Raw genomic sequence first — 55,279 nt, 5'->3', positions numbered from 1 at the left:
CCAGCGACTTGGCGATGGTGTCGGGCTTGACCGGCTGGATGACGTCGATGCCCTTCTCCCACGCCCGCGCGACCGGGGCGCAGCCCGTGGCCTGGGCGCCGAAGATCTTGTACGGGCGGTCCTCCACCAGGCCGAGCTTGACGAGCTCCTGGAAGCCCTTGTCGATCTTGGTGAGCTGGGAGCCGGACGCGATCGGGATGATGATCTGCTCGGGCAGGCGCCAGCCCAGCTGTTCGGCGATCTCGTAGGCCAGCGTCTTGGAGCCCTCGCCGTAGTAGGGGCGCAGGTTCATGTTGACGAAGCCCCAGCCCTCGCCGGCCGGGTCGCCGATGAGCTCGGAGCAGAAGCGGTTGACGTCGTCGTAGTTGCCGTCGATGGCCACGACCTTGCCGCCGTAGACGGCGGCCATGACCACCTTGGCCTCCTCCAGCCCGGCGGGGATGAACACGCAGGACTCGAACCCGGCGCGCGCCGCGGCGGCGCCGACCGCGCCGGCCAGGTTGCCGGTGGAGGAGCAGGACAGGGTGGTGAACCCGAAGGTGCGGGCGGCCTCGACGGCGATGGCGACCACGCGGTCCTTGAAGGAGTGCGTGGGGTTGCCGGAGTCGTCCTTGACGTGGAGGGAGTCCAGGCCCAGCTCGGCGGCGAGGCGGTCGGCCCTCACCAGCGGGGTCAGGCCGGGGGCCATGTTGGGCAGCTCGGCGACGTTGGTCGGAACGGGGAGCAGCGAACGGTAGCGCCAGATGCTCTTGGGGCCGTTCTCGATGTCCGCGCGGGTCACGGTCCCGAAGTCGTAGGCGATCTCCAGGGGGCCGAAACAGGCCTCACAGGCGTACCGGGGGGTGAGCTCGTAGCGCTCACCGCACTCGCGGCAGGAAAGCGCGGTGCCGGGGCCGAAGGCGCGGACGGAGGTGGGTTCGGTGGCGGCAATCGCCATGGCGAGGCGTCTCCCCTCATCTTCCCTGGTGGACACCTTGTCCCCAGGCCGGAGTTGGCACCTGCCCCAGCCGCCTCGCGGGTTCGCGAGTATCGCGTGCTGGGATGGTTGCCGGGGCTTCGCAGGGCCGGTCCCTCCACCCCTCTGGATGAGCAATATGAAGTTGTGGCGGGTCCTGTCGGATCCGCACCGTCACTGTAACGGACACGTTGACCGGTTTTCCATATCCGGTGACCCGCGCAACACGAACGGGCTCACATGGTGAGACGGCACCGGTCAGGATCCCGTGAACGCACGTGCGGTGTTCCGCGCCTGTGACGTGCGCCCCGGTTGGCCTGGGACGGGTTTGGGGCGGCTGTCCACAGGCGAGACCTAGGATGCGCCCCGCGCGGTGCGCGCGCCCGACCCCAGCCGCATCATCCGAGAGGACGACCACGTGGACAAGGCACAGATCCTCATTGCCTCCAACAGGGGACCGGTGTCCTTCTCGACCGCCGACGACGGCTCCCTGGAGCACCGGCGCGGCGGAGGCGGCCTGGTCTCGGGAATGATCTCGGTGGCCAACGAGATCGACAGCATCTGGGTGTGCGCCGCGCTGTCGGACGCCGACCGCCGGGCCGCGGCGGAGGCGCCGGAGGCGCGGCTGGACCGCGCCCACGACCTGGACGGCATGCGGGTCCACATGCTCGACATCCCGCGGCGGACCTTCGAGGGCGCCTACACCGGGGTGGCCAACTCGACCCTGTGGTTCGTGCAGCACATGCTGTACGACATCCCCAACAAGCCGTCCTTCGGCTCGCACTTCCGGCGGATGTGGGAGGACTACACCGCCTACAACAACGCGTTCGCCGAGGCGCTGGTGACCGGCGCCGCCGACGGTGCCCGCGTGGCCGTGCAGGACTACCACCTGGCACTCGTACCGCGCATCCTGCGCGCCCGCCGCCCCGACCTGCGGATCGCACACTTCTCGCACACCCCGTGGGCGCCCCCGGAGTACTTCCGGATGCTGCCCGAGCAGGTCGCGCGCGACCTGTTGGAGGGCATGCTGGGCGCGGACCGGCTGGGCTTCCAGAGCCCGCGGTGGGCGGACGCGTTCCTGCGCTGCTGCGCGGACGTCCTGCGCGCGGACGTGGACTTCCGGCACCGCACCGTGGAGTACGGCGGCCGGATCGTCGGGGTGGACGTGCACGCCCTGGGCGCGGACGCGGAGACGCTGCGCGAGAGCGCCGCCGAACCGGCCGTGGCGGCGCGCCGGGACACCCTGCGGGAGGCCGTCGGCGACACCAGGCTCATCGTCCGGGTGGACCGCACCGAGCTGTCCAAGAACATCGTGCGCGGCCTGGAGGCGTACCGGGAGCTGCTGACCACCCGTCCGGAGTGGCGGGGCCGGGTGACGCACCTGGCGTTCGCCTACCCGAGCCGGGGCGACGTGCCGGAGTACCGCGAGTACACCGACGCGGTGCTGCGGACCGCCAAGGAGATCAACGCGGAGTTCGCGACCGCCGAGTGGACTCCGCTGATCCTGGAGGTCAACGACGACTACCCGCGCTCGCTGGCGTCCTTCCAGATCGCCGACGTGCTGCTGGTGAACCCGGTCCGGGACGGCATGAACCTGGTGGCCAAGGAGGGCCCGGTGCTGTCGGAGCGGGACTCGGTGCTGGTGCTCTCGCGCGAGGCGGGCGCCGCGGACGAGCTGGGCGAGGACTCGCTGCTGGTCAACCCCTACGACACCGTGGAGACGGCGGAGGCGCTGCACAGGGCGCTGTCGATGTCGGCGGAGGAACGGCGCGAGCGCAGGCAGCGCCTGGCGGAGGCCGCGGTGGCGCTGCCGCCGCGCCGGTGGTTCCAGGACCAGCTGCGCTCGCTGGTCTGAGCCCGGCCCGGCCGCCACGGAGGTCAGTCCGTGGCGGCGTCCCTCCCGCCGTCCCTCCCGTCCGCCTCGGCCAGGAGCCGCTTCACGATGTCGGACTTGGCGTCGGCGTAGTCCTGGATGCGGTCCCAGGTGCGCTCGGCCAGTTCGCGTTTGACCGCGGTGTAGCGCTCGCGTGCGTCGGCGTCGTCGGTGAGGAGGTCCCGGAAGCGGCGCATCCGCTCCGCCTCCTCGCAGCCCTCACTGAACACGTGCAGGTTGAGGTTGACCTCGGCGCCCTTGAACACGCGGTGCTCGTACCAGTCGGGTTCCCTGATCACCAGGGAGTAGCCGGCGGCTTCGAGGTCGGGCATGTAGGCGGGCTCGTCCGAGGAGTCGGCGACCACCAGCAGCAGGTCGACGCAGGGCTTGGCGGCGAGGCCGGGCACCGCGGTGGAACCGACGTGTTCGAAGAGCAGGGCACGGTCACCGAGGGCGGCACCGACCCTCCGGGCCTCGCGCTCGAAGAGGTAGGGCCACTTGGCGTCGTACTCGGCGATGCGGACACGTCCGTCGACGAGGTTGCGGAACTCGGGTGTGGTCCCGGTCCGCGGACCACCTCGTGAGGGCAGGGACGACGCTTCGAGAGGTGACATTCTCCAAAGCCTTGTCCCCCGTGCGTGCCCGCGTCAAGACCGTCCGCCGTTCCTTACATATGCACGTGCGACCACGGCGTCACTGTTCGTGGAGCACCCATGACGTGCGGCGACCACGCACCGTGTCCGGTCCCGGCCGCGGGAGTCCGCACGGGAACCGGACCACCCGCCGCCGGGACTACTTGCCGCGGGTCCTGCGGCGGCGTCCGCCCTTCTTGCGTCGGCTGGCGGGCGGGGCCTCGGCGGCGCGCTCGGCGGCGATCCTCTCGTCCTCCTCCTGGCGTTCGGCCTTCACACCGTAGGGGTCGGCGGTGGAGCGGCGTATCCACAGGACCACCAGGAGGGCGCCGAGGACCAGAACGGCGCCGACCGCGGCGAACCACGCCCACACCGGCACGGCCCCCGCCCGCTCGCGCGCGTCGAGGAGGTCCTCGTCGAGCAGCGGGGTGTCCTGGGCCGTGCCCACAGCCTCCCCCTCCGCGTGGGGCGCGTACAGCGCGGGCAGGTCGTCGGGGCCGGTCCGCGAACCCTGGACGAGGGCGGCGCGGACCTGGTCGGGGCGCAGCTGCGGGTGCTCCGAGCGCACCAGGGCGGCTACCCCCGCGACCAGGGCGGCGGCGTACGGGGCACCGGTGACCTCGGTCTGGCCCAGGTCCGGCCCCGCTGTCACCAGGTCGGCCCCGGGCGCGGTCAGCTCGATCTCCTCCGCGTCGGGGGAACCGGGAACGAGCGCGCCCTCCTCGTCCGTTCCGGCGACGGTGAGCACGTTGGGGTCCTCCCGGCCCCCGGCCGGTCCGACGACCAGCACGCCGCTGTTCACCGCGTCCTGGGTGGCGCCGGTCAGATCGGTGGACCCGTCGGTCTCGGGCAGCAGGACGACCTGGGCGTCCTCCTCCACGGCGAAGCGCACGGCCTCGGCCATCCGGTCCCCGGTGGGCAGCACGAGCAGGGAGGCCTCGGGCGCCGCGCCGAGCACGCCAGCGTCGGCGTCCATGCCGTGTCCGTGGGCCGCGACCAGGGCGGCCGTGGCGTTGCCCGCGCCGACGTCGCCGTCGTTGGCGCCGAACCGCGTGTCCAGCCGGACGTTGTCGACCAGGTCCGGGTGCTCCTCGTTGACGGAGACTCCGGGAAGCGCGACGGTGACGCCCTGGCCCCGGGTCTCCTCCCACAGTTCCTGGGCCTCGACGGACTGCAGGCCCCACTGCTCGGGCCGGTAGTCGGGGATGGGGTCGGCCGAGGCCGGAGCCGCAGTCGGGCCGAGGAGTACGGCGGTGGCGGTGACGACGGCCGCACAGGCCGTGGTGGTACCACCACGGGTGTGGCGTGTATGTGTCCTGTTGCGGCTGTTGCCCCCGAGCACGTCAGGCTCCCTCGAACGATACGATCGGCGTTCCACGCGGCCCCACGGACCCCCGCGATTCTGTCATGAGCACAGGATCCAGGCGTGAACAAGTGGCTTGAGGGGTAGAGAACGTAACTGTATCCCTGGTGCCAGTCCTGCGCTCTCGGCTCCGCATCCGGCATGTTGAGTCGCTAGCATGAGTCGGGCCGATCCGGACAAACCAATTTCCCGTCCAGGGGGTGTCCCATGCCGAATATCGGTCCGACCGAGGACGGTCAGTCGGCTCTCGCCGAACGCGAACAGCGCATCCTCGCCTTCGAGCGCCAGTGGTGGAAGTTCGAGGGCTCCAAGGAACAGGCGATCCGTGACGAGTTCGGGTTCTCCGCGACCCGCTACTACCAACTGCTGAACGGGCTGGTGGAACGCCCCGAGGCGCTCGCCTTCGACCCGATGACCGTCAAGCGGCTGCGCCGGCTGCGCGCCGACCGCCGCCGCCAACGCAACGCACGCCAGCTGGGTATCCAGCTCTGAGCCCCTCCCGTCCCGCCTTCCCGGTCATTCGTACCCACCGCACGCCGACGGCACCATCCGTGCCTGGTCCGCTTCCACGGACGTGTCGCCCGGGCCACCCCCGCTGAGCGACACCGGGAACCGGCTGTGCGAACCGCCCGTACCTGGGCGACCGAACCGACGCTGGAGAGGACCGGCCCGCCCGAGGCGTCCGGAGCCGCCCACCGACGCGGTCGGCCGCGTGCGAGCACGTACCGAACGCCACGAGGCCGTCCGATGAAACACGGGCCACACGTACGGGTAGGGGTCCCCTCCGGGCGGGAGCGCGTCGGTAGTCTGGCGGCCCCGCCCGGTCCGCACCCTCGGCCCCACCGGAAAGGTCCTCCATGTCTTTGCCCCGACCCGGCACGGACGCCGGGCGCACCGCGCTCGACGCCCTCCTGAACGCGCCCGGGAGCGCGCTGGCCGCCTTCGACTTCGACGGCACGCTCGCGCCCATCGTGAACGATCCGCGCACGTCCGCCCCCTACCCGGGGATCGTGGAGGGGCTCGCAGACCTGGCCGGGCTGATCGGCTCGGTGGCGGTGGTCACCGGCCGCCCCGCCGAGACGGCGGTACGGCTGGGCGGGCTGGACCGGGTGCCGGGCATCACCGTGCTGGGCCACTACGGTGCCGAGCGCTGGGTCGGCGGCCGTGTGGTCGCCGCCCCCACGCCGCCCGGGGTGGAGCTGGTGCGGGAGGAGCTGCCCGGCCTGCTCGACGGGCTGAACGCGCCGGAGGGCACCTGGATCGAGGACAAGGGCCGGTCCCTGGCCGTGCACACGCGGCGCACCGCCGACCCCGACGGCGCCCTCGCCCTGCTCACCCCCGCCCTGAGTGAACTGGCCAGGCGCGCCGAGCTGCAGGTGGAGCCGGGCCGGATGGTCGTCGAACTCCGTCCACAGGGTGTGGACAAGGGCGCCGCGCTCACCGCGCTCGTCGCCGAGGCCGGGCCCCGCACCGTGCTCTACGCCGGTGACGACCTGGGCGACCTGCCCGCCTTCGCCGCCGTGGCGGCACTGCGCGACCAGGACATCGCGGGCCTGACCGTGTGCTCGTCCTCCGACGAGGTCCCCGCGGTGGCCGAGGCCGCCGACCTGGTCGTCTCCGGTCCCGCGGGGCTGGCCGACCTCCTGCGCTGCCTCGCGGGCGCGGTCCGCGACGCCTCCGGTGTGTGAGCGCCGCCTCCCCCCGCTCAGGACGAGGACTCGTGCGCCTGGGGCGTGAGCGCCGACCGCGCCGCCGACCGCAGGTCCACCAGCCCGGTCCGGTCGCGCCCGTAGTGCACGGCGTTGGTGAGCATCCCCACGTACCTGCCGCTCTCGGGGTGCATGAACAGGCTCGTCCCCGTGAAGCCGTTGTGGTAGACCACCCCCTCCGGGGTGACCAGCCAGCCCAGGCCCCGCCAGAGCCGGGCGCCCGCGTCCACGTGCGGCTGCCAGCTCGTGCGCACGTAGGAGGAGGGCACCGCCCCCCGGCCGCCGCCGTGCAGCCGCAGCACCTCCCGGGCGAACGCGCCGAGGTCGATGGCGGTGGTGAACACCCCGGCGTGCCCGGCCACACCGCCCATCAGCGCGGCCGACTCGTCGTGCACCACGCCCCAGGCGGGGGCGGCTCCGGGGAGGCGGCACTCGGTGGGCGCGACGCCGGGCGAGCGCGCCAGGGGACCGAAGGTCGTGGAGCGCAGGCCCAGCTCCCCCCACAGGTCGTGGGCCATCCGGTCCAGGCCGGTGCCGTAGAGGCGCTCCAAGAGCAGGCCGAGCAGGATGAACCCCCGGTCGATGTAGCGGTAGCCGGGTTCCTCCAGCGGATCGGCGAGGATCGCCTCCGCCAGGTCCTGATCGGTGCCCGCGTACCTCTCCAACCAGGTCACCGGGTTGAGTCTGCTGGTGTGGGTGAGGATCTGCCGGGTGGTCACCTCGGCGCCGGGAAGATGGTCCACGTCCAGGTATTCGGACATCGGGGCGTCCAGGTCCATGATCCCCTCGGCGACCGCCTGGCCGACCAGCGGCCAGGTCGCCATCACCTTCGTCAGGCTCGCCACGTCGTAGGACACGTCCGGCGCCGTGTCGTGCTCCGCGTCGACCCGGCCGACCGCGACGAACTCCCACATGCCGCCGGTACCGACGACGGCCGTGCCGCCCGGCAGCCATCCGGCGTCCACCATCACTTTCAGGACGCCACGAATCTGCGCCCCTGTCTCCGTCAGCCAGTCACCATCACGCACAACACGCCTCCCCCCGGCTGGTCTCGTCACCCCGGCGGATACCCCGTTATCAGGTCGTTGTCACACCGGCTCCCCATGTGTCCAGGAAGAAACCCTCGCAGGTCGCGGCCGTAATCAGGGCCCGAACACCCGGCGGAGTAGTCTGGCGCCCGAGAATCCCCGAGGGAGGACGATGAGCAGCCAGACCCCCGTACCCGCCGGCTTCCGCGGCGTGGCCGGAAACATCGGGATCAAGGACCCGCATGACGACTTCTTCGCGGTGGTGTCCGAGGTCCCCGCCAGCGTGTCCGCCGTGTTCACGCGGTCACGGTTCGCCGGACCCAGTGTGCTGCTCAGCCGCCGGGCGGCGGCGGACGGCAGCGCGCGGGGGGTCGCGGTGATCTCCCGCAACGCCAACGTGGCCACCGGCCGGATCGGCGACGACCACGCCCGTGAGGTGCAGGAGCGCGTGGCGCGGGCGGCGGGCGTCGCACCCGGGGAGGTACTGGTCGCCTCCACCGGGGTGATCGGCCGGCCCTACCCGATGGACAGGGTGCGGGCCCACCTGGACTCGCTGCCCGCCGAGTTCCCCCCGGCCGACCTGGACCGCGCGGCGGCGGCGATGATGACGACCGACACCCGGCCCAAGACCGCCTCCGCGAGGGTGGGCGGGGCGACGGTGACGGGTATCGCCAAGGGCGTCGGCATGATCGAGCCGAACATGGCGACCATGCTGGCCTGGTTCTTCACCGACGCCGAACTGGAGCAGCCGGAGCTGGACGGGGTCTTCCGCCGGGTGGTGGACCACACCTTCAACGCGCTGAGCATCGACACCGACACCTCCACCAGCGACTCGGCGGCGGTGTTCGCCAACGGGCTGGCCGGTCCGGTGGACGTGTCCGCGTTCGAGGCGGCGCTCCACGAGGTGGCCCTGAAGCTGGTGCGGATGATCGCCTCCGACGGCGAGGGCGCCAGCAAGCTGATCGAGGTGCGCCTGACCGGCGCGCGCGACGACGCCCAGGCCAAGCGGGTCGCCAAGGCCGTGGTGAACTCCCCGCTGGTGAAGACGGCCGTGCACGGCGCGGACCCGAACTGGGGCCGGGTGACGATGGCGGTCGGCAAGTGCGAGGAGGAGACCGACATCCTGCCGCGGAACGTGCGGATCTCCTTCGGTGACGTGGAGACCTACCCCGCGGAGGCCACGAGCGAGGTGCTGGAGCGCGCCGCCCAGCACATGAAGGGCGACGAGGTGGTCATCAGCGTCGACCTGGGCATCGCCGACGGCGCCTTCACGGTCTACGGCTGCGACCTGACCGAGGGCTACATCCGGATCAACGCCGACTACACGACCTGAGCGGAGCCGACCGGGTACACCGGGCCGGCTGGTCCGGCGTGCCCGGCCGGAATGATCCTGCTCCCGGCGTCACCCTCGGCGTCCACGGCGGCTCCAGGGGGCAGGATCACCGGCGGAGGGGGCGGGTCCGCGCCCGGGGTGCTGCCGAACGGCACCGGAGACCGGTACCACGGGCCGGAGACGAGCATGTCGGAAACGTACCCATCACAGCGTGACAGCGCTACTTTGGACTTCCCTGTCTACGCATGAAACAGATTGAGCCCCTACATGGCAGACCTTCCCATCGACACCAGCGTGGCCCACTCCGCACGGGTGTGGAACTACTGGCTGGGCGGCAAGGACAACTATCCGGTGGACCGGGAGGTCGGTGACCACATCCAGTCCACCTTCCCCGGGATCGTCGCCGCCGCCCGCGCCGACCGCACCTTCCTGTACCGCGCGGTCACCTACCTGGCCGAGGAGGAGGGCGTCCGCCAGTTCCTCGACATCGGCACCGGTCTGCCCACGGCCAACAACACCCACGAGGTCGCCCAGGCCGCCGCCCCCGAGTCCACGATCGTCTACGTCGACAACGACCCGCTCGTGCTCGCGCACGCCCGGGCCCTGCTCACCAGCGATCCGAGGGGCGCCACGCACTACATCGACGCGGACCTGGGCGAACCGGGCCCCCTCCTGGAACAGGCCCGCGAGTACCTGGACTTCGACCAGCCGATCGCCCTGCTGATCATGGGCACGCTCGCCCACGTCCCCGACGACGCCGAGGCGGCGTCCCTGGTCCGTACCTACGTGGACGCGCTCCGTCCGGGCGGCTTCTTCGTCACCAACGACAGCACGAACACCAGTCCGGAGATCGTCCAGGCGGCCGACCACTGGAACGCCAACGCCTCCTCCCACATCCACCTGCGCGCACCGGAGCAGATCGAGGGCTTCTTCGACGGACTGGAGCTGCTGGAACCCGGCGTGGTGTCGGTGCCCTTCTGGCGCCCCGAACCGGCCGAGGTGGGACACACCGTGCATGTGGACCAGTACGGCGGCCTGGCCCGCAAGCCCTGATCCGCACGGGGGCGAACGCGCCGCAACGGCCGTGGCCGACCAGCGTCCGCTGGTCGGCCACACCGCGTTCGGAGGACCTCACCCCCTCCCCGCGGCGGCGCGTCCGTCCCCGGGGCCGCTCCGAACGGCCGGGAGACCGCTTCTCCGCGGGCTTCGGACCCACCGCCGCGTCGCCTTCCCGCGACCGTCCGGGCACGGCGGCGGGAGGGCGCGCACCACGCCTCGGCGGACGCCGTCACCGACCTGTGGTCTCCGGGTGGGCTGCGGCCCTCACCGCCTCCCTCGCCTGCTCGGCGCTGGACGCCGCCACCGCCAGCTCCGCAAGCCTCCGGCACGCGTCGTGGGTGTGCAGGGCGAGCGCGTGGCGCACGGCCGACAGCGCGGGCGCGGACATCGACAGACTGGTCGAGCCCAGCCCCACCAGTACCAGGGCCAGCAGCGGGTCGGCGGCGGCCTCGCCGCACACCCCCACCGAACGGCCCGACCGCTCCCCCGCCTCGCCCACGGTTCCCATCAGCCGCAGCAGCGCGGGCTGCCAGGGGTCGAGCAGGTCGGGCAGCGCGCCCATGGTCCGGTCGGCGGCCATCGTGTACTGCGCCAGGTCGTTGGTGCCGATCGACACGAAGTCCACCCGGGGCAGCAGCCGGTCGGCGAGCAGGGCCGCGCCGGGCACCTCGATCATCACCCCCACCTCGGTGAGTCCGGCCCGGCGCGCCAGGGCGGCGAACTCGGCGGCCTCGTCGGGCGTGGACACCATCGGCGCCATCACCCGTACCCGGGCCGAGGTCTCCCGGGAGGCGGCGGCGATCGCCGAGAGCTGCTCGGTGAGCAGCCCGAGGTGCGCGCGCGAGGTCCGAAACCCCCGTGTGCCGAGCGCGGGGTTGTCCTCCGGCCCGGTCTCCACGAAGGCCAGGGGCTTGTCCGAGCCGGCGTCCAGGGTGCGCACCGTGACGACGCGCCCGGCGAACGCCTCGAACAGGGCCGTGTAGGCGGCGGTCTGCTCCCCGGCCGTCGGCGGCTCCGACCGGTCCAGGAACAGGAACTCGGTGCGCAGCAGACCCACGCCCTCGCTGTCGTGCGCGCCCGCCTTGCGGGGATCCCCCTCGCCGACGTTGAGCAGCAGCGCGACCGGCGTGCCGTCGGCGGTCCGGCCGGGTCCGGTGGACTCGGCGAGCAGCGCGCGTCTGCGCTCGGCGCGCCGGCGCATCCGGTCGGCGAGCTCCTCGTCGGGATCGACCTCGACCGTTCCCGCGTCACCGTCCACCGCCACCGTGACCTGGTCCCGGAGGTCCCCGGCGCCCTCGCAGCCCACGACGGCGGGAATCCCGAGCGCCCGGGCCAGGATGACCGTGTGGCTGGTGGGACCGCCGTAGCGGGTGACGACGCCGAGTACCCGCTCGGTGTCGAGCTGGACGGTGTCGGCGGGCGCGAGGTCGTCGGCGACCAGCACGTACGGAACGCCGGGATCGGGCACCCCGGGCATCGGCAGGCCCATGAGCAGGGCCACCGCGCGGTCCCGGATGTCGGCGAGGTCGGCGGCGCGCTCGGCCAGGTAGCCCCCGGCCGCCTGGAGCAGGTCCTGGTAGGCGCCGCAGGCGGAGTGGACCGCCCACACCGCCGGGTCCCCCTCCTCCGTCCGCTCTCCGACGCGGCGCGCGAGGTCGGGGTCGCGGGCCATGAGCGCCTGGGCGCCGAGCACCGCCGCCGCGTCGCCCTCCAGGCCGGCGGCCCGACGGTCGAGCATGTCGGCCACCTGTTCCAGGGCCCGCCGGGCCCGGTCCGCCTCGTCGCCGGGGTCGCCCGTGGCCGGCCGCTGCTCGGGCAGGGACGGCGGGGGCGCCATCCGCGCCACTGGCCCGATGGCGGCGCCGGGACTGGCGGGGATGCCCGAGAACCGGTGGGTACCGGCCGCGGAGGGAAGGGGGTCGGTCTGCGCCATGGTCGCTCCGTACGTCGGGAATGGCCGGGGGATGCCGTTTTCGATGATGTCCTTCCCCGGAAGTCCGCGGGCCCACCCCGGCGGGTTCGCGGGTCCGGGGCCCGCCCCGGAGGCCGGGGCGTGTCCGCCGGACACGCCCTACGGCTGGATGGTCACCTTGATCGCGGTGCCCGAGGCCACCGTCTCGATGGCCTTGTGCACGTCGGACAGGGACATCCGCTCGGTGATCAGGTCGGCCACCGGCACGGCGCCGGAGGAGATCAGCTCCAGTGCGCGGCGGTTGTGCTCGGGGCTGGAGCCGTTGGCGCCGAAGATCCGGAGTTCCCGGTAGTGCACCGCGTTGGCGTCCAGCTGGATGATCGGCGCGTCCTTGGGCAGTCCGCCGAAGAGGCTGATCCGGCCGCTGCGGGCGACCATGCGCAGCGCGTCCTCCTGGGCGCGCCCGGAGGCGGCGGCGGTGATGACCACGTCGGCGCCCCGGCCGTCGGTCAGTCGGAGCACCTCCTCCACCGCGTCGGCCTCCTCCCCGCAGATCGCGGCGTCGGGGCCGACGATGGCGGCGGACATGTCCAGGCGGCCGCGGTTGAGGTCCACCAGGTAGACCCTCGAAGCGCCGCGCGCCCGGGCCAGCCGGACGTGCAGGCAGCCGATGGGCCCGGCTCCCATGACCACCACCGTGTCGCCCTCGCCGACCCCGGCGATCTCCTGGCCGTTGAGTACGCACGCCAGCGGCTCGGCGACGGAGGCCTCGGCGAAATCGATGTTCTCGGGCACCCGGTTGACCCCGTCCACGGCCAGGACCGCCTCGGGGATGACCATGTACTCGGCGAAGCCGCCGTCGTGGTGGTAGCCCATGGACTCCTGGCGGGAGCACACGGTGAACCGGCCGTCGGAGCACTCCGCGCAGGTCCCGCACGGGATGGCGGCGATGACCTGGACGCGGTCCCCCTCGGCCCAGCCGGTGACCCCCGAGCCCACCTCCACGATCCGTCCGGCGATCTCGTGGCCGATCACGCGGGGCGGGCGGATGTGGTGGTGGCCGTGCCGGGAGATCTTCACGTCCGTGCCGCAGGTGGAGCAGTTGACGACGGCGATCTTGATCTGTCCGGGTCCGGCGGTCGGCTCGGGAGCCTGCTCCAGTCGGATGTCACCGGGCGCGTAGAAGCGGGCGACGAGCATGTTCGGGCCTTTCTGGTGGGACCCGCCGGGCCGGATGCGGGGCCCGGCGGGTGTTGGGTGGACTCAGCCGTGTGGGCGTGCTCAGCCGTTCCGTGCGGGGCTGAGCAGGTCGACGACGTCGGCCGGGGCGGTGGCGCCGCGCAGCCGCGCTGCCTTCTCCGGGTCGGTGAGGATCCGTGCCAGCGAGGACAGCACGCCCAGGTGCTCCTCACCGGAGGAGGCGATGCCGATGGCCACGTGGACGGTGGACCCGCCCCAGTCGACCCCGTGGGGGAACTGGACCACGGCCAGAGCGGTCTTCCTCACCAGCGCCCGTGAGGCGTCGGTGCCGTGCGGGATGGCCACACCCTCGCCCACGAAGGTGGGGACGGAGGCCTCGCGCTCGTGCATGGCGCTCACGTAGCCGGGTTCGACGGCGCCCAGTTCGACCAGGAGGGCTCCGCACTGGTCGATGGCCTCGGCCCGGTCCGCGGCGGCGCGGTTCAGCCAGACCGCGTCGGCGGTCAGCGCCAGCTCACTCGGCAAGGGTGCTCCCGTCCCTGACGGCCTCTTCCAGGCGGGTGAAGGCCGGGTCGCCCATGAACATCTGGAAGCCGACGACGACGGTGTCGGGTACCCGCCTGCGGGCCCGGTCGACCAGGCCGGTGTGGCACACGACCACGTCGGCGCCCTCGGGGATCCGGTCGACCGGGGCGTGCTCGACGCTCACCCCGTGCGGGGACAGGGACCTGCTCAGCTGCGAGGTGAGCAGCACGCTGCTGCCCATGCCGGCGTCACAGGCGACGACGACCCTCTTGATGTCGGAGCCTTCGATACTGCTCATGAGGTGCTCTCCTGGTTCTCTGTTGCCCGTGTGGCCTTCTCCTCGCGCTGGGCCCTGCGTTCGGCGCGGCCGAAACCGAGCAGGAACGAGGCGAGGACGAAGGAGACGACGGTACCGACCGCGACCCCGGCCAGGACCGCGAGGTGCTCACCGCGCGGGGTGACGGCCATGAGGGCGATGATGCTGCCGGGCGAGGGGGTGGCGACCAGTCCGGCGCCGAGCACCAGGAAGGTGGCCAGGCCCGACATCCCGCCGCCGATCGCGGCGAGGATGAGCTTGGGCTGGGCGAGGACGTACGGGAAGTAGATCTCGTGGATCCCGCCGAAGAAGTGGATGATGATCGCGCCGGGCGCGGTGGCGCGGCTGACGCGGGGGCCGAAGAGCAGGCAGGCCACCAGGATGCCCAGGCCCGGGCCGGGGCTGGTCTCGATGAGGAACTCGATCGCCTGCCCCTCCTCGGCGACCCGGGCGACGCCCAGCGGGCTGAGGACGCCGTGGTTGATGGCGTTGTTGAGGAACAGCACCTTGGCGGGCTCGACGAGGACCGACACCAGCGGCAGCAGCGACATGTCGATGAGGAACTGGACGCCGTTACCGAGCCAGCGGGCGACGACGGTCACCACCGGGCCGATGGCGTAGAGGCCGATGCCGGCCATGATCCCGCCGAGGATGCCCGAGCTGAAGTTGTTGACCAGCATCTCGAACCCGGGGCGGATGCGCGGCTGGACGAGGGCGTCGAACCTCTTGAGCAGGTAGGCGGTGAGCGGGCCGATGACCATCGCGCCGAGGAACATCGGGATGTCGGCGGAGACGATGACGCCGACGGTGGCGATCGCGCCGACCACGCCACCGCGCTTGTCGTGGACCAGGTGGCCGCCCGTGTAGCCGATCAGCAGCGGCAACAGGTAGGTGATCATCGGGCCCACGAGCTGGGCGAGGTGCTCGTTGGGCCACCAGCCGTCGGGGATGAACAGGGCGGTGATCAGCCCCCAGGCGATGAACGCGCCGATGTTGGGCATCACCATGCCGGCCAGGAACCCGCCGAAGCGCTGGACTCCGGAGCGCATCGAGGCGAGTGCGCCGCTGTGCTGTGTGGTCAAGGGGAACCTCCTGGGAGGTGCGGCGGGCGTCTGCCGCGCCGGGGTGAGGGATGAGGGGTCGGTGCGGAGTGGAGGAGCGGGTGGTGAGGGGGTGAACGGTGTGGAGCGTCCCGGGGCGGTACGGTCCCGGACGGGGGACCGCAGGACGGCGCCCCGGGCGCCCCGGTCAGGTCAGACCACCTGGACGCGGGGCCCGGAGGCCTCCAGTTCGTCGGCGAGCCCCGTGGCGAGCCCGGAGTCGGTGATGATCGTGTCCAGGTCCTCGACCACGGCGAAGCGGGCGAAGTGGTCGTTGCCGACCTTGGTGTGGTCGGCGAGGAGGACGCAGCGTCGGGCCGAGGCGATCATGGCCCGCTTGACCTCGGCCTCCGCGGGATCTGGCGTGGTGAGCCCGCGCTCGACGGAGACTCCGTTGGTGGCCATGAAGGCCACGTCCACGTAGGACTCGGCGAGTGAGCGCAGCGCCCAGGCGTCGACGGTGGCCTGGGTGCGTGTGCGCAGGCGGCCACCGAGCAGCATGAGGTGGATGTTGGTGCGCGGGGCGAGTGTGAGGGCTATGGAGAGGGAGTTGGTGACGACGGTGAGTTCGCGGTCGGAGGGCAGCTGCTCGGCGAGGCGCCCGGTGGTGGACCCGGCGTCGAGCAGGATGGCGCCCTCCTCGGGGAGCTCGGCCAGAGCGGCCTTGGCGACGCGCTCCTTCTCCTCGGTCAGAACGGAATCGCGCACGTTGAGGGCGGGTTCGAAGCCCAGCCGCTCGACGGGGATCGCGCCACCGTGGACCCTGCGCAGCACCCCGTGGCGTTCGAGTGCCGTAAGGTCGCGCCGGACGGTCTCGTAGGTCACGTCGAACTCCGCGGCGAGCCCCGTGACGTCGACCCGGCCGTCCCGCCGGGCGCGTTCGAGGATCACCTTCTGGCGCTCTTCCGCGTACATGTTGGATCACCTGTGTTTCGGTGTGGTTTTCGGTGAGTTTAATGGTGTTGCCTGGGACACACAAGGGGTGCCTCCACCCAATATCCCAGCAGCCCCGCACGGGGCCGCCCCACCCGCACCGCCCGGCCGATCAGGGGGATCATCCGACGACACGCCGCCTTGGCGGCGCCGGCGACACCGGAGGTGAGGCCGTCGAGGACCCCGACGGACACCCCCGGAACCAAGGACGGGGAACAAGGGACACACTAGTGTTGACACACACAGACGAACACACATAATCAAATACAGTCCAACATCCGGACCGGGCCGGGCGCAGACATCCCCGAAAAGAGCACCCATGATCCTGACCCTCACCCCCAACCCGAGCGTGGACCACACCCTGGAGGTGGGCCGCCTGGTGCGCGGCGAGGTCCTGCGAGTGGGCTCCACCAGCGCGCAGGCGGGCGGCAAGGGCGTCAACGTCGCCCGGGCCCTGCGCCGCGCCGGCGTCACCACCCGGGCGGTCCTGCCCGTGGGCGGGGGCGGGGGCGCCGAGCTCACCGCCCTGCTCGGGGACCTTCCCTGCGTCACCGTCCCCATCGGGGGCGAGACGCGCGCCAACATCGCCGTCACCGAGTCCGACGGGACCACCACCAAGCTCAACGCCCCCGGGCCCGTCCTGTCGCCCGAGGAGACCGACGCCCTGCTCCGCGCCCTGGCGGAGGAGCTGGACCGCGGCCCCGACTGGGTGGTGGCCAGCGGCAGCCTTCCCTCCGGAACCCCCGACGACCTGTACGTGCGCGTCGCCGAACTGGCCGCCGCCCACGGGGTGCCCCTCGCCCTGGACACCTCCGGCAAGCCCCTGGCGGCGGCGGCGCGCGCGGGATCGGTGTCCCTGCTCAAGCCCAACCACGAGGAACTGGCCGAGCTGGTCGGACGGGACCTGCCCACGGTGGGCGCGGTCACCGACGCCGCCCGCGAGGTCCTGGACCGGGGGAACGGTTCCGCGCTGGTGACACTCGGTGGCCACGGTGCGATACTCGTGGACCCCGGGCACACCTGGTGGGCGCGCGGACCCCAGGTCCGCACGCGCAGCACGGTGGGCGCGGGCGACTGCGCCCTCGCCGGGTTCCTGGGCGCGGACGGCTCCCCCGCCGAGCGGCTGCGCCGCGCCGTGGCGTGGGGAACGGCCGCGGTGTCCCTGCCCGGAACCACCGTCCCCTCACCCGCCGACGTGACCGCCGACGCGATCACGGTGGTGGCCGACCCCGACCCGCGGTGGTCGGTCGACACGCTCTGACCGGGCCGGAAACGATCCCGGCCCGCCCGACACGATCCCCGAGGACTGACATGCCCCAGCGCACCGTGGCCATCGCCTCCCAGCTCGGCCTGCACGCCCGCCCCGCCGCCCTGTTCGTCCAGGCCGTCAACGAGTCCGGCCTGCCCGTTACGGTCTCCCGAGAGGGCCACAAGCCGGTGGACGCGCGCAGCGTGCTCTCGGTGATGTCGATGGGCGCCAAGCACGGTGAGACGGTGACCCTGGCCTGCGAGGACTCCGAGGACGCCGACAAGGTCCTGGACGGGCTGGTGGAGATGCTGTCCAGGGAGCTGGACACCTGAACCCGGAGGCGGGCCGCCACGCGCGGGGGCCCGCCACGGCTCCGGTCCCGGAGTCTGGTCATACCCCCGCGCCGCGGCTACCGTGCTCCCATGGACACCTCACGTGACGACACCGTCATCGGCCCCTCGGGGATCTGCAGGCGGGGCCAGCACGACTGGAAGCACGATCCGCCCGGGGCGAAGCGGCAGATCTGCACCAGGTGCAGGTCCATGTCCACGACGAACTACTGCGACTGCGCCGAGTGCGTCCCCGGCGGTTCCGAGGACTGACCTCCCTGCGGCGGGAGGGGCCCTCCCCCGCCCTCCCCTCCCGCCCGTCCTGGGGCGGACGGCCGCGGGAGTGCCGGGCCCGACGCCTCCGACGCGTCCCGTTCCCGCCCGGCCTACCCCTTACTCCGGCGTGACGCGGTGCACCTTGTGCTGGGCGGCCTGCGCGCGCGGGCGCACCACCAACAGGTCGATGTTCACGTGCGGGGGACGGGTGACCGCCCACACGATGGTGTCGGCGACGTCCTCGGCGGTCAGCGGGTCGGGGACCCCGGCGTAGACGGCCTCGGCGGCCCCGGCGTCGCCGCGCAGCCGGTTGAGGGAGAACTCCTCGGTCCTGACCATGCCGGGCGCGACCTCCAGCACGCGCACGGGCTCGCCGCACAGCTCCAGGCGCAGCGTGGCGGCGAGGGTGTGCGCGCCGTGCTTGGCGGCCACGTAGCCGCCACCGCCCTCGTAGACCACGTGCCCGGCCACGGAGGAGACGACCAGCACGGTGCCGTCGCCACCGGCGGTCAGTCTGGGCAGCAGGGCCTGGGTCATGTTGAGCACGCCGATGACGTTGACCTCGTACATGGCGCGCCAGTCGGCGGGGTCGCCGGTGGCGACGGTCTCCGTGCCGATGGCACCGCCCGCGTTGTTGACCAGCACGTCGCAGGCGGGCAGGGAGTCCGCGAAGGCGTCGACGGCCGCGCGGTCGGTGACGTCCAGGACGTGGGCGCGGGCGCCGTGGCCCTCCTCGGCCAGCTCGTCCGCCAGTGCCTCGATCCGGTCGGCGCGGCGGGCGACGAGGACCACGTCGTAGCCCCGCGCCGCGAGTCCGCGCGCGGTGGCGGCCCCGATCCCGCTGCTGGCTCCGGTGACGACCGCGGTCGCTGTCATGGTGGCTCCTCCCGGGAATCGCTGTCGCGCAGAGCGTATCCGGTGGCCCCTCCAGCGCTCCGGTCAGGGACGGGACTCGCCCGGGCCGGGAGGCGGGCGACACGGATCGGGGGTCACCGTGCTTCTATGAGGGTTGCTCATCGCTCCACCGCGCCGCCGGGGACGGCGGGCGACGCGGCGACGGACACGAGAGGAGGGCGGCCGGTTGCGGGGAATCGAGATCCAGGAGCTGGAGTGCTTCCTCGCCCTGTCCGAGGAGCTGCACCTCGGGCACGCGGGCGAGAGACTGGGGGTGTCCGCGGACACGGTGGACCGGTTGGTGCGCTCGCTGGAGGCCCGGGTCGGCGCCCCGCTGATGGATCCCGCCAGCCGCCGCTTCGGCCTCACACGCTTCGGCGAGGAGTTCCTCGACCACCTGCGGCCCGCCTACCAGAACCTGGCCGCGGTGGTGGACGGAGCCCGCGAGCGCGCCCGGGGCGGACCGCTGCGGGTGCGCCTCGGCTTCCAGGGCACGGTGCACGGGCCCGTGGCCGAGGCGGTCCGCGCGTTCGAGGAGCGCGAGCCCGGCGCGCGGGTGGAGATCATGGAGATCAAGCTCTCGGACGTGTTCAGTCCCCTGCGCGAGGGCGAGGTGGACGCCGCCGTGGTCCTGCTGCCGGTCCGTGAGCGCGACCTGGTCGTGGGGGCGGTCTTCTCCCGACGGCCGCAGCGGCTCGCGCTGCCCGCCGACCACCCGCTCGCCCTGCGTTCCGGCGTCGGGGTGGAGGACATGGCGCGGATCCCGCTCATCCCGGTCCGGCGGGCGCCCGACTACTGGCTGCGCGTCCACTCCCCCACCGTCACCCCGCTGGGCAGGACCATCCACCACGAGCAGAGCGTGGACACCCTGCGGGAGGGGATGTCCCAGGTCGCCGCGGGCCGGGGCGCCATGCTGCTGTGCGGGGACACCACGGCCCACGACGACCGGGACGACGTCGTCCTGGTGCCGGTCAGCGGCCTGCCGGACTCGTCGCTCGGCCTGGTGTGGCCGCGCGGGGACCAGAACCCGGGGGTGCCGGTCCTGGCCGCCGCCCTCACCGAGGCCCTGGCCTGAGTGGTCCTTTCCGGAACCGCGCGCGTCGAATAAGATTCTTGGTCCCGGGAATGGGGCGCGTGCTAGCGTGGGCGGAATTTCCATCCGGAGCCGCGGAGTTCCCCGACAGGAAAAGCACGCCCATGGCATCGGGTCATTCCGAAGAATCATCCCTCATCGCTCGGTACGCCTCTTTTTCCCTTGTCGGCGCGACGGCGGATTTCCTTTCCGGCGCGGTTTTCGTCACGGTTCTTCTGGAGCGCGGGGCCGAGCCGTGGGTGCTGGGCCTCATGCTCGGCTCCGCGAACCTCGTGGGACTGGTCGTGGAGGCGCCCAGCGGCGCGCTCGGTGACCGGTACGGGCACCGCAGGCTCCTGGTGTCGGGGCTGTTCCTGTGGGGCACGGGATTCATGCTGTTCGGGTACGCGGACCGGCTCGCGTCGACGCTCGCGGGAATGTACCTGTGGGCATTCGGCTTTCACCTGCACTCGGGGACCCTGACCGCGCTCGTGGTCAACCGGATCGGGAGTCGGGACCGTTCGACGCGGATCGCGCGCACGATGTGGTTCGGCCAGGTCTCGGGGCACAGCGGCGCGGTACTGGGCGCGGCCTCGGTCATGGTGGCGGGGACCTGGCTGCCCGCCGACGCCCTGATATCCGCGGGCGGCGTGGTCCTGGTGGCTCTGGCGGCCCTGGCGCACGTGTGCTTCCCCCGCTCACCGGGCCAGCCGGGACGCCGGCTCGGCGAGATCGTCCGGGAGTCGGCCGTGTCGATGGTCGGACGGCGCTTCCTGCCCCTGGTGGCGCTGACGGCGTCCCTGACCTCGGGCATCGCCCTGTTGGTGGTCTCCTGGCAGCCGATGCTGCTGGCCGTCCACGGCGAGGACGTACGGCGTAACGGCCTGATGCTGCTGATGATGATGTCCGCCCTGGTGGCGGGGTCCGCGTGTTCGAGGTTCGTGGGCCGTGACCGCCCCCATGTGTGGGCGCCACTGTTCGCGGCGGCGGTGGGGCTCCCCCTGGCGCTGGCCGCGCACGGGCTCGTGCCGCTGACCGCGGGGCTGCTGGCCTCCGAGTTCCTGCTCGGGCTGACGGGGGTCCTGTCGGGCGTGTGGCAACAGCTGATGTTCTCCGACGCCAACCGCAACACGATGTTCTCGATGCTGGGAATGGTCTCTGGGCTGGTCAGGGCGTTGACCGTGGTGTCGTTCGGGTGGCTGTGGGGGCTGCTCGGGATGGCGTGGTCCGTGACGTCGATGATCTCGGTCGGTGTGGTCGCGGCGGTCGTGTCCGCCGTGTCGTCCCGGCTCCTCCCCGAGTCGACCCGGTTCGCCGCCCACCCCTCGGACGAGTCGAAAAACGACGGAGATCACTCCTCCGGCGAGTCAGAACCAGACGAAAACGCTGTATAGTGTCGCGATCGCGACAGAACGGGCGCGCTGGCTTCTTTCCTGTTCTCACCGATAAAAACTATGACGTGTCACACAGGAATTCCGGGGCAGTGGCTTGACCGACTCTTGGTACGCCGACCACCCTTCGGGCGGAAAAGCGGATCCGTGGTATTCGCCCCCGGTCCGAGAGGAAGGAAGCGCCCCGCTCCGGAGTCATCGAGGTTGGGGAACCGTGGCCCGACCCCACCGGGCCACGGACGACACACGGAGGAAGCATGGGACTGACTGACCTACTACGGGAACGCCCCATCGTGCAGGCGCCCATGGCGGGCGGAGCCGCCACACCCGAACTGGTGGCCGCCGTGACCGAGGCGGGCGGGACGGGGTTCCTGGCCGCCGGCTACCTTGAGCCCGACACCCTCGCCACCCGGATCCGGGCGGTGAGGGACTCCGGGGTCACCGCGTTCGGCGTGAACGTGTTCGTCCCCGGCCCGCTCTGCGCCCCGGACGCCCCCGCCCCCTACCTGCCCCTCCTGGAGACCGAGGCGAAGCGCTACGAGGTGTCGGTGGGTGAGCCCGCGCACGACGACGACGCGTGGGACACCAAGATCGACCTGCTCGCCGAGGCCGCCGTCCCGATCGTCAGCTTCACCTTCGGCTGCCCGGAGGCCGGCGTCCTGGAGCGCCTGCGGGAGGCGGGCAGCGCCACGGTGGTCACCGTGACCACGGTCGAGGAGGCGCGCCTGGCGGCGGAGCGCGGCGCCGACGGTGTGTGCGCCCAGGGCGCGGAGGCCGGCGGACACCGGGGCTCGTTCGCCACGGACGGAGACGAGGACGGGAACGGAGACGGGAACGGGGACCGGTCACTGTGGGAGCTGCTGCCGGACGTGGTCGAGGCGGTGGACGTCCCGGTGATCGCCACCGGAGGGCTCATGACCGGCTCGGACGTGGCCGAGGCCCTGCAGCGGGGTGCCGCCGCCGTGCAGCTGGGCACGGCGTTCCTGCGGTGCCACGAGAGCGGCGCCCACCCCGAGCACAAGGCGGCGCTGGCCGACCCCGCCTACACCGAGACCACGCTGACCCGGGCCTTCACCGGACGCCTCTCGCGTGGACTGGTCAACCGGTTCGTCTCCGAGCACCCGGAGGCGCCCCGCGCCTACCCCGAGATCCACCACATGACCAAGCCGCTGCGCGCTGCCGCCGCCGAGGCGGGGGATCCCGACGGGATGGCGCTGTGGGCGGGCACGGGCTTCCGCGAGGCCGTCGACGCTCCCGCCGCCGAGATCATGGAGCGTCTGCGCCACGAGGCCGGCGAGGCGGGCGTCCGGGTCTGACCCGAGCCGGCTCCGGACCCGCCCCACCGGGCGGTGGGGCGGGTTCACGCCGACGGGTGTTCACGCCGGCGCGTAGGTGAGGCAGTCCGCCTGGTCGTGCGCGAAGCCGACGGAGATACCCGGCGCCTGGCACTCCAACCGGACGTTGTGCTGGCAGTCGGCCATCTTGCAGGCTCCGACGTGGCCGGTGCTGACGGGGTCGCCGCCACTGGTCTGCGTCCCGAAGAAGGTGTCGCACTGGGCGTGGGTGGAGTCCCCCACGGTGATGGCCAGCGCGTGGCAGGTGTGTTCGGTGTTGTAGGCGCAGGCGTCCACCTGGCACGAGTTCACCACGGGCATGTCCATAAGCAGTCCTCCCGGAACGTCGACGGCGCCTCAGACGCTGCCAGACGAGGTGCGTGGTCTCGGGGAGATGGCCCCGTGTCACCGGGAACCGGACGAAGTCTTGACGGGGGCTTGGTGCGCGCACGGTTTCGGGCCGGACTGCTGCCGCAACACAGTCTGGAGTACTCCGCAGCGATGGAGAGCATGCGCCTGCTCTCCATGGGCATCTATCCGAACGTGTTCATGAGTCCTACCTGGTCTTTCGCAGACATGGACAGTCTCGCCAGAGTCACCCTGCCCTCTCGGATCCACTGTGCGGCAGGGCAAGGCTACGCCAAAGCTGTACATTAAGCCCATGGCTGACAAAGGGATCAAACCTGGCGAACTTACTACCCGCAAGGAAATGCGATCAGTTTTCGGTGGGGGTCAAAGTCAAGGGATCCAGCCATGTTCGATCTCTCCCAATGTGCTGCTCTACACCGACCCTGCATCAGGCGAGAAGTCTGGGTACTACGACGGATGGCTCCCCATCGATGGCCACAGCGCCCCCCTCTTTGAATACACCGGTGACGGCGAGGGCGACCAGGTATTCCATGGGCGCTATGGCCCAAGAAACCATGCCATCCTGATGCATGCTAAAGAGGGGCGCGCACTACGTGTCTTTAAGGCTACAGGGAAAGTGCCCGGGAAAGGGACTAAGCTCCAACGCTACGTTGGCAAGTTCAAGCTGGACGAGGAGGAGCCCTACGTCCTCCGCCAAGCACCCAATCAGGCAGGCGAGCTTCGGCGCGTCATCGTGTTCCGCCTACGTCCAGTCGATGAACTCACACCGCTTCTCGAAGACACCATCGAGCTCTTGACGAAGACCGAAGTCCAGCAGGTCCCAGTTGATACCGCCACAAGCATCATCGTGGACCCCGAGACTTACAGCGGCAAACCTATCTCCAGGTCAGCGACCCGCAGCACCAAGGTCAAACGCCGTGAAGCGGAGCTTTGCGAGGAGTTTAGAAAGATGCTCGAAGAACATGAGCATCAGGTGCGAAGATTCCAGATCAGAACTTCCGGGCTCTCTTCCAGCCTCCTCACTGATCTTTATGACACCAAGTCCCAGGTGCTCTACGAGGCGAAAGGGACAAGCTCACGTGAAGCTGTTCGCATGGCCATCGGTCAACTCATGGATTACCGGAGACATATTACTCCGAACCCCACGCTTGCCGTCCTGCTCCCCGAAAAGCCGAACTCTGATCTTCAGGATCTCCTGAAGTCAGTCAACATCAACCTCGTCTACCGAGACAATGAAAGCTTTGTCGGGTGGCCCGTAGAAGGTTCGTAACCTAAAAGATCACCTTGCAAAATGTGCTTTAACCAGTGAGGGTCCTTCAAACTCTTCGGGGATCGCGTCCATCAGTACCTCGTTGACGGTCTCCTCCACGGTTGGAATTCTCAGCAGTGCTGTGCACCGCCGTAACAAGTCGGTGCGGCTACGAGCTACTCTCGTTCTTCAGGTAGGTGGTCGTGCCCTCCGCGTAAGCGCGAGCGCCGTGGGCGCCCCGGCGGGCGAAGAGAAGAACCGTGGCAGAGTCGATCGTGGCCACGTCGTGGAATTCGTACCCGGTCAGCCGGGCCGGTTACAGTGGCGCCTCGGCCACGGTCAGGTTCAGGTCGCGGACCATGACCTCGCTGAGCTGGCGCAACTGCATCGCGGTCACCTTGGCCCCGCGCAGCGAGGCCAACCCCGACAGGCCCGACAGATCGCTCTCCCGCAGGTCCGCACCGGTCAGGGAGGTGCCCCGCAGGTCCACACCAAAGGTGCAGTCGTCGAAGACCGCCTCGCGTAGATCGCATCCCTCAAACTCGGCCTCCTTGAAGGAGCAGCCCACGAACGCCACGTCACTAACAGTCCTGACCTGGGCCCAGGTGGCGTAGTCGAACTGGCAGCCCTCGAATACCACGTCCCTGAGGGACACCCGCACCAGTGACGTCCCCATCAGCCTCGACGTGCGAAAACGGCATCGGTCGAGGCGGACGTCCACCAGGCGGTGCGAGGACAGGTCCACCGACCGGAAGTCGGTGTTGGCTACCCTCTCCTCTTCCAGCGGGTTCGGATGCGGCCACGAGGCCACCGGTGCCTCGTCATCGCTGGGCAGGAGCACCTTCGCGCCCCGGATCCGGGCTGTCTCCACGAAACCTTCCCCGTTCTACTTGCTCCAGTTGTCCCAGGTGGAACGGTTGTCCCAGGGTCCACCGTTCTTGTTGTCCCAGGTGTCGCGGTTGTCGAACCGCCCCACCGGGATGCTCGGCCGAAGCCGTCCGATCAGGTCGGCGACCTCGGGGGACCGCTCAAGCGCGGACATGACACTGTTCATCGTTCACACTCCCATCTTCTCGCCCAGCGCGCGGGCGAGTTCGATCTTCGAATTACGGCAGTAGGCGGTCTCGGTGACGGTGAAGTCCCCGTGCTCGAAGTACTTGTTCGAGGCCTGTCCTCCCTGGCAGAACGCGAAGAACTCGCACTCCTGACGGCACCGCCGCACGCCCTCGGTGTACTCGCGCACATAGGAGGCTTCGGCGGCGCGGTTAAGGATGGAGACCAAGGTCTGGTCCAGGACGTTGCCGAGGACGAAGTCGTCGTAGCGGTCGTCCTTGACTCCGAGCAGCTCCGGGGAGAGCACCACCACGTCGCCGTTGGTCCCCACGGTCGGAATGGGATCGTGGAGCACTGTGTCCCACCGGTCCTTGCGTCCAGCGCGCGCGTCGGCCAGGTAACCCAGGAGCCGGTCGGCCTCGCGTGCACGCAGAGGACTCCCGGCATCAAGGCAGTCGAACATCTTCCGCCAGAAGCGGCGCACGAATTCGGGAGGAATGCTCTGCCGGTCGTTGTTGGCGCCTTCGAGTTCTTCGATGTTGAAGCCGACACTGGTGGCGCCCAGGTCCTCGAAGAAGTCCAGCAGGGGCTCGGGCTGCGTGACGGTCTGCGCGGTGACCACGCAGATAGCGGAGAAGGCGATGTCATGGGCGCGTAGCCGGGAGATACCGCGCATCGCGCGGTCGAAGGATGGCCTGGTGCCCCAGTCGGTACGTGCTCGGTTGGCCGCCTCCGGGCCGTCGATGCTCACCCCCACACGCAAGCCGTAGCGGTTGAAGAGATCGCACCAGGCATCGTCGATGAGGGTGGCGTTGGTCTGGACGAAGTGACGGACTCTGCCCTGGCGACGCAGGAGCTCGAACGGCCCCAACAAAGCGCGAAAGCGGTCGCGTCGTGTGGTCAGAGGCTCTCCGCCGTGCCAGACCACGTCCACCACATCCCCGCCCTGGTCGGCGATACCGGCCGCGAGGGCTTCGGCGATCGGGACGGACATCTCCAGGCGGGTCTTGCGCTCAGCGGTGGGCAGATAGCAGTAGGAGCAGTTGAGGTTGCACAGTGTGGTCGGCTGGAGGATCAGCGACTGGAAGCGGGGGGCCAACACGACATCTTCCGTGCCGTGGTCACGCTGGCGAGGAACACGTCCGGGCGTGGTCTGCCCCGGGGCCCTGGTTATCGACATAGAGCGACCGTAAGGCGCGAACGCCTCGCGGTTTCGCAGCCGCCGGAGGGTAAAAGACCCGCAGGGATCTGCGGGTCGGCTCAGGCCATTCCGGCTCTGTGGGCCAAGGGGCGCAGCTCCGGGGTGGACCGGCGGTGTTCCCGGCGCAGCAGTTCGGTCAGGAGGCGTGCCGTCCCCGGGTGGTAGCGGATGAGTTCGGGGGCGAGGTGTTCAGCTTCCAGGAGGGTGTGGACCGCTGCGGCGTCCTGGCGCCGCTGTGTGTAGGCGCGAGCCAGATCCAGACCCACCTGAGCGCGTCGGCTGACCAGCCCGGCGGGAAGAGCGCTGACGTCCAGGTCCTCCCCCACTTCCACGGCAGTACGTGCGTCACCGGTCGCCATGGCGGTGCTGATGGTGTGGATGGCGACGTTGGTCCTGCCGAAAGCCGTCCCGTGCAGGTTGCGGTCCCCGCCGAGGCGTTCGGCGGCGCGATGGGCTTGGCGGAGCAAGCGCGGCACGGCTACCCGGTCGAACTCCGCGGCGGCGGCCGTGGCCGCCGCCAGGTGTAGCCCGCCGTAGACGCTCAGTTCCTCGGGAGTGCCGGGGTTCATCCGGCGTTCAAGTACGCCCGCCGCACCCATCGCCAGCTCTGCCGCTTCGGCGGGGTGTCCGCGTGAAATGAACACATACGCCATCCGGTAGGCGGCCACGGCGGTCAACAAGGGCTGGTTGGCCCATGCGGCAGCTGACATAGCGCGGTCGGCGGCCTGCCAGGCCAGGTTTTTCTCCCCCACTTTGCGCAGCAGGGCCGCCGTGGTGTTGTAGACCATGGCCCTGGCCGCGCACACCGCAGGCCGATCGGCCCCACGGCTGTGCGCGGCGGCCTCTGCCTCGCGGATCAATCGGGGCAGACGTCGTCCGGCCTCGTCGTAACGGGCCGCCTGGTAGGCGGCATAGGTGTGGTGGGCCTGGGCGAGCAACACGGACGGGTCAACCCGGGGTTCGGTGCCGGTCTCGGCGACGATGGTCTCCAGCGTGGAGTACCGCATCATGGCCCGCTCGATCGTGCGGGCAGCGTCGTAGCGCATATCGGTGACCGCCTCGGATTTGGTGCCGGTCAGTTCGGTGAGGCCCAGCCGGAGCACGAGTGACAGACGGTTCAGGACCTCGTGTGAGTCCACCGTGAGGATTCCGCGTTCGACCTGGGAGAGCCAGGACTCGGAGCGCCCCACAAGACCGGCGAGCACGCTCTGGGAATAGCCGTGCCTGCGTCGTGCGCGTTTGATCGTCTGGCCTCGGGTGGCGGGATCCACACTGCGCCTTTCGGTCAGAGGCTGTTCACGGTGTCGAGGACGTGCTGCCAGGTGGGCATGCGGCGCTCGTAGGGAGCGTCGGGGTCATGCAGGACGGTGACCGCCTCCGTCCCGCGCAGGGTCTCCAGGGACCGGGCGAAGGCGGGGTGGGAGGCGAGTTGGGGTTTGCAGTGGGGCACCACCACGGTGGGTACCCGGTACCCGGCCATCTCGCACAGCAGGGAGACCGCGAAGTTGTCGGCAATGCCCTGGGCGAACTTGTTGACGGTGTTGAAGGTCAGCGGACACGCCAGGACGGCGTCGGCGGGAGGAAGGCTCTTGCCCATACCGGGCCTACGGAAGTCGACGCGGACCGGCTCACCAGTCAGCTCCTCCAAACGCTCCTGGTCGTGAAAGTGCACGCCCGTGGGTGTGGAGAGCACCGTCACCCGCCAGTGCTGGTCCTGGATGGCCTGCACGAGTTCGGTGGTCCCTTCGGGTGCGGGAGCACCGGACAGTACCAGGTAGAGGGTTCTCGACATGGCCAGAGTCTAGAACGCGCCCAGTGCAGGGGTCGGGGGTTCATGGACCTGCAAGCTACGGTCCTGTTCAACAGCACACGTTTATAGAGACCCTGCCGAATACGGCGTAGGGCCCGGCTCCTGGTACCTCCGGTAGTCCCGAGATACCCGGCACGGCTACGGCTGACGCGCCTTGAGGGTGGTGAGTAGACCGGCCCACTCCGGGCTGGTGAAGGTGAGGTGGCCGAGTTCGCGGTGCTGGGTGTCCCGTACTCGTGTCTCGTCCTGCCCTTCAGCGACCTCGACACAGTTTCCACCACCGCCACCGGAGTAGCTGGATTTGTGCCAAGCCATACGGTCGGACTCGTTGAAAGCCACCTGGTGCCTCATCCTTCGTAGCGTTCGCTGCGGACGCGCTGAATGCGTTTGACGGATTCCTCAGGGCTCAGTGCCTGGCCCTGAGTGCGCTGGAAAATGCGCGAGAAGAGGTCGATGTCGTGGTCCTTCTCCAGGTAGAGGGCACCTGCCCGGTACTCGACGAGAACGACGTCTCCGAAGCTGACATCAGTCAGCAGGTTGGGAAATTGCATGAGGACGAAGCTTCCCTCACTGGCGGCGTGTGCACCAGCGTCGAAAGGCAGGACGCGAAGGTCGACGTTGGGCAGCTCGGCTCGGTCCAGCAACACGGAGAGCTGTTCACGCATGGTGTCAGTGCTGCCGACAGTCCGGTAGAGGGCGCTCTCGTTCACCACTGCATTGAACTGGAGGGGCGGTTCTTCGGTCAGGCGCTTCTGGCGCTGCATGCGCACGGTGACATGAGCTTCCACCTGCTCGTCCGAGTCGGCATCGACGTCGGCTGAGAGCACGAAGCGGGCGTAGTCGGCGGTCTGGAGCAACCCGGGGATCGTGCCGTCCTCGTAGTTCAGCACGGTGTGCGCTTCGGATTCCAGGCCGATGTAGGACTCGAACCACTCGGGGATGTCCCGGTGTCTGTGCCACCAGCCGAGTTCCTTCTGCCTGGCCAGGTCAACGAGCTTGTCCCTGTCCTCCTTGGACAGCCCGTAGAACTCGCTGAGCACGTACACGACCGGTACGGGCCAGGGGTTCTCCGCCTTCTCGTACTTGGTCAGCGTGCCTGGGCTGATGTCGGCGTGGCGAGCCGCGGTACCGCTCTTGATGCCCGCCCGGATACGGGCGCGCTTCATGACACGGGCGATGGTGCGCCGGGTGACGCCTGCTGGGCTCTGCCCCACCGATGACCTCCAGGAGCCGGGGTGTGTCCAGTTTGGCGCATCCCTACCCAGAGAGCCAACTTGTGGCAATCAGTCTCTGCGCAAATTTCCCCAGAACCCATTGCGCTGCATCCTGCGTGCCTCCATACTCATTGCCAGGAGACAGATACACCGAGTGGTTGTTGATCTGGAGGTGTTCACGATGAGTGGATGTGGCGTGCCTCGGCCGAGGCGGGCGGTGGAGGAGTGGCGGGTGCCCGGGAGCGGACTGCCGCACCGGTTCCCCAGCAGGGGGACGGGAACGCGCACGGCGTTCTTCGGCTCCCAGCCCTCGCAGGCGGCGCAGATCCGCAGCTGGTGCCAGCGGGGCCTCCGTATGCCCGCGCACCGCACCTTCCCGGTGCTGGTGGTGGTCAGCGAGCTGGTGGCCAACGCCTGGCTGCACACCGCCTCCGGCAGCGAATGCGGGCGGGTGCGGGTGCGGATACGCCACCTGCTGGAGCGCGTCCTCCTCGTGGCGGTCACCGACGACGGGCCCCGTCCCGGACAGACCCCGCACGTGCCCCGGCTGTCCCCCGAGACCGACGCGCTGACCACGTGCGGCCGAGGTCTGCGCCTTGTGGACCGACTGTCCGTGGAGTGGGGCTGGGAGGGCGAGCCCGGCCAGCCCCTGACGGTCTGGGCGCACATCGACCCCTACGCGCCCGTGCCCGAGAGCGTCGAGGCCTGAGGAGCACGGAGTGGCGTGGGACCGCAGTCAGGACGCCGACAAGTACGAGGCCGCCCGTCTCCTGGAGCAACTGCACAGCCACTGGTGGGTGCTGTGGGGACCGGGATCGCGCAGCTTCTTCGCCTTCTACCTCGGCCCGCACCACGTCGCACCGCTGGAAGCGGACACACCGCAACAGCTTGACGAGCGGATCCGCACCGCCGAGCGGGAAGCGCAGCCCCACCGGGGCCAATGACACCCGCCCGAACGCGAACGCAGAAGAAAAAGAAGACGCCCCGACCAGTGCTCCAACACCGGACCGGGGCTCGATCAACCACCTGAGCAAGCAGGAGGAGACCGTGGAGCACCACCCTAGTGGGCGACACCGCAGGCCCCGTCAGAGCCTGGCCGGACGCGTGTGGGCGCTGACCGCCGCACTGCTGGCCATCGCCCTGGCCGCCGTGTTCGTCCCCCAGCACCCCCGGCGTCCCCACCCCGAGAAGGCGGCGATCACGCCGCCGCCCCGCCGCCGCCGGGAACTGCCACCCGCCCCTGCCAAGCGTCGTCCCCTCCAGGACCCGCCGGGCTTCCCCACCGATGACGTATGGCGAACGAGCGCGAGTCGGACCTCCTCGCGCTGGGGCGGCGACTACCACGACGACGGGCACGTGACCGAGAAGCGCGGGACCGACCCCCACGAGGTCGAGGACGCCCTGGTCCGTCCCTATATGGTCCCGTTCCCCCGGGTTCCGGTCGGCGACCTGCTGGCCGGAGCCGTCGAGTCGACCGCCCCCGCCGGACCCACGGCCACCGCTGCACCCTCCGGAGGCGTGGCCGACGACATGGGCGACCTCGCCGCCGTCATCCGCCTCTACCTCGACCGGGTTGGATGAGCTGAGCTCGGGGAAATACACCAACGGGCGGCGTCCGCCACGGACACCGCCCGTTCACCGCCGCCACCACGGGGATCCACCGGGGCCTACCAGTTGGTAACAATTGGGGCCACACACCTCTCATCTCTGGAGACTGTGACCGGGCACACTCTAAGGTTCCGCTATGGGTGTAATGCGTAAGCGTGTCCTCGTTCGTGTGCTTTTGGGCCTTCTCTCCACCGTGGTGGTGCTGGCCCTGGTCGGCGCGCTCCTGGGGGTCTGGACGGTCCGAAGGTCCTTCCCGGAGACCTCCGGAGAACTCACCGTCCCGGGCCTGGAGTCCTCCGTCACCGTGCTGCGCGACGAGTACGGCGTCGCCCACGTCTACGCGGACAACACCCACGACCTCTTCATGGCACAGGGGTTCACGCACGCCCAGGACCGCTTCTGGGAGATGGACTTCCGCCGCCACGTCACGGCGGGGCGCACCGCCGAGCTGTTCGGCCCCGACCAGGTGGAGACCGACGTCTACCTGCGCACCATGGGCTGGCGGCACGTCGCCGAGCAGGAGTACGACCTCCTCGCCCCCGAGACGCAGAAGTACCTGGACTCCTACGCGGCCGGGGTCAACGCCTGGCTGGCCGAGAACGACGGAACGGAGGCCAGCCTGGAGTACGGGCTGCTCTCCGTGCTCAACGGCGGCCACGAGATCGAGGAGTGGACCCCGGTCGACAGCCTCGCCTGGCTCAAGGCCATGGCCTGGGACCTGGGCGGCAACATGCAGGAGGAGACCCAGCGCGCCCAGCTGATCGACGCCGGGCTGACGGAGGAGCAGGTCGAGGAGCTCTACCCGGCCTACCCCTTCGAGGAGCACCAGCCGATCACGGACACCGACGAGCACGGGGTGGCCGAGGCAGCCGAGACCGAGACCGGGTCCGAGGCCACCGGAACCAGCACCGGGGCCGACCTCCGGGAAGCCGACGAGCGCCGCTCCCCCGAACTGCCCGACGGCGCCGTTCCCGCCCTCACCGACGTGGCCGAGACCGCCGCGTCACTCCCCCGCATGCTCGGCCCCGGCACCAGCCCCGACCTCGGCTCCAACTCCTGGGTGGTCGGCGGCGAGCACACCGAGAGCGGCATGCCCCTGCTGGCCAACGACCCCCACCTGGGCGCGGCGATGCCCTCCACCTGGTACCAGATCGGACTGCACTGCACCGAGCTGACCGAGGCCTGCCCCTTCGACGTCAGCGGGTTCAGCTTCTCCGGCCTGCCCGGCGTGATCATCGGCCAGAACGAGTCGATCGCTTGGGGCTTCACCAACGTCGACCCCGACGTCATGGACCTGTACGTGGAACGGCTCGACGGCGACGGATACGTGGTCGACGGCGAGACCCGGCCGCTGGAGACCCGCGAGGAGACCGTCAGGGTCGCGGGCGGTGAGGACGTCGACATCGTCGTGCGCTCCACCCACCACGGGCCGCTGCTGTCCGACACCGACGCGGGCTCCGACCTCGCCGAGGTCGCCGAGGAGCCCGCGCTGGAGGGCGCGGACGACGGCGAGTACGCGGTCTCCCTGCAGTGGACCGCGCTGACCCCCGGGACCACGGCGGACTCCGTCTTCGCCATGAACCGCGCCCGTGACTGGGACGGCTTCCGCGAGGCGGCCAGCCGGTTCGACGTCCCGGCGCAGAACCTCGTCTACGCCGACAACGACGGCAACATCGGCTACCAGACCCCCGGCACGGTGCCGGTCCGCGGCGAGGGCGACGGCCGCTACCCCGCCCCCGGATGGGACTCCGACCACGACTGGAAGGACTACATCCCCTTCGACGAGCTGCCGAGCGTGTACAACCCCGAGTCGGGCGTCATCGTCACCGCGAACCAGTCGGTCGTGGACGCGGACTACGAGCACGTGCTCACCAGCGACTGGGACTACGGCTACCGGTCGCAGCGGATCAACGACCTGCTCGGCGAGGCGATCGCCGAGGGCCCGGTGACCGGTGAGGACATGTCGCGCATCCACATGGACTCGTTCCACGGCGGTGCCGTCGACGTCGTCCCGTACCTGCTGGAGGCGGACGTGGAGGGAACCACCGCCCGGGCGCGGGAGCAGCTGGAGGACTGGGACCTGTTCACCGACGCGGACTCCGCCGGGGCCGCGTTCTACCAGGCCACCTGGCGCCACCTGCTGCCGCTGCTGTTCGACGAGATGGAGCCGTACACGATGAGCGGCAGCTCGCGCGGGATGTACGTGGTGAGCCAGCTGTTGGAGGACCCGGAGTCGGACTGGTGGCGGGGTGAGGACGCCAGCGGGCGCGAGGAGGTGCTCGCCGCCGCGATGGACGCGGCGGCCGAGGAACTGACCGAGCGGCTGGGCGACGACCCGGCCGACTGGCGCTGGGGCGACCTGCACACCCTGACCGCGACCCACGAGTCGTTCGGCACCTCGGGCATCGGCCCGGTCGAGTGGCTGTTCAACCGGGGACCGGTGGAGAGCTCCGGCGGGGCCAGCATCGTCAACGCCACCGGCTGGGACCCGACCGAGGGGTACGGCATCACCGCGGTGCCGTCGATGCGGATGGTGGTGGACCTGTCCGACCGGGACGCGTCCACGTGGGTGCACCTGACCGGCAACTCGGGCCACGCGTTCCACGGCAGCTACGACGACCAGCTGGAACTGTGGAGCCGGGGCGAGACCCTGCCGTTCGCGGTCAGCGAGGAGGCGGTCCGCGAGGCCGCCACGGACGAGCTGGTCCTGAACCCCTGACCCCCTGAAGCCCTGACGCGCTGGCCGCACGCGTGAGGTGCCTTCGCCGATGATCTTGCCCGTACTGGCGTCGTCGGCGGTCGAGGACGCCAGTACGGGCAAGATCATCGCGGGTGGGGCGTGGCGGTGGGGCGTGGGGAGGGAGCGCGGGGAAGGGGGCGTCAGTTCCGGTCGGCGGACCCGAGCGGGAAGGAGACTCCGGTGAGCTCCTCCGACATCGTCCACAGGCGCTTGGCGGCGCGGCCGTCCCAGGCCTCCTCGCTCCGGCTGGAGAGGGTGGGGGCGCCACGCGTGCCGCCCATGGCCTTGGGTCCGGCGTAGGCCGAGCCGGGAACGTCCTGGGTGGCGGCGAAGATCGTGGGCAGGGCGCCGTTCGCGGCGCTCTGGGCGAAGAGCATGTTGCCCAGCATCGCGATCCGGCGGGAGAACGGGTTGGCGCCGTGGCTCTGCAGGTTGGTCGCCGCGTAACCGGGGTGGGCGGCGGTGGAGAGCACAGGGGAGCCCACGAGCTCCAGGCGTCGCTGGAGCTCCAGCGTGAACAGCAGGTTGGCGAGCTTGGACTGGGCGTAGGCCTTGTAGGGGGTGTAGCCCCGCTCCAGGTTGACGTCGTCGAAGTCGATGCCCCGGGCCATCCGGTGCAGGCTGGAGGAGACGGTGACCACCCGGCCCGTGACGTGCTCCATGAGGAGGTTGGTCAGGGCGAAGTGGCCGAGGTGGTTGGTGCCGAACTGCAGCTCGAAGCCGTCCTTGGTCGTGCCCCGGGGCACCGCCATGATGCCCGCGTTGTTGATGAGCAGGTGGATCTCGCCCTGCCACCGCTCGGCGAAGGAGCGCACGGACGACAGGTCCGCCAGGTCCAGGTGGCGCACCTCGGTGTCACCGTCCACGCTGTCGGCCGCGGCGCGGCCCCTCACCTCGTCGCGCACGGCCAGCACGACACGCGCACCGGCCCTGGCCAGTACACGCGTGGTCTCGATACCCAGACCACTGTTGGCTCCGGTGATGATCGCCGTGCGGCCGCTGAGATCGGGCATTCTGACCGCTGTGGTGTCCATCTCGCCACGGTAGGCGAGCTCCCACGGGTTGTCCATGGAAACAATGATGACAACGCAAACATCCGTTTATCCTGGGTCACATGGCCGACCGCCCCTACCACCACGGAGATCTGCGCGCCGCCCTGCTCGCCAGCGCGGAGCGCGCCCTGGCCGAGCGCGGTCCGGCGGGGCTGTCCCTGCGCGAGCTCGCCCGCGAGGCGGGTGTCAGCCACGCCGCGCCGGGCCGCCACTTCAGGGACAAGCAGGCGCTGCTGGACGCGCTGGCGCTGACCGGCTTCGAGCGGCTGATCGGTCGGCTGGCGGAGGCGTCCGCCTCCGGAGGGGGCGCGCGTGCCCAGGTCCTCGCCATGGCCAGGGCCTACGTGGGGTTCGCGATGGAGCACGAGGCGCTGCTCGACCTGATGTACGCGCACAAGCACGATCCCGGCGTCTCCGAGCAGTTGGCCGACGCCGTGTCGCGGCTGAAGGACATGCTGGTGCGGCCCATCGCCGACGGCCAGGCCGCCGGCGAGATCGCGGGCGGCGACCCGGTGACCCTCGCGTCCACCGTGTCCGCGACCCTGCACGGCATCACCGTGTTCGGCGCCACGGTCTCCCCCGAGGAGATCGACGCGGGTCTCGCCGACGCGGTCCACGTGCTCTTCGAGGGCCTGGCCCCGCGCTGACGGAGCGCGTCCCCACGCACCGGGGCGGCCCCCGCGCTTGCGGGCCATGACCGGGGCCGACCACGGGGCCGACCACGGGGCCGGGCTCACACGCCGGTGGTCCACGGCCGCCGCGACCAGCCGCGACCAGCCGCCGCACCCCGTATCGATGCTCCCCGGCCCGCCCCGTCCGGACGCCGCTGCCCCCTTGGAACCTCCACCGGCCCGTCGGCGGCGCCGAAACCCGGCCGATCCGATTCGCCATACTCCTGTCGTTTGGCCCGGAGCCCGGTTAACGTGTGCCCTATCCCCCAAACCCCCTGTTCGGAGAGGGCTTCGCCAGTGGTTCCCATCAAGCACGTGCCCCGTCCCCGACCCACACGCCCGGCGCGACGCGTCGTCCGGGCGAGTCTCGTCCCCGCTCTGGCCCTGCTGCTCGCAGGGTGCGGCAACTCCCAGGAAGATCCAGGCACCCTGGTCTCCGTAGCCCCCGAGTCGTCCGCTCCCGCACCCGACGACTCCCCTGACACATCGCGCTTCAACCAGTTCGACCCGCAGGTAGGCGATCTCGACGCCACGCTGTCCTACTGCGCTCCGGGGCTGTCTGCCAACACTGAGGAGAGCTGCGGCCTGGACGGTATCCGCTCCAGGATCACCGAAGACGTGGTCGGGCCCATGCGGGAGGAGATCGAGGAGAGTCCGGCCCCCGAGGAGTACGTCGACGTCTCCACCGCGATCGACGGAGTGGACGAGGCGGTCGGGGAACTCAAACCCTGCGAGGACTGGTTCACCTCCGAGGAACACGACTCGGGCACGGAGTGCGGCCAGGCATGGAACTCCCTGACCTCGAACTGGCGGGACCTCACAAGCGCGATGGGTTACGGGGTTCCCTGACCCCGGCCCAGCACCCCGGCGGACCCGGCCGGTGCCGACCGGCCCGTTTCGCCGGGCCGGCGTCCCGGGTAGGTCCCGGTCGTGGCCAGTACGACCCGACCGGCCGGAACGGGGGAAGAACCATGCATGCGTCCATCGGCGACTACGTGCACACCCACGGGGTCGTCAGCACCGAGGGCAGGAGCACCGGGGAGATCGTGGAGATACGCGGCGCCAACGACGGTCCGCCGTACATGGTGCGGTTCCCCGAGGGCGAGGAACGGCTCATCTACCCGGGGCCGGGCACGGTGGTGGAGCCCAGGGACCCGGTGGACTGACGGAGCCGGAGGAGGCCCCGGGGCGGTCGGCACCCGGGAGGCCCCGAACGGGGCGGTTCCCGGAACGGTCGCCGCCCGCGCCGGGACGCGGCCGTGACGGTGGCGGCGGGGATGCCCGCCGCCGCTCGCGTGCCGGGCGGGCCACCGGTCCAGGAAACCGGCGAGGTCGGCCGAGGCGCGCTCGATCCGCTCCTCCGCGGTGAGGGACCCGTCGAAACGTCCGCCGGCCCCGGGGCGCCGCCCCTCCCCCTCACACCCGTGGAGGGTCGTGCCTCACGAGCAGGTACAGCACGAAGGGCTCTCCCCCGTGGCGGAACTCGCGCGCGTAGTGGAAGCCGAGCCGTTCCATGACCGCACGGGAGCGGAGGTTGTGTACCTCGGTGAAGGAGGCCACCTCCTCCGCGCCGAGTTCGCCGAAGGCCAGCGCCAGCCCCGCGCGTCCGATCTCGCTGGCGTAACCGAGCCCCCAGAACCGTTCGCGGACCGCCCACCCGATCTCCAGGCGCCGGGCACCGGCCACCTCCGCGTAGGACAGGCCGCCGCGCCCCACCAGTGCGCCGGACTCCCGGTCGTGGGCGATCCACTTGTGCACGCCCTCTGACTCCCAGGCGTGTTCCATGTACAGGGCGCTCTCCCAGGCCTCTCCCCGGGTCCACGTGCCGCCGTACCACCGCGCGACACCGGGGTCGCGGTGCAGGTGCCACAGGTCGTCGGCGTGCTCGGGGCCGATGGGCCTCAGGACCAGCCGCTCCGTGACGCGTGTGCCGGACGGTTCCGGGAGACGGGGGAAGGCGCGGGGGAGGCGGGGGAAGCGGATCATGTCACGGGCACCCGGCCCGGGTGGGGCCGACGCGGTCGGAGATCTCCGTGGGGAGGGCCTCGCGGCGACCGCCGGCCGCGAAGGCCTCCGTCGCGGTCCGGGGCGTCTCCTCCCCGCGCTGGCCGCGGTCCCCCCGCGGCGCACGCGACCCGCCCGCACTCTTCGCTCCCACACGGGGAAGTCTAGGTCCAGACCACCTCGGAAGCCCATACCCCCGGTGTACTGCGATTTCCTCCCCCGCCTACCGGGCCATGGGCCAGGAGGGCGGAGAAGGTGTCTACCTAACGCTCGTTAAGTGTGTTTTCATACCTCGGTGACGGTGGTGGCTCGCCGCCGTACGCGCTCCCCCACGGGCTCGCTGGTCGCGCTCGCGTGGGCCCGGAGCCCTGACCGGCCTCCACCGGCCCGCCTCAGACACGGGCGCCCCGGCCAGCCCATCCCGCCGGGGCGCCCGTCCTCCCCCCGCCCCGGGTCAGGCGGCCGTGTCCGGGGTGGAGTGCCCCGCGCCGAGCCGTGTCACACCGCCCGTGTGAGGGGTAGGGGCCAGACTGGTCCCGTCCGGGACGTCCCCGGACCCACGTCGAGGAGGACGCATGGAACTCGGTCTGCACGTCGCCGACTTCACCTGGGACGGCGGGACGCCCGCCATCGGCCCGACTCTCGCCGACACCGCCCGCCAGGCCGAGGAGGCGGGCGTCTCGCGGCTCACGGTGATGGACCACTTCTGGCAGATGGGCGGCGACATCGGCGCCCGGGAGAACGCCATGCTGGAGGCGTACACCACCCTGGGGTTCCTGGCCGCGCACACCGAGCGGGTCCTCCTGCACGCCCTGGTCACCGGGGCCGTGTACCGCGAGCCGGGTGTACTGGCCAAGCAGGTCAGCACGCTCGACACCCTGTCCGGCGGCCGCGCCGGACTGGGCGTGGGGGCCGCCTGGTACGCGGACGAGGCGCACGGCCTGGGCATCCCGTTCCCGTCCACCGCGGAACGCTTCGAGCGGCTGGAGGAGACGATCCGGATCTGCCTCCAGATGTGGAGCGACGACGAGGGCCCCTACCAGGGCAGGCACCACAAGCTGGACCGCACCCTCAACTCCCCGCAGAACCTGTCCGCCCCGCACCCGTACCTGATGGTCGGCGGCAGCGGTGAGAGGAAGACCCTGCGGATGGTCGCCCAGTACGCGGACGCGTGCAACATCTTCGGCGGCCCGGGAGCGGAGCACAAGCTCGACGTGCTCAGGGGCCACTGCGAGGCTCTCGGGCGCGACTACGACCGCATCGAGAAGACCACGACCTTCTCCTTCACCCCCGAGAGCACGCGGGACGAACTGGTCCGGCAGCTCCTGGAGGTGAACCGGACCGGGTTCACGGTCGCCTACGTGTTCGGCCAGGGTTTCTCCGACCCCCGTGAGGCGGTCGAGCTGCTCGCCTCCGTCATGCCCGAGATCGCCGACGCCTAGGTGTACTGACCTGAGGGGTTGGGACCGCGGCGGCGCGGGTCCGCGGACCTGCGGCCGGCGAAGGATCAGCGGGGCGGCCGGAGGCGGCGCGGCCGCTGGCGGTGGGGACCGCGCCCGCTCCCGACGTGCCACGGGAGGGGCGCGGACCACGGCGAGGCCGGGGCACCCCACCGATACCGGGTCCCGGGTCCGGAAGCGTTCCGGACCCGGATCCCGGGTCCGGGGACGTTCCGGGACCGGGGCCTCAGATCACAGCGAGTCGATCAGCTCGCGGCAGGCGCGCTGGCAGCGCCTGCACGCCTCCCCGCACACACGGCAGTGCTCGTGCATGGAGGCGTGCGCCTCGCACTCGTCGGCGCAGGTCTTGCAGGCCTGCTCGCAGGCCTCCAGGATCGCCCGGGTCAGGTTGGCGTCGTAGCCCGTGTGGCGTGAGATCACACGTCCGGTGGTGTCGCACTGGTCCGCGCAGTCGAGGTTGGTGCGCACGCACTTGGTGAGGTCGGCGACCGTGTCCTCGCTCAGGCAGGCGTCCGCGCACGCGGTACACGACTGGGCGCACTCGAAGCACGCCTCGATACAGGCGAGCAGCTTCTCCCGGTCGACTCCGCCCAGGTCCTTGGGATAGGTCTCCAGCATCTGGCCTGCCACACTCATGACTCGGCTCCCCCTTGGTCGGCATCGAGAACGTCTGGAACTCGCAGGCCGGGACCCAATGCACCGGCCCACCCCCGCCACTAACCCCCGGGTGCCGTGCCAAACCACCGCGGGCTCCTTCGCGGGCGGGCGGACCCTCACACCAGGCCGTCCACGTCCTCGCGCAACACCGTGCCGCGGCGCATGAACTCCGCGGCGGCCGCGAGGCCGAGACCGAGGGCCACCGCGGTCACCGGCACGTCCACGACGACCTCAAGAGGCGGGGATCCCGGAAGCGCGCGGCTCGCCCCGTCCACGACGGCCTGGTACGCGAACACCCGCGTCGCGGACGCCAGCAGCGCTCCGGCCAGGACGACGGCGGCGCACGCCCAGAGGCGACGCACGTTGACCGGTGCGAAGGGGGCCCCGGTCCGCAGCGACCTCACCACACGGAACAGCAGCAGCCCGACGACCGCCACCTGCACGGCGAGGACCAGCGAGGGCGCGAACGCCCACAGCCGGTCGCCGACGGTCGGTTCGGCGATCTCCAGCGCGGCGGTGACGGGACCCGTGAGCGCGGGTCCGCCACCGTCTCCGACGAGCGGGGCACCGGCCGCCGAGGTCGTGACGGGGATGAGGACGTTGTCCGCCACCAGGGTCCCGACAGCGGTGAAACAGGCCAGAAGCACTCCCCCGGCGGCCGCCGCGAGAGCCGTCCACTCCGAGGCGCGTTGACGTACAGCGTTCACAGGTCTCCACCACATCCCACGTTTTGCCTATCGACAATCGATAAGTTCTGCGCCTAATGTATCGGTAATCGATATGGCTACGCATCCCTTCCCCCCACATCCGAGGCCCTCCACGTGAACGACACCGCCCCCGCCCGCACGTCCGCCGTCTTCCTGGCCGGAACCGCCCTGTGCTTCGTCGTCCCACCCCTGGCGGTGGGAGTCCTGGCCCCCGCACCGCCCCCGCCCGGCGCGCTCATCGCGCTCGCCCTGGTCGAACTGGCGTCCGCGGCGGCACTCGTGTCCTGGTGGCTCCGTCGGCGGGGGCTGCCGCTCAGCGCGCTCGGGCTGACGTCACGGTCCTGGGGGCGCGACGCCCTGCTCGGAGCGGCGACCGTCCCGCCGCGCCTGCTGCTGGAGTTCGCCGTGCTGATCCCCGCGGCCGGCGGCGCCGACAACCCCGGAGTCCAGGAGGTGCTCACCAGCGCCTCGGCGGGAGCGGTGGCGCTCACAGCGACAGTGGTGCTCGGCGTGGTGGGAGGGGGCCTGGCCGAGGAGCTCTACTTCCGCGGGTTCCTCCTGGGGGCCCTGCCCGGGTTCTTCGTCCACCGCAGGGCCGCGCTGTACGGCGCGGCCCTGGTCTCGGTCCTCCTCTTCGCGGCGCTGCACCTTCCGTCCTCGGGCCCCGACGTGGTCGCCATCGTGGTCGCCGGGCTGGTCTACACGGCCCTGTTCCTCGTGACCCGCCGCCTGACCGCGACCGTCGTCGCGCACTCGCTGTGGAACGTCTCCGCCGTCGTCGGCGTCCTCGCCCTCCACGGGTGAGCGGCCGACCGCGCCGGCCCCGTACCCGGTGCCCCTCCCGGTACGGGGCCGGTTCCGCACCGCGTGTCAGCGCTATTCCTCGTTCTGCTCGTAGATCTCGGCCGTCCCGGGACCGTGGTCGGGCATCGCCGAGCGGGCGGACGCCTCCCGGTGCAACCGCAGGAACTCCAGGTGGCGCTCGTACTCGTCGAGGATGTTGCCGATGAGCTGCTCCTTGGTGAAGCCCATCACGTCGTAACCCTGGCTGCCCTCGGTGAGGTAGACCTCGAAGCGCACGTAGGTGTCGTGCTCGGTGAGCGACCGCGTGGCGAACGCCGGAGTGGGCATCACGATCGGCCACACCCGGTAGCTGAAGTCCTCCTCGTCGCCCATCGGCACCTTCAGGTCCAGGTGCGGGATCTGGGCCTCCTCGTCGGTCCCCTCGGTGACCGACGCCTCCACCCCCTGGTTGCGCAGCTCCTCCGCGACCGCCTGGAACGCGGGGCGGCACACCTCGTGGACGAACCTGACGGCCGCGCGCTTGCCGGGGAAGCTCACCGCACGCGCGACCCGCTGCCGCCAGCTCCTCTCCGGGCCCCGGCGGTCGACCGCGGTCCGGTCCGACAGCGACGAAGTCAGGGTGGTGCGGAACGCGTCCTGCCGGAACCGCTCGGTCCGGAGCGCCTTGTACAGGCCCCAGATGATCAGCAGCATCACGAGCGAGAACGGCAGGCCCATGATGATCGTCGCGTTGGTCAGCGCGTCCACGCCGCCGACGATGAGCATGGCGAGGGTGAGCAGGCCGGTCGCCGCGGCCCAGAAGATGCGCAGCCACGGCGAGGCGTCGGTGAGCGGTGTCGGCAGGTGGGAGCTGAGGTTGCCCATCACCAGCGCACCGGAGTCCGCGGAGGTGACGTAGAGCAGCAGCCCGACGAAGGTCGCCAGCCCGGCGGTGAACATGACCCCCGGGTACTGCATGAGCAGTGTGTAGAAGCCCTGTTCGGGCACGTTCATGGCGGTCTCGCCGAACTCGGTGTTGCCCCGCATCACCACGGACAGCGCGCTGTTGCCGAAGATCGACAGGAACGTCAGCGTGTACAGCAGCGGGACCACCAGCGTCGCCGTGACGAACTGCCGGATGGTGCGGCCGCGCGAGATCCTGGCGAGGAACAGCCCGACGAACGGCGCCCAGGCGATCCACCAGGCCCAGAAGAACAGCGTCCAGGCGTTGAGCCAGTCGGTCGGCTGGTCGTAGGCGAAGGTGTTCAGCGTCATCGAGGGGAAGCGGCTGATGTAGTCGCCGATGTTGAGAACGAGGGAGTTGAGCAGCCGGGCCGGGCCCTCGGCGACCAGCACGTACAGCATCAGGACGATGGCGAGCAGGACGTTGAGCTCGGACAGCCGCCTGATACCCCGGTCGACACCCGCCACGGCGGACACCGTGGCCATGAGCAGGGCGACGAGGATCAGCCCGACCTGCGCCGCGATTCCCTCGGGGATGCCGAAGAGGAAGTTCAGTCCGTAGTTGAGCTGTACGACGCCGATGCCGAGCGACACGGAGATGCCGAAGATCGTGCCGATGATGGCCGCGAGGTCGACCGCGTCACCGATCCGGCCGTGGACGCGCTTGCCGATGAGCGGGTACAGGGCCGACCGGATGGCCAGCGGAAGGTGGTAGCGGAACGCGAAGTAGCCCAGCGCCATGCCCATCAGCGCGTACATCGCCCATCCGGTGATGCCGTAGTGGAACAGCGTCCACACCACGGCCTGCCGGGCCGCCTCGACGGTCTGCGGATCGCCCTCGGGCGGTGCGAGGTAGTGGCTGACCGGACCGGAGACGGAGAAGAACATCAGGTCGATGCCGATGCCCGCCGCGAAGAGCATGGCCGCCCACGCGAACACCCCGTAGTCCGGTGTGGAGTGCTGGGGGCCGAGTTTGACCTGGCCGTACCGGGACACGGCGATGAACACCACGAACGCCAGGTACAGGGTGGCGACGAGGAAGTAGTACCAGCCGAACCCCCGGGAGATCCACGAAACCAGCGTTCCGATGGTGGTCTCGGCACCCGTCGGCGTGATGATCGCCCAGATCGAGATCGCGAGGATCAGCACGGACGAGCCGACGAAGACCACGGGCTTGACCCGGCTCTTCCTGTTCTGGGCCTCGACGGCGGTCTTCGGGACTCCCGGTTCCGCTGCGCTGCCCTGCTCTCCGTTGGTGGACACCAATATCCCCTCTCATCCGTACGGTGCCGGTGGTGGTTCGCTGCGCCTGGCGGCAACGGGGTGTTACCAAGGATGGAGCCGGCGGCCCCGGGGAGCACCGTCACCAGGGAGCCGCCGTGTTCTCCACGACCGGCAGGAGACACGACTCCGAACAGTCCACACGCCCCCATCCTCTACGAGCATGCGGTGATGGAGCGGTAACCCACGTGTGCCGGTGTGCCGCTTCCCGCGACACGGCCCGCGAAACCTCGCGGGGGCCGGGGAGGGGACGGGGAAGGGAAACCGGGTCCCAGCGCGCGGTGGCAGGAGGCCCGGACGGGGAACCCCCATCGGCACTCCCACGCCCCCGACGGCACGTCGGCGGTGACCGCCGTCCACCGGCGGCGGGGGCGTCCGGTGGTCGTCCCAGGTCGGGCCGTATGAGAGCCAGCGAGGGGAATCGAACCCCTAACCTATCGCTTACAAGGCGATTGCTCTGCCGATTGAGCTACGCTGGCGGGCCGCCGCGGCCGTGGCCCCGGCTGCGTCCCCGGGAAATGGTACCGGGTCAGAGGCCGCCAGGCCTACTCGGATACCTCTGGGCCGCGGAGACGTCGTCCTGCCCGCCGTCCTCCGCCTGCGGCCCTCCCTGATCCGGCAAAGAAGCGCCGGACGGCATGCCGGGCCCGGTTAACCACCATCCCGTCCGGAAACGAGAGGGGGACATGCTCCCTCCCGGGAGCGGAGAGGTGGAAGGGACATGGCGGGCAACAGGGGCGTGGTGTACCAGGGCGCCGGCAGGGTCGAGGTCCAGGACATCGCCTATCCGGAGTTCGAACTCAAGGACGGCCCGGGGGTCAACCCGGCGAACGTGGGGCGCAAGGTGCCGCACGGGGCCATCCTCAAGGTCGTCGCCACCAACATCTGCGGAAGCGACCAGCACATGGTGCGGGGACGCACCACCGCGCCGGAGGGGATGGTCCTGGGCCACGAGATCACCGGGGAGGTGGTCGAGAAGGGCCCCGACGTCGAGTTCGTCGAGGTCGGCGACCTGGTCTCGGTGCCGTTCAACATCTCCTGCGGGCGCTGTCGGAACTGCAAGGAGCGGCGGACGGAGATCTGCCTCAACGTCAACCCCGACCGTCCGGGCTCGGCCTACGGCTACGTCGACATGGGCGGCTGGGTCGGCGGGCAGGCCAACTACGCGCTGGTGCCCTACGCCGACTGGAACCTGTTGAGGTTCCCCGACCGCGACCGGGCGATGGAGAAGATCCTCGACCTGACGATGCTCTCGGACATCTTCCCGACCGGCTACCACGGCTGCGTCACCGCGGGCGTGGGCGTGGGATCGAGCGTCTACATCGCGGGTGCCGGACCCGTCGGACTGGCCGCGGCCGCGTCGGCCCACCTGCTGGGCGCGGCGGTGGTGATCGTCGGTGACATGAAGGAGGACCGCCTGGCCCAGGCCCGCAGCTTCGGGTGCGAGACGGTCAACGTCGCGGAGGGCGACCCCGGCGAGCAGATCGAGCGGATCCTCGGCAGCCCCGTGGTGGACTCCGCGGTGGACGCGGTCGGCTTCGAGGCTCACGGGACCGGGAAGGACGCCGGGAAGGAGGCTCCCGCGAGCGTCCTGAACACCGCGATGGGCCTGACCAGGGCGGGAGGATCGATCGGCGTCCCGGGCCTGTACGTGACCGGCGACCCCGGCGCCTCCGACGAGGCGGCCCGGGAGGGCTCCCTGTCGATCCGGCTCGGGCTGGGCTGGTCCAGGTCGCACGCCTTCTTCACCGGCCAGTGCCCGGTCATGAAGTACCACCGTGAGCTGATGGCGGCGATCATGACCGACCGCGTGCGGATCGCCGAGGCCGTCAACGCCGTGGCGATCCCGCTGGAGGAGGCCCCGGAGGGCTACCGGTCCTTCGACGAGAGCGCGGCCAGCAAGTACGTGCTCGACCCGAACGGCTACCTCGGCACGGGCTGAGGTCCCCCGCGGGAACCGGCCGGGGGAGACCGCACGGCGCAGACGAGGTCACGGGGCACGGGCGGTGACGAGGGTGAGGGCCCGCTCGGGCGTCTCCACGCACCGCACGTCACGGTAGCCCGCGGCCGTCAGCTCGCGCGCCGTCTCCCCCGGCCCCCACGGGGTGATCCGGCTGAGGGACATGCGCCAGCGCACGACCGCCTCGCGCACGTCACCGGCCGGATCGTCGCGCAGCACGGTCGCGGTGAGCAGGCGCGCGCCCGGCCGCAGGGCGTCGCGCACGCGGGGCAGGGCCCGCTCGACGGCGCCGGGGGCGAGGGCCGCCAGGGGGAACCAGGCCAGGTCGTAGACGCCCCGCTCGGAGAGGTCGGCCACGTCCAGCAGGCGCAGTTCGACCCGGTCGCCCAGGCCGCGTCCGGCCAGGTGGCGCTCGGCCAGGCGCAGCGCCCGGGGCTCGACGTCCAGGCCGACCGCGCTGGATCCGGGGACCCGGTCGAGCACCGCGGCCGCGATGGCGCCGACTCCGGTCCCCACGTCGAGGAAGCGCAGGCCGTCCTCCTCCAGGAGGTCGCCGAACCCCGGCACGCGCTCCCCCAGCAGGTCGAGGAAGGCCCCCATCCGCTCGCCGGAGGCGACGCCCTCCGCCAGGAGGGCCGCGTCGTCCTCCTCCTCATGGCCGTCCCGGCCCGCGGCGGCGTCGGCGGCCTGGCCCAGCTGTCGTGCGACCCTGCGGGGAAAGGCCGACGGACCGGCGGGGCCCGCGAGGAGGGCCCGGTAGGCCGGGAGCAGCCGCCACCCGTCACCGTCGGGTTCGGCGCACCCCGCGGCGGCCAGCAGTCTGCCGTGTTCCCGCGACAGCGGTCGGCCCTCCGAGGCGGCGGCGAGCGCCGCCAGCGTCCAGGCGCCGCTGAGCCACGCGTCGACGCGGGTCGCGGGGTCGGGTCCGGCGTTGGCCATGGCGTGAGTGTGCCACCCCCCCGCGTCCCGGCGCACTCCCCGTGTTTCGGGACCCGGTCCCACATCAGACGGATCGCCTGCTTTTTCGCGCTTTCATGGTGACAGGCGTCACCATGCTGGGGTAAAGAGTACGGGAGCGCGTACACAACGTCGCGTTCAGTGTGCCTACCGCTGAGGAGTCACGACATGGCCTGCGCCGGTTACGAGTGGACCGTTCCGCTGGAGAACGCGGACGACATCGCCCCCGCTGTCGAGGAACTGGACGAGGAGACCGCGGAGTAGCGGTGCCGCGGTCCTCGTGGGTCCCCGTGTCCGGGGAGCGGGACGGCTCGGTCCCGCTCCCCGGACCGGGCGACCGGAGGTGGTCCGGTACGCGCGAGCGCGAGCTTTCGCTGGAGGAGGCGGAGCGGCGGGTCCGCGCCGAGGTGCGCGCCCTCGGCTGGAGTTCGCGGTACCGGGTGCTCGACGGCCGGGAGCCGACCGCCGTCCAGTGCGGCCTGTGGGACGCGGACGGTGCAGAGGTCCCCTACGGGCTCGGCGCGGGCAAGGGCCCGGGCGCGCCCGCGCGCGTCGGCGCGCAGTTCGAGGCCCTGGAGCACGCGTTCACCGGCCCCACCGTCCTGGAGTCCCTGCCGCTGCGGCTGGTCGACGCCGCCGACCTGGCCCGGGGCCCCTTCGCCGCCGACCGCGCGGTCCGCGACGTGGCCGCCCAGGACGACGCCCGGGTGGCCTGCGTGCGCCATGCCGCGCTCGACGGCGGACCACCCGTCGACGTCCCCGTGTTCCTGTGGGCGCCCTGGTACCCGCTGCCCACCGGAGAGGCGGCGCGGCTGCGCCGCGCCGTCGGCGACACCGCCGACTACGGATCGGCGATGTCCTACAGCGTCAACTCCGGCTGCGCCATCGGCGCCACCCGCGACGAGGCGCTCCTGCACGCCCTGAACGAGTGGGTGGAGCGCGACGCGTTCTCGCTGTTCCTCCTGGGCTGCGTCTACGACGGCGGTCCCGTGCCCGCACGCGTGCCCCGCGAGGCCCTGCCCGACTCCCTGCGCGCCCACCTGGACCGCGCCCGCGACCTCGTCGGCGGCCCCGTGGTCCTGCTCGACCTGACCACCGACCTCGGTGTCCCCGTGGTCATGGCCTACGCCCCCGATCGGCCGGGGAGGACCCCGGACCACCGCTACGGGCTCGGCGCCTCCCTGTCGGGCGAACTCGCCGTGGAGCGCGCCGTCACCGAGTTCGTCCAGGGCGAGCTGCTCGCCCGGGTCGTGGCCGAACAGTCGGCCTCACCGGAGCGCACGGGGCCCTTCGCCCAGCTCGTCGCCGATCACGACGTCGCCGAGGGGGTCCGGTCCCGGTTCGCCGGGCATCCCCGTCTCCTGGCCTGCGCCATGCTGGACTTCGCCGACCGGCTCGGCGAGGCGGCCCCGGCCGCGATTCCTCCCGAGACCGTTCCGCCGGGCACCGGCGTGGCCCTCCAGCGGGCCGCGGTCGTGGAACGGCTCTCCGGGGCCGGCCACCGCGTCGCGGCCCACCCGCTCCGGACCCTGGAACACGGAACGACGGTCGTGCAGGTCCAGTGCCCGGGCCTGGAGCGGTTCCACCTCGTCACCAAGGGCCTCCTGGCCCTTCCCGGCCGGCGGGGCCGTCGTCTCCGGAGGCGGGGCGGAGCGGGGTGAACGCCGTCCCGCCGCCGGCCGGGGCGGGTCAGGCGTCGCCGTGCTCGCGCAGCATGCGCAGCACCGCCTTCTCCACCTCGCCCTGGGTGGCGAGTTCTCCCGCGGGCACCTCCTTGCCCAGCTCCGGTAGCGACGGGGCGACCGTCACCCCCCGTTCGTGCAGCCGGAAGACCCGTGGATCGATGTAGGAGCTCCGGGCCACGGCCTCGGTGTTGCCCAGGTACTCGGCCACCTCGCGGACCACGTGGGTCCTCAGGCGCGCGAGGGCCCTGTCGTCGTCCGGGGGTACGGCCACCGCGAGTCCCACCGCGGCCAGCACCGTCGCGTGCCAGGTCCGGAACTCCTTGAGCGTGTGCTCCTCCCCGGTGATGTCCCGCAGGTAGGAGTTGAGGTCGTCGCTGGTCACGTCGTGCCAGTCGTCCCCGGCGCGGTAGGCGAACAGGTCCTGTCCCGGGGAGCGGACGCGCTGGAGCCCGGAGACCACCCGGCAGATCTCGGGTTCGGCGCACTCGACGTGGTGCTCCCTGCCCGACTTGCCCGGGAACTCGAACACGACCTTGTCCCCGGTGCGGTGGACGTGCTCGCGCAGCAGGCTCGCCACCCCGTAGGAGTCGTTCCGGGCGGCGTAGGTCTCCCCGCCCGCCCTCAGGAAACCCAGGTCGACCAGCCGGACGGCCGCCGCGAGGACGCGCTCGCGCACCAGTCCGCGACGGCGCAGATGCCCGGCCACCGTGTTCCTGATCCCGGGGAGCACCTCCGCGAAGTCGAGCATCCTGTCGTACTTGGCCTCCTCGCTCCTGCGCCGCCACTCCCGGTGGTAGACGTACTGGCGGCGGCCCGCGTCGTCGGTGCCGCACGCCTGGATGTGCCCCTCCGGAAAGGGGCAGATCCACACGTCGTGCCAGCCGGGCGGCACCACGAGTTCCTTGATGCGCCGTATCTCGTCGGGGTCGGTGACCGGCTTTCCCCGGGGGCCGTGGTAGCGGAAACCGCGTCCGCGCCGGATCCGGGTGATCCCCGGTTCGGCCGGGTCACTGCGCCGCAGCGTCATACCGCGCCCCCGTCACGGATACCCATGGGACCTCCTGGGGATGACGCCGGTCAGGACCGCTCCGTCCGGCGGTCGGGCGGCGGGCACTCCGCGCTCCCGGGTCCCGTGTCCGCGCCGGCCTCGTCCCCGGGGTTCGGGGCGCCCTCGGGACCGGCCCCCTCGGAGGCCCCGTCCCCTTCGGTGAGCCCGTCCAGACGGTCCTGGAGGAGCTCCAGCACCTCCATGCGGTCGGCGTGGCTCTGCTCGTAGCCGATCAGTTCGCGTACCTGTTCCTCTGACAGGGAGCGGACGCGTTCACGCAGTTCACCGACCGGCAGGTCGTCGTAGTCGGGAACGGGAGGTGTCGCCGCCGGCATGTCGCTCACCTGCGTTTCCTCTTCGGACGGTACGGACGTAGCCGCACAGCTACCCGTACACCGAGAGGGAAAACGGGGGCGGCGCCTCGTACGGCCCCCGCCGCGCGAAGCGCCGCCCCTTCGCCGGAGCCCGCGGGACCGGGGCACCGGGACGACACGCCTCCCCGGGCCCCGCCGGGACCCGCGGAGGGACGGTCCCTAGCCGTCGTTCTCGGCTCGGCGGCGGGCCACCTCGTAGAGGGACACTCCTGCGGCCACGGAGGCGTTCAGCGACTCCGCGTTGCCGATCGGGATGCTCGCGACCACGTCGCAGGTCTCGCGCACCAGGCGGGACAGGCCCCTGCCCTCCGAGCCCACCACGACCACCAGCGGGCCGGTGGCCAGCTCCAGGCCCGTGATCGGGGTGTCGCCCTCGGAGTCGAGGCCGACGACGAACAGGCCCGCCTTCTTGAAGACCTCCAGGGCCCGGGTCAGGTTGGTGGCCTGGGCCACGGGCAGCCGGGCCAGGGTGCCGGCGGAGGTCTTCCAGGTGGTCATGTTGACCCCGGCCGAGCGGCGCTCGGGGATGAGGAGTCCGTGCGCGCCGAACGCGGCGGCCGAACGCGCGATGGCGCCCAGGTTGTGCGGGTCGGTGACCCCGTCCAGGGCGACGACCAGCGGCGGGGTGTCGGACTCCAGCGCGTTGTCCAGCAGGCCCTCGGGAGTCCGGTACTGGTAGGGCCGCACCTGGAGCACGATCCCCTGGTGGGCGGCGCCGGGCTGCCCGTTGCTCTCGCAGCGGCGGTCGAGCTCGGTGCGGGTCACCTCGACCACGTCCACGCCCTGCTCGCCCGCGACCCGGGCGGCCTCGTTGACCCGCTCGTCGGGGTCGAGGCTGTTGGCCAGGAACAGGCGGGTGGCGGGCATCCCCGCACGCAGCGCCTCCACCACCGGGTTGCGTCCGACCAGCAGGTCGGAGCTGTCCGGGCGGCGACGGTCGGAACCCGGTCCGCCGCGCGGCTGGCCGTCGGAGGACTTGGCGCGCCGGGTGGCCTTGGCCCGCTGCTTGCCCTCGTACCAGTGCCGCTGCTCGGCGGGCAGGGTGCCGCTCTTGGCCTCCAGTGAACGGCGGTTCTTCCCGCCGCTGCCCTTGGTCGGGCCCTTCTTGTTCTTCTTCGCCGGCATGGTCGCCGCCTCCCCGTACGTATCGCGAACATGCCGGAGGCGCGGGGCGTCCGGCTGGTGGAATATCGCCGACCGGTGCGAACACGGCGGCAAACTCCCAGCCTAGCGCCGCCGTGTCACCACACGTGTCGGCTCAGCCTCGGCGCAGGTCCCAGCGAGGGCCCTGCGGGGTGTCCTCGACCACGATGCCCGCCTCGGTGAGCTGGTCGCGGATCGCGTCGGCCGCCGCGTAGTCCTTGCGCCCGCGGGCCGCCTGGCGCTGCTCCAGGGCGACCGCCACCAGGGCGTCGACGACCTCGCGCAGCCCCTGGTCGCCGTCGGCCCACTGCTCGCTGAGCGGGTCGAGGCCGAGGACGTCGAGCATGGTGCGCAGTTCGCCGGCGATCTCGGCGACCTTCTCCTTGCCTCCGGCGGCCAGCGCCGTGTTGCCCTCGCGGACGTGTCCGTGCACGACGGCGAGGGCCTGGGAGACCCCGAGGTCGTCGTTGAGCGCGGACGCGAACTCGGCGGGCACGTCGGCGGCGGGGGCGACCTCGCCCAGCACCTCGACGGCCCGGGTCAGGAAGCCCTCGATGCGCTGGTAGGCGGTGGCCGCCTCCTGGAGGGCCTCGTCGGAGTAGTCGATGGCGGAGCGGTAGTGCACGTGGCCGAGGTAGTAGCGCAGCTCGACGGGACGGACCTTGCGCACCATCTGCGGGATGAGCAGGGAGTTGCCCAGCGACTTGCTCATCTTCTCGCCGCCGACGACGAGCATCCCGTTGTGCAGCCAGTACTGGGCGAAGCCGTCGCCCGCGGCGCGGGACTGGGCGAGCTCGTTCTCGTGGTGCGGGAAGACCAGGTCCAGGCCGCCGCCGTGGATGTCGAAGCTGGGGCCCAGGTACTTGGTGGACATCGCCGAGCACTCCAGGTGCCAGCCGGGGCGGCCGCGTCCCCACGGGGTGTCCCAGCTGGGCTCCCCCGGCTTGGCGCCCTTCCAGAGGGCGAAGTCGCGGGGGTCGCGCTTGGCCCGGCCCGCGTCGGAGTCGGCCGACTCCACGACCTGGTCGGGGCGCTGGTTGGACAGCCCGCCGTAGGGCGGGTAGGAGCTCACGTCGAAGTAGACGTCGCCGGAGCCGTCGCCCGCGGCGTAGGCGTGGCCCGCGTCGATGAGGCGGTGCATGAGGTCGATCATCTCGGGCACGTGCCCGGTGGCCCGCGGCTCGACGGTGGGCGGCAGGCAGCCCAGGACCTCGTAGGCGTGGGTGAAGGCGCGCTGGTTGCGCTCGCTGACCTGCCACCAGGGCACGCCCTCGTCCGCCGCGACCCTGATGATCTTGTCGTCGATGTCGGTGACGTTGCGGCAGAAGGCGACGTCGTACCCCAGGTGCGTCAGCCAGCGGCGCAGGATGTCGAAGTTCACCCCGGACCGGATGTGTCCGATGTGCGGGGGTGCCTGCACCGTGGCACCGCACAGGTACAGGGAGGCGGATCCCTCGCGCAGGGGGACGAACTCGCGGACCTGTCGGGCACTGGTGTCATAGAAGCGCAGACTCACGTTGTCAAGCCTATCCGCTTTCCCCTCGCGCGGACGTCACAAACCAGGGACCGCGATCCCGAGGGAAGCCTTCGCGGACATCCCCAAGTGCATATATGTGATTAGCCGTATTCGGGCAACTGGGATGTGGGACAGCCCCGCCACACAGTTCGTCCTCCCCGATCCTCGGGTCACTATCTCCTGCATATCCCGACAGAACGACACAGAACGTCTTCAGGACGGCTCGTCTGGAAGCGGCCATAATCATCCGGAATCTCGTGTTCGCGTCACGGCCTCGACTACGCTGCGAAGGCGATGGCCCCTTACAACAACGCCCCCGAGTCAGGGACACGGGACGGTCGGCCCACGGCAGGTCGCGGTTCGGGAGCCGGTGCTCCCGTCGGTGGCGCCCTGTTCGTCGGCTTCATCGCCCTGTGCGCCCTCGTCATCTCCTACAACGGCATCTTCCGGTTCGCCGAGCACGGCGGCCACGAAGGCAGCTTCCTCGCCCACCTGTTCCCGGTGGCCTACACGCTGCTGCTGGCCATGGCGTGCTGGGTGAGCTACCTCCTGCGCGACGCGCACCCGCGTGAGCGGTTCTGGGTCGACCTGGCGCTGATCCCGCTCCTGGTCCTGTTCGCGGCCGCGGCGATGCTGCTGAACAACTTCCAGCTCATCGAGCGGGTGCACCAGGGGGTCGCCAACGTGATCGTGGCGGTGGCGCCGCTCGCGGGCCTGCTGGTGGCGTTCCTGCTGTGGATGGCCCTGCGCGCCCACACGCGCAGGCGGCGCCGCCGCGGGCCGGCCGCACGGTCGCGCCCGGCGGACGACCCCACCACGGTGCTGCACGCCCGTGCCGTGGTCCCCCCGGCGGAGACGCCCGCCTCGACCGCCCCTCCCGGGGAGGGGGAGGACGCGGCCGACCGGGACTGGGACTGGGAGAGGGACCGGTGGGACGACGGGACCGCCGCCACCGAACCGCTGCCCCGTGAGGACGCCCCCGAGCCCGAAGCCGGGCCAGGGGACACCACCGAGGCCGACGAGGACGCCTCCGGGACCGAGTCGGTGCCGGACGCGGTCCCCGAGCCGCAGGCCGGCGAGGACCGCCCGGAGTCCTCCGCTCCGGCCGCCTCCCTGCCCCGGCGCTCCCGGGTCGGGCACAACCCGATCAGACGGGCCGCCGAACAGGTCCCGGTGGTGCCCGGAGCGGCCGCGCCCGCCGGTTCCGGTCCGGAGCCGGTCGTGGTGGTACCGGACCACCTCGCCGACGAGGGTTTCGACCACGCGCCGCCGCCCGGTGATCCGGCCTCGGACGAGGCCGACGCCCCACCGGCCGGAGCTCCGGAGGCCCGGCCCGCACCGGAGCCCGCACGGGCCCCCGAACCGGATGCCGGGCGGGAGCCCGAGCCGGGGTCCCGGCCGGGACCGGGACCCGAGGAGCCGGAGTCCGAGGAGCCGGAGCCCGCCCCGTCCGCGCGGAACCGGAGCGGCTCCGGGACCGAACACGACCCGCCGCCGGAGGCCCCGGACGGAATCGGTGGGACCGGTGGGGCCGACGAGCCGGACGCCCCGCTCTGGGAGCCGCCCGAGGACGACTCCGACACCGGCGCCCGCGTCCTGTCGGACTACGTGCCGCCGGTGTGGACACCGCCGGAGGAGTCCCCGCCGCCCGTGGAGGAGTACCGGGAGCCGGAGACGACGCCCGCGCTGGACCACGACGTGGGCCCCGAGGTGCGTGCCGCGTTCCGGATCGGCGACATGCCCCCGGGCGCCGCGAGCCCCCCGGACGAGCCCGTCGGCGCCGCTCCGGAGCCCGGGGAGACGGAGGAGTCGGAGAAGGCGGAGATTCGCCAGGGGGACGAGGAGGAGCACGAGCCCCACGGTGACCACGTGGAGGCCTGGCCCCCGGAACCCGGAACCGGTTCCGAGCCCCTGCCCGAGGCGGAGGATCTCCCCTCCACCGGTGACGAGGACGAGGAGGGTGAGCGGGCCCCCGGGTCAGGCTCCGGGGGAGGCCCCCAGCCGATGCGGCGCGGGCCGCGGGCGCCGCTGGAGAAGCGCCCCATGGTGCTCAAGCCGCGCAGGCCGCCGGTCACGGACTTCGCGTCGGGCCCGCCGTCACGGCGGGTGCGCAGCGAGCCGCTCCGCCCGGACGAGTGACCGCACCGCTCAGCGGGCGGCGGGCGACGGCGCGACGTGGTCGGTGCGCCCGGCGCGGGTGATCGCGATCCCGGCGGTCCCGCCTCGGCGGATGTCGAGGCGGACGACCGCTGACGGGTGGTCCCCGGTGCGATGACGGCCCCGGGGCGGCCGTTGACGGGCATCGGGACCTCGCCGCGTCGCTCCCGTGCACGTAGCCATGCCGTCTGTACGGCGTCCCCGGCACCGTGAGGGGAGGTCCGTCAGTCCGCGGGAGCGCACAGGGCCGTCGCGACGGCCGCGATGCCCTCCCCGCGGCCGGTGAGGCCCAGGCCGTCGGTCGTGGTCGCCGACACGCTCACGGACGCTCCCACGGCCTCTGAGAGCGCCTTCTCGGCCTCCGCGCGCCTCGGGGCGAACTTGGGGCGGTTGCTGATGATCTGGACGGCCACGTTGCCGATCTCGAAGCCGGCCGCGCGCACGCGTGCGGCGGTCTCGGTCAGCAGGGCGGCGCCGGAGGCGCCCTTCCACCGCGGGTCCGCAGTACCGAAGTTGGACCCGAGGTCCCCCAGTCCGCACGCGGACAGCAACGCGTCGCACGCGGCGTGAGCGGCGACATCGCCGTCGGAATGGCCGCTGACACCCTCTTCTCCCGGCCATTCCAAACCAGCGAGGAAAAGTGTGCGCTCAGGAGAAAACGGGTGGACGTCGGTTCCGACGCCCACCCGAGGCATTTTCGTCATGAATTACGTGATTCCGAGACCGGGATTCAGTTCGTGAGAACCTCGTCGAGGAGGGCCTCGGCCTTGTCCTCGTTGGTCTTTTCGGCGAGAGCGAGTTCGCTGACCAGGATCTGTCGCGCCTTGGCGAGCATCCGCTTCTCGCCGGCGGACAGACCGCGCTCCTTGTCCCGCCTCCACAGGTCCCGGACCACTTCGGCGACCTTGTTGACGTCGCCCGACGCCAACTTCTCCAAGTTGGCCTTGTAGCGCCTGGACCAGTTGGTGGGCTCTTCGGTGTGTGGTGCGCGAAGCACCTCGAAGACCTTGTCCAGGCCCTCCTGCCCCACCACGTCGCGAACGCCGACGTCCTCGGCGTTCGCGGCCGGCACACGCACCGTCAGATCGCCCTTGTCGACCCTCAGAACGAGGTAGGTTCTGTCCTCGCCCTTAA

General features: G+C 71.3%; 57 protein-coding genes, 1 tRNA gene and 1 riboswitch (2 of these 59 running past the window's edge). Of the genes, 24 read left to right on the top strand and 34 right to left on the bottom strand.

Annotated features, from left to right (window positions below; translation table 11 throughout):
• Positions 1–937: the 5' portion of a threonine synthase gene (gene thrC / locus FYX01_RS12305; RefSeq protein ID WP_150240702.1), read on the bottom strand. 323 nt of this gene lie to the left of the window's left edge; only the first 937 of its 1,260 coding nucleotides appear in the window; it begins with the start codon at positions 935–937; its stop codon lies off the left edge, out of view.
• A gap of 13 nt (positions 938–950) precedes the next feature.
• Positions 951–1,092: riboswitch (SAM riboswitch) on the bottom strand.
• A 281-nt stretch (positions 1,093–1,373) separates the two neighbouring features.
• Here thrC and FYX01_RS12300 point away from each other — a divergent pair.
• The gene (locus FYX01_RS12300; protein WP_150240777.1) at positions 1,374–2,810 is read left to right on the top strand and encodes an alpha,alpha-trehalose-phosphate synthase (UDP-forming); all 1,437 of its coding nucleotides are present in this window, start codon (positions 1,374–1,376) and stop codon (positions 2,808–2,810) included.
• Positions 2,811–2,833: 23 nt separating this feature from the next.
• Here FYX01_RS12300 and FYX01_RS12295 read toward each other — a convergent pair whose 3' ends face one another.
• Complete coding sequence (locus FYX01_RS12295; protein ID WP_150240700.1) at positions 2,834–3,442, bottom strand: GrpB family protein; 609 nt, start codon at positions 3,440–3,442, stop codon at positions 2,834–2,836.
• A 178-nt stretch (positions 3,443–3,620) separates the two neighbouring features.
• A complete protein-coding gene (locus FYX01_RS12290; protein WP_150240698.1) occupies positions 3,621–4,802 on the bottom strand; it encodes a S8 family serine peptidase in 1,182 nt (393 codons plus the stop codon).
• A 228-nt stretch (positions 4,803–5,030) separates the two neighbouring features.
• On the opposite strand from FYX01_RS12290, the gene FYX01_RS12285 reads away from it, so the two are divergent.
• Together FYX01_RS12285 and otsB are read left to right on the top strand one after the other, a co-directional pair.
• Positions 5,031–5,315: a DUF3263 domain-containing protein gene (locus FYX01_RS12285; RefSeq protein ID WP_013155209.1), complete on the top strand. Its 285-nt coding sequence runs from the start codon at positions 5,031–5,033 to the stop codon at positions 5,313–5,315.
• Positions 5,316–5,680: 365 nt separating this feature from the next.
• Entirely contained in the window at positions 5,681–6,511 is an 831-nt protein-coding gene (gene otsB / locus FYX01_RS12280; RefSeq protein ID WP_150240696.1) for a trehalose-phosphatase, read from the top strand.
• 17 nt (positions 6,512–6,528) lie between these two features.
• Here otsB and FYX01_RS12275 read toward each other — a convergent pair whose 3' ends face one another.
• Entirely contained in the window at positions 6,529–7,560 is a 1,032-nt protein-coding gene (locus tag FYX01_RS12275; RefSeq protein ID WP_150240694.1) for a serine hydrolase domain-containing protein, read from the bottom strand.
• 172 nt (positions 7,561–7,732) lie between these two features.
• Between FYX01_RS12275 and argJ the strand changes: the two genes are divergently transcribed.
• The gene (gene argJ / locus FYX01_RS12270) at positions 7,733–8,893 is read left to right on the top strand and encodes a bifunctional glutamate N-acetyltransferase/amino-acid acetyltransferase ArgJ (RefSeq protein ID WP_150240691.1); all 1,161 of its coding nucleotides are present in this window, start codon (positions 7,733–7,735) and stop codon (positions 8,891–8,893) included.
• Here the strand turns inward: argJ and FYX01_RS12265 are convergent.
• Entirely contained in the window at positions 8,881–9,081 is a 201-nt protein-coding gene (locus tag FYX01_RS12265) for a hypothetical protein (RefSeq protein ID WP_150240689.1), read from the bottom strand. The genes argJ and FYX01_RS12265 overlap by 13 nt on opposite strands.
• Before the next feature lie 79 nt (positions 9,082–9,160).
• Between FYX01_RS12265 and FYX01_RS12260 the strand changes: the two genes are divergently transcribed.
• Positions 9,161–9,946, top strand: a complete 786-nt coding sequence (locus FYX01_RS12260) for an SAM-dependent methyltransferase (protein ID WP_150240687.1) — start codon at positions 9,161–9,163, stop codon at positions 9,944–9,946.
• A gap of 235 nt (positions 9,947–10,181) precedes the next feature.
• On the opposite strand, the gene ptsP is transcribed toward FYX01_RS12260, so the two are convergent.
• The 6 genes from ptsP to FYX01_RS12230 form a co-directional block, all read right to left on the bottom strand.
• The gene (gene ptsP, locus FYX01_RS12255) at positions 10,182–11,885 is read right to left on the bottom strand and encodes a phosphoenolpyruvate--protein phosphotransferase (RefSeq protein WP_150240685.1); all 1,704 of its coding nucleotides are present in this window, start codon (positions 11,883–11,885) and stop codon (positions 10,182–10,184) included.
• A gap of 138 nt (positions 11,886–12,023) precedes the next feature.
• On the bottom strand, positions 12,024–13,064 hold the full coding sequence (locus FYX01_RS12250; RefSeq protein ID WP_150240682.1) for a zinc-dependent dehydrogenase: 1,041 nt from the start codon (positions 13,062–13,064) through the stop codon (positions 12,024–12,026).
• Positions 13,065–13,145: 81 nt separating this feature from the next.
• The gene (locus FYX01_RS12245) at positions 13,146–13,589 is read right to left on the bottom strand and encodes a PTS mannitol transporter subunit IIA (RefSeq protein ID WP_150240680.1); all 444 of its coding nucleotides are present in this window, start codon (positions 13,587–13,589) and stop codon (positions 13,146–13,148) included.
• Positions 13,579–13,887 (bottom strand): PTS lactose transporter subunit IIB, encoded by a 309-nt coding sequence (locus FYX01_RS12240; protein WP_150240678.1) that lies wholly within the window; start codon positions 13,885–13,887, stop codon positions 13,579–13,581. The genes FYX01_RS12245 and FYX01_RS12240 overlap by 11 nt, the downstream gene beginning before the upstream one ends.
• Complete coding sequence (gene mtlA / locus FYX01_RS12235) at positions 13,884–14,987, bottom strand: mannitol-specific PTS transporter subunit IIC (RefSeq protein ID WP_150240676.1); 1,104 nt, start codon at positions 14,985–14,987, stop codon at positions 13,884–13,886. The genes FYX01_RS12240 and mtlA overlap by 4 nt, the downstream gene beginning before the upstream one ends.
• A gap of 171 nt (positions 14,988–15,158) precedes the next feature.
• Positions 15,159–15,920, bottom strand: a complete 762-nt coding sequence (locus tag FYX01_RS12230) for a DeoR/GlpR family DNA-binding transcription regulator (RefSeq protein ID WP_150240674.1) — start codon at positions 15,918–15,920, stop codon at positions 15,159–15,161.
• A 337-nt stretch (positions 15,921–16,257) separates the two neighbouring features.
• On the opposite strand from FYX01_RS12230, the gene pfkB reads away from it, so the two are divergent.
• The 3 genes from pfkB to FYX01_RS12215 all read left to right on the top strand — a co-directional run bounded on the left by pfkB (position 16,258) and on the right by FYX01_RS12215 (position 17,789).
• Entirely contained in the window at positions 16,258–17,199 is a 942-nt protein-coding gene (pfkB, locus tag FYX01_RS12225; RefSeq protein WP_150240672.1) for a 1-phosphofructokinase, read from the top strand.
• A 50-nt stretch (positions 17,200–17,249) separates the two neighbouring features.
• Positions 17,250–17,519 carry an HPr family phosphocarrier protein gene (locus FYX01_RS12220; RefSeq protein WP_150240670.1) on the top strand — a complete coding sequence of 90 codons (270 nt, stop codon included), beginning with the start codon at positions 17,250–17,252 and terminating at the stop codon, positions 17,517–17,519.
• Between the two features lie 90 nt (positions 17,520–17,609).
• Complete coding sequence (locus tag FYX01_RS12215) at positions 17,610–17,789, top strand: hypothetical protein (protein WP_150240668.1); 180 nt, start codon at positions 17,610–17,612, stop codon at positions 17,787–17,789.
• 120 nt (positions 17,790–17,909) lie between these two features.
• Here FYX01_RS12215 and FYX01_RS12210 read toward each other — a convergent pair whose 3' ends face one another.
• On the bottom strand, positions 17,910–18,668 hold the full coding sequence (locus tag FYX01_RS12210; protein ID WP_150240666.1) for an SDR family NAD(P)-dependent oxidoreductase: 759 nt from the start codon (positions 18,666–18,668) through the stop codon (positions 17,910–17,912).
• Between the two features lie 205 nt (positions 18,669–18,873).
• Between FYX01_RS12210 and FYX01_RS12205 the strand changes: the two genes are divergently transcribed.
• From FYX01_RS12205 to FYX01_RS12195, 3 genes are all read left to right on the top strand, one after another.
• The gene (locus FYX01_RS12205) at positions 18,874–19,761 is read left to right on the top strand and encodes a LysR family transcriptional regulator (RefSeq protein ID WP_150240664.1); all 888 of its coding nucleotides are present in this window, start codon (positions 18,874–18,876) and stop codon (positions 19,759–19,761) included.
• A 50-nt stretch (positions 19,762–19,811) separates the two neighbouring features.
• The gene (locus FYX01_RS12200) at positions 19,812–21,152 is read left to right on the top strand and encodes an MFS transporter (protein WP_394350458.1); all 1,341 of its coding nucleotides are present in this window, start codon (positions 19,812–19,814) and stop codon (positions 21,150–21,152) included.
• Between the two features lie 254 nt (positions 21,153–21,406).
• Positions 21,407–22,465: a nitronate monooxygenase gene (locus FYX01_RS12195; protein WP_150240662.1), complete on the top strand. Its 1,059-nt coding sequence runs from the start codon at positions 21,407–21,409 to the stop codon at positions 22,463–22,465.
• 60 nt (positions 22,466–22,525) lie between these two features.
• Here FYX01_RS12195 and FYX01_RS12190 read toward each other — a convergent pair whose 3' ends face one another.
• Entirely contained in the window at positions 22,526–22,804 is a 279-nt protein-coding gene (locus FYX01_RS12190; RefSeq protein WP_223830417.1) for a DUF1540 domain-containing protein, read from the bottom strand.
• Between the two features lie 340 nt (positions 22,805–23,144).
• Between FYX01_RS12190 and FYX01_RS12185 the strand changes: the two genes are divergently transcribed.
• Positions 23,145–24,122, top strand: coding sequence for an SRA domain-containing endonuclease (locus FYX01_RS12185; protein ID WP_150240657.1), 978 nt, complete (start codon positions 23,145–23,147; stop codon positions 24,120–24,122).
• Between the two features lie 295 nt (positions 24,123–24,417).
• Here the strand turns inward: FYX01_RS12185 and FYX01_RS12175 are convergent, their stop codons facing one another.
• From FYX01_RS12175 to FYX01_RS12150, 7 genes are all read right to left on the bottom strand, one after another.
• Positions 24,418–24,972: a pentapeptide repeat-containing protein gene (locus tag FYX01_RS12175; RefSeq protein WP_150240655.1), complete on the bottom strand. Its 555-nt coding sequence runs from the start codon at positions 24,970–24,972 to the stop codon at positions 24,418–24,420.
• Between the two features lie 15 nt (positions 24,973–24,987).
• A complete protein-coding gene (amcA, locus tag FYX01_RS26125) occupies positions 24,988–25,155 on the bottom strand; it encodes a multiple cyclophane-containing RiPP AmcA (protein ID WP_190394293.1) in 168 nt (55 codons plus the stop codon).
• Positions 25,156–25,158: 3 nt separating this feature from the next.
• The gene (gene amcB / locus FYX01_RS12170) at positions 25,159–26,256 is read right to left on the bottom strand and encodes a cyclophane-forming radical SAM peptide maturase AmcB (protein WP_150240653.1); all 1,098 of its coding nucleotides are present in this window, start codon (positions 26,254–26,256) and stop codon (positions 25,159–25,161) included.
• A gap of 158 nt (positions 26,257–26,414) precedes the next feature.
• Positions 26,415–27,626 carry a helix-turn-helix domain-containing protein gene (locus FYX01_RS12165; RefSeq protein WP_150240651.1) on the bottom strand — a complete coding sequence of 404 codons (1,212 nt, stop codon included), beginning with the start codon at positions 27,624–27,626 and terminating at the stop codon, positions 26,415–26,417.
• Between the two features lie 14 nt (positions 27,627–27,640).
• Positions 27,641–28,147, bottom strand: coding sequence for a flavoprotein (locus FYX01_RS12160; RefSeq protein WP_150240649.1), 507 nt, complete (start codon positions 28,145–28,147; stop codon positions 27,641–27,643).
• A 156-nt stretch (positions 28,148–28,303) separates the two neighbouring features.
• Positions 28,304–28,480 carry a DUF397 domain-containing protein gene (locus FYX01_RS12155; protein WP_223830416.1) on the bottom strand — a complete coding sequence of 59 codons (177 nt, stop codon included), beginning with the start codon at positions 28,478–28,480 and terminating at the stop codon, positions 28,304–28,306.
• Between the two features lie 32 nt (positions 28,481–28,512).
• Positions 28,513–29,379 carry a helix-turn-helix domain-containing protein gene (locus FYX01_RS12150; RefSeq protein WP_223830415.1) on the bottom strand — a complete coding sequence of 289 codons (867 nt, stop codon included), beginning with the start codon at positions 29,377–29,379 and terminating at the stop codon, positions 28,513–28,515.
• Positions 29,380–29,575: 196 nt separating this feature from the next.
• On the opposite strand from FYX01_RS12150, the gene FYX01_RS12145 reads away from it, so the two are divergent.
• The 4 genes from FYX01_RS12145 to FYX01_RS12130 all read left to right on the top strand — a co-directional run bounded on the left by FYX01_RS12145 (position 29,576) and on the right by FYX01_RS12130 (position 33,706).
• A complete protein-coding gene (locus FYX01_RS12145) occupies positions 29,576–30,088 on the top strand; it encodes an ATP-binding protein (protein ID WP_317846059.1) in 513 nt (170 codons plus the stop codon).
• Between the two features lie 10 nt (positions 30,089–30,098).
• Positions 30,099–30,323 carry a hypothetical protein gene (locus tag FYX01_RS12140; RefSeq protein WP_150240643.1) on the top strand — a complete coding sequence of 75 codons (225 nt, stop codon included), beginning with the start codon at positions 30,099–30,101 and terminating at the stop codon, positions 30,321–30,323.
• A gap of 103 nt (positions 30,324–30,426) precedes the next feature.
• Positions 30,427–30,960, top strand: a complete 534-nt coding sequence (locus tag FYX01_RS12135) for a hypothetical protein (protein WP_150240641.1) — start codon at positions 30,427–30,429, stop codon at positions 30,958–30,960.
• Positions 30,961–31,132: 172 nt separating this feature from the next.
• Entirely contained in the window at positions 31,133–33,706 is a 2,574-nt protein-coding gene (locus tag FYX01_RS12130; RefSeq protein ID WP_190394285.1) for a penicillin acylase family protein, read from the top strand.
• Positions 33,707–33,867: 161 nt separating this feature from the next.
• On the opposite strand, the gene FYX01_RS12125 is transcribed toward FYX01_RS12130, so the two are convergent.
• On the bottom strand, positions 33,868–34,797 hold the full coding sequence (locus FYX01_RS12125; protein ID WP_223830414.1) for an oxidoreductase: 930 nt from the start codon (positions 34,795–34,797) through the stop codon (positions 33,868–33,870).
• Positions 34,798–34,841: 44 nt separating this feature from the next.
• Between FYX01_RS12125 and FYX01_RS12120 the strand changes: the two genes are divergently transcribed.
• From FYX01_RS12120 to FYX01_RS12110, 3 genes are all read left to right on the top strand, one after another.
• Positions 34,842–35,426: a TetR/AcrR family transcriptional regulator gene (locus tag FYX01_RS12120; protein ID WP_150240638.1), complete on the top strand. Its 585-nt coding sequence runs from the start codon at positions 34,842–34,844 to the stop codon at positions 35,424–35,426.
• A gap of 339 nt (positions 35,427–35,765) precedes the next feature.
• Complete coding sequence (locus FYX01_RS12115; protein WP_150240636.1) at positions 35,766–36,299, top strand: hypothetical protein; 534 nt, start codon at positions 35,766–35,768, stop codon at positions 36,297–36,299.
• A 122-nt stretch (positions 36,300–36,421) separates the two neighbouring features.
• Positions 36,422–36,616, top strand: coding sequence for a DUF1918 domain-containing protein (locus FYX01_RS12110; protein WP_150240634.1), 195 nt, complete (start codon positions 36,422–36,424; stop codon positions 36,614–36,616).
• Between the two features lie 250 nt (positions 36,617–36,866).
• On the opposite strand, the gene FYX01_RS12105 is transcribed toward FYX01_RS12110, so the two are convergent.
• A complete protein-coding gene (locus tag FYX01_RS12105; RefSeq protein ID WP_150240632.1) occupies positions 36,867–37,436 on the bottom strand; it encodes a GNAT family N-acetyltransferase in 570 nt (189 codons plus the stop codon).
• 1 nt (position 37,437) lies between these two features.
• Complete coding sequence (locus tag FYX01_RS26120) at positions 37,438–37,608, bottom strand: hypothetical protein (protein ID WP_190394284.1); 171 nt, start codon at positions 37,606–37,608, stop codon at positions 37,438–37,440.
• 421 nt (positions 37,609–38,029) lie between these two features.
• Here FYX01_RS26120 and FYX01_RS12100 point away from each other — a divergent pair, with 421 nt between their 5' ends.
• Positions 38,030–38,896, top strand: coding sequence for an LLM class F420-dependent oxidoreductase (locus tag FYX01_RS12100; protein WP_150240630.1), 867 nt, complete (start codon positions 38,030–38,032; stop codon positions 38,894–38,896).
• A gap of 249 nt (positions 38,897–39,145) precedes the next feature.
• Here the strand turns inward: FYX01_RS12100 and FYX01_RS12095 are convergent, their stop codons facing one another.
• Together FYX01_RS12095 and FYX01_RS12090 are read right to left on the bottom strand one after the other, a co-directional pair.
• A complete protein-coding gene (locus FYX01_RS12095; RefSeq protein ID WP_150240628.1) occupies positions 39,146–39,550 on the bottom strand; it encodes a four-helix bundle copper-binding protein in 405 nt (134 codons plus the stop codon).
• Between the two features lie 137 nt (positions 39,551–39,687).
• The gene (locus FYX01_RS12090) at positions 39,688–40,278 is read right to left on the bottom strand and encodes a hypothetical protein (protein ID WP_190394283.1); all 591 of its coding nucleotides are present in this window, start codon (positions 40,276–40,278) and stop codon (positions 39,688–39,690) included.
• A gap of 114 nt (positions 40,279–40,392) precedes the next feature.
• On the opposite strand from FYX01_RS12090, the gene FYX01_RS12085 reads away from it, so the two are divergent.
• Complete coding sequence (locus FYX01_RS12085) at positions 40,393–41,082, top strand: CPBP family intramembrane glutamic endopeptidase (protein WP_190394282.1); 690 nt, start codon at positions 40,393–40,395, stop codon at positions 41,080–41,082.
• 72 nt (positions 41,083–41,154) lie between these two features.
• Here the strand turns inward: FYX01_RS12085 and betT are convergent, their stop codons facing one another.
• Entirely contained in the window at positions 41,155–43,287 is a 2,133-nt protein-coding gene (gene betT / locus FYX01_RS12080) for a choline BCCT transporter BetT (RefSeq protein WP_150240623.1), read from the bottom strand.
• 424 nt (positions 43,288–43,711) lie between these two features.
• A tRNA-Thr gene (locus FYX01_RS12075) sits at positions 43,712–43,784 on the bottom strand.
• A gap of 242 nt (positions 43,785–44,026) precedes the next feature.
• Between FYX01_RS12075 and fdhA the strand changes: the two genes are divergently transcribed.
• Positions 44,027–45,247 (top strand): formaldehyde dehydrogenase, glutathione-independent, encoded by a 1,221-nt coding sequence (gene fdhA, locus FYX01_RS12070; RefSeq protein ID WP_150240620.1) that lies wholly within the window; start codon positions 44,027–44,029, stop codon positions 45,245–45,247.
• 48 nt (positions 45,248–45,295) lie between these two features.
• Here fdhA and FYX01_RS12065 read toward each other — a convergent pair whose 3' ends face one another.
• On the bottom strand, positions 45,296–46,204 hold the full coding sequence (locus FYX01_RS12065) for an SAM-dependent methyltransferase (RefSeq protein WP_150240619.1): 909 nt from the start codon (positions 46,202–46,204) through the stop codon (positions 45,296–45,298).
• A gap of 284 nt (positions 46,205–46,488) precedes the next feature.
• On the opposite strand from FYX01_RS12065, the gene FYX01_RS12060 reads away from it, so the two are divergent.
• Positions 46,489–47,883, top strand: a complete 1,395-nt coding sequence (locus FYX01_RS12060; RefSeq protein ID WP_150240617.1) for a YcaO-like family protein — start codon at positions 46,489–46,491, stop codon at positions 47,881–47,883.
• Between the two features lie 28 nt (positions 47,884–47,911).
• On the opposite strand, the gene FYX01_RS12055 is transcribed toward FYX01_RS12060, so the two are convergent.
• From FYX01_RS12055 to cysS, 4 genes are all read right to left on the bottom strand, one after another.
• Positions 47,912–48,934, bottom strand: coding sequence for a DNA topoisomerase IB (locus FYX01_RS12055; RefSeq protein ID WP_150240615.1), 1,023 nt, complete (start codon positions 48,932–48,934; stop codon positions 47,912–47,914).
• Positions 48,935–48,984: 50 nt separating this feature from the next.
• The gene (locus FYX01_RS12050; protein ID WP_150240767.1) at positions 48,985–49,290 is read right to left on the bottom strand and encodes a DUF8129 domain-containing protein; all 306 of its coding nucleotides are present in this window, start codon (positions 49,288–49,290) and stop codon (positions 48,985–48,987) included.
• A 198-nt stretch (positions 49,291–49,488) separates the two neighbouring features.
• Positions 49,489–50,454, bottom strand: coding sequence for a 23S rRNA (guanosine(2251)-2'-O)-methyltransferase RlmB (rlmB, locus tag FYX01_RS12045; protein ID WP_150240613.1), 966 nt, complete (start codon positions 50,452–50,454; stop codon positions 49,489–49,491).
• Between the two features lie 133 nt (positions 50,455–50,587).
• Complete coding sequence (gene cysS / locus FYX01_RS12040; protein ID WP_150240611.1) at positions 50,588–51,988, bottom strand: cysteine--tRNA ligase; 1,401 nt, start codon at positions 51,986–51,988, stop codon at positions 50,588–50,590.
• 294 nt (positions 51,989–52,282) lie between these two features.
• Between cysS and FYX01_RS12035 the strand changes: the two genes are divergently transcribed.
• Complete coding sequence (locus FYX01_RS12035; RefSeq protein WP_150240609.1) at positions 52,283–54,127, top strand: DUF2637 domain-containing protein; 1,845 nt, start codon at positions 52,283–52,285, stop codon at positions 54,125–54,127.
• A gap of 242 nt (positions 54,128–54,369) precedes the next feature.
• On the opposite strand, the gene ispF is transcribed toward FYX01_RS12035, so the two are convergent.
• Positions 54,370–54,840: a 2-C-methyl-D-erythritol 2,4-cyclodiphosphate synthase gene (ispF, locus tag FYX01_RS12030; protein ID WP_190394290.1), complete on the bottom strand. Its 471-nt coding sequence runs from the start codon at positions 54,838–54,840 to the stop codon at positions 54,370–54,372.
• Between the two features lie 35 nt (positions 54,841–54,875).
• Positions 54,876–55,279 carry the 3' portion of a CarD family transcriptional regulator gene (locus FYX01_RS12025; RefSeq protein ID WP_026129182.1) on the bottom strand. The gene runs 79 nt beyond the window's last position, so 404 of the gene's 483 nt are visible here — the last part of the coding sequence; the start codon falls outside the window, past its right edge — the gene reads right to left on this strand; its stop codon occupies positions 54,876–54,878.

Origin of the sequence: Nocardiopsis quinghaiensis, assembly GCF_008638365.1 — a bacterium.
GTDB lineage: Bacteria > Actinomycetota > Actinomycetes > Streptosporangiales > Streptosporangiaceae > Nocardiopsis > Nocardiopsis quinghaiensis.
This window is presented reverse-complemented; position numbering and strand designations above follow the sequence as displayed.

Bases quoted from the DNA above. Each gene is read 5' to 3' on its own strand.
- FYX01_RS12190 (WP_223830417.1), bottom strand. From the start codon at position 22,804: ATGCCCGTGGTGAACTCGTGCCAGGTGGACGCCTGCGCCTACAACACC.
- FYX01_RS12050 (WP_150240767.1), bottom strand. From the start codon at position 49,290: ATGCCGGCGGCGACACCTCCCGTTCCCGACTACGACGACCTGCCGGTC.
- FYX01_RS12220 (WP_150240670.1), top strand. From the start codon at position 17,250: ATGCCCCAGCGCACCGTGGCCATCGCCTCCCAGCTCGGCCTGCACGCC.
- argJ (WP_150240691.1), top strand. From the start codon at position 7,733: ATGAGCAGCCAGACCCCCGTACCCGCCGGCTTCCGCGGCGTGGCCGGA.
- FYX01_RS12035 (WP_150240609.1), top strand. From the start codon at position 52,283: ATGGCCCCTTACAACAACGCCCCCGAGTCAGGGACACGGGACGGTCGG.
- FYX01_RS12240 (WP_150240678.1), bottom strand. From the start codon at position 13,887: ATGAGCAGTATCGAAGGCTCCGACATCAAGAGGGTCGTCGTCGCCTGT.
- FYX01_RS12065 (WP_150240619.1), bottom strand. From the start codon at position 46,204: ATGGCCAACGCCGGACCCGACCCCGCGACCCGCGTCGACGCGTGGCTC.
- FYX01_RS12095 (WP_150240628.1), bottom strand. From the start codon at position 39,550: ATGAGTGTGGCAGGCCAGATGCTGGAGACCTATCCCAAGGACCTGGGC.
- FYX01_RS12125 (WP_223830414.1), bottom strand. From the start codon at position 34,797: ATGGACAACCCGTGGGAGCTCGCCTACCGTGGCGAGATGGACACCACA.
- FYX01_RS12110 (WP_150240634.1), top strand. From the start codon at position 36,422: ATGCATGCGTCCATCGGCGACTACGTGCACACCCACGGGGTCGTCAGC.
- otsB (WP_150240696.1), top strand. From the start codon at position 5,681: ATGTCTTTGCCCCGACCCGGCACGGACGCCGGGCGCACCGCGCTCGAC.
- FYX01_RS12185 (WP_150240657.1), top strand. From the start codon at position 23,145: ATGGCTGACAAAGGGATCAAACCTGGCGAACTTACTACCCGCAAGGAA.
- FYX01_RS12250 (WP_150240682.1), bottom strand. From the start codon at position 13,064: ATGCTCGTCGCCCGCTTCTACGCGCCCGGTGACATCCGACTGGAGCAG.
- fdhA (WP_150240620.1), top strand. From the start codon at position 44,027: ATGGCGGGCAACAGGGGCGTGGTGTACCAGGGCGCCGGCAGGGTCGAG.
- rlmB (WP_150240613.1), bottom strand. From the start codon at position 50,454: ATGCCGGCGAAGAAGAACAAGAAGGGCCCGACCAAGGGCAGCGGCGGG.
- FYX01_RS12285 (WP_013155209.1), top strand. From the start codon at position 5,031: ATGCCGAATATCGGTCCGACCGAGGACGGTCAGTCGGCTCTCGCCGAA.
- FYX01_RS12130 (WP_190394285.1), top strand. From the start codon at position 31,133: ATGCGTAAGCGTGTCCTCGTTCGTGTGCTTTTGGGCCTTCTCTCCACC.
- FYX01_RS12260 (WP_150240687.1), top strand. From the start codon at position 9,161: ATGGCAGACCTTCCCATCGACACCAGCGTGGCCCACTCCGCACGGGTG.
- ispF (WP_190394290.1), bottom strand. From the start codon at position 54,840: ATGCCTCGGGTGGGCGTCGGAACCGACGTCCACCCGTTTTCTCCTGAG.
- FYX01_RS12155 (WP_223830416.1), bottom strand. From the start codon at position 28,480: ATGGCTTGGCACAAATCCAGCTACTCCGGTGGCGGTGGTGGAAACTGT.
- amcA (WP_190394293.1), bottom strand. From the start codon at position 25,155: ATGAACAGTGTCATGTCCGCGCTTGAGCGGTCCCCCGAGGTCGCCGAC.
- FYX01_RS12100 (WP_150240630.1), top strand. From the start codon at position 38,030: ATGGAACTCGGTCTGCACGTCGCCGACTTCACCTGGGACGGCGGGACG.
- FYX01_RS12195 (WP_150240662.1), top strand. From the start codon at position 21,407: ATGGGACTGACTGACCTACTACGGGAACGCCCCATCGTGCAGGCGCCC.
- FYX01_RS12265 (WP_150240689.1), bottom strand. From the start codon at position 9,081: ATGCTCGTCTCCGGCCCGTGGTACCGGTCTCCGGTGCCGTTCGGCAGC.
- FYX01_RS12160 (WP_150240649.1), bottom strand. From the start codon at position 28,147: ATGTCGAGAACCCTCTACCTGGTACTGTCCGGTGCTCCCGCACCCGAA.
- FYX01_RS12295 (WP_150240700.1), bottom strand. From the start codon at position 3,442: ATGTCACCTCTCGAAGCGTCGTCCCTGCCCTCACGAGGTGGTCCGCGG.
- FYX01_RS12105 (WP_150240632.1), bottom strand. From the start codon at position 37,436: ATGATCCGCTTCCCCCGCCTCCCCCGCGCCTTCCCCCGTCTCCCGGAA.
- FYX01_RS12200 (WP_394350458.1), top strand. From the start codon at position 19,812: ATGGGGCGCGTGCTAGCGTGGGCGGAATTTCCATCCGGAGCCGCGGAG.
- FYX01_RS12055 (WP_150240615.1), bottom strand. From the start codon at position 48,934: ATGACGCTGCGGCGCAGTGACCCGGCCGAACCGGGGATCACCCGGATC.
- ptsP (WP_150240685.1), bottom strand. From the start codon at position 11,885: ATGGCGCAGACCGACCCCCTTCCCTCCGCGGCCGGTACCCACCGGTTC.
- FYX01_RS12215 (WP_150240668.1), top strand. From the start codon at position 17,610: ATGGACACCTCACGTGACGACACCGTCATCGGCCCCTCGGGGATCTGC.
- FYX01_RS12230 (WP_150240674.1), bottom strand. From the start codon at position 15,920: ATGTACGCGGAAGAGCGCCAGAAGGTGATCCTCGAACGCGCCCGGCGG.
- pfkB (WP_150240672.1), top strand. From the start codon at position 16,258: ATGATCCTGACCCTCACCCCCAACCCGAGCGTGGACCACACCCTGGAG.
- FYX01_RS12120 (WP_150240638.1), top strand. From the start codon at position 34,842: ATGGCCGACCGCCCCTACCACCACGGAGATCTGCGCGCCGCCCTGCTC.
- FYX01_RS12210 (WP_150240666.1), bottom strand. From the start codon at position 18,668: ATGACAGCGACCGCGGTCGTCACCGGAGCCAGCAGCGGGATCGGGGCC.